The sequence below is a fragment of the Photorhabdus sp. RM322S genome, from assembly GCF_042879395.1.
Classification (GTDB): domain Bacteria; phylum Pseudomonadota; class Gammaproteobacteria; order Enterobacterales; family Enterobacteriaceae; genus Photorhabdus; species Photorhabdus khanii.
This window is the reverse complement of the sequence record NZ_JBHFKW010000002.1, coordinates 57672-115342: the sequence shown is the minus strand read 5'-3', so window position 1 is coordinate 115342 and position 57671 is coordinate 57672. Positions and strand designations below refer to the sequence as shown.

At 40.9% G+C, this 57671-nt stretch carries 43 protein-coding genes, 1 pseudogene and 1 other annotated feature (2 of these 45 cut by a window edge); of the genes and pseudogenes, 19 read left to right on the top strand and 25 right to left on the bottom strand.

Annotation, left to right across the window (positions count from 1 at the left end; all coding sequences use genetic code 11):
* The 6 genes in view from trpA to ACGF63_RS01655 are tightly spaced (at most 34 nt apart) and all read right to left on the bottom strand, a layout consistent with a single transcriptional unit that may run on beyond the window.
* Window positions 1–193: the 5' end (the start) of a tryptophan synthase subunit alpha gene (trpA, locus tag ACGF63_RS01680; RefSeq protein ID WP_387628453.1), read on the bottom strand. The gene continues 614 nt to the left of window position 1, outside the view; only the first 193 of its 807 coding nucleotides appear in the window; the start codon lies at window positions 191–193; its stop codon lies beyond the left edge, outside the window.
* Complete coding sequence (gene trpB, locus ACGF63_RS01675; RefSeq protein ID WP_036846924.1) at window positions 193–1383, bottom strand: tryptophan synthase subunit beta; 1191 nt, start codon at window positions 1381–1383, stop codon at window positions 193–195. The genes trpA and trpB overlap by 1 nt, the downstream gene beginning before the upstream one ends.
* A gap of 34 nt (window positions 1384–1417) precedes the next feature.
* Window positions 1418–2782 carry a bifunctional indole-3-glycerol-phosphate synthase TrpC/phosphoribosylanthranilate isomerase TrpF gene (trpCF, locus tag ACGF63_RS01670; protein ID WP_387628588.1) on the bottom strand — a complete coding sequence of 455 codons (1365 nt, stop codon included), beginning with the start codon at window positions 2780–2782 and terminating at the stop codon, window positions 1418–1420.
* A 2-nt stretch (window positions 2783–2784) separates the two neighbouring features.
* Entirely contained in the window at window positions 2785–3783 is a 999-nt protein-coding gene (trpD, locus tag ACGF63_RS01665; protein WP_152961957.1) for an anthranilate phosphoribosyltransferase, read from the bottom strand.
* Window positions 3784–3798: 15 nt separating this feature from the next.
* A complete protein-coding gene (locus ACGF63_RS01660; protein WP_152961959.1) occupies window positions 3799–4377 on the bottom strand; it encodes a gamma-glutamyl-gamma-aminobutyrate hydrolase family protein in 579 nt (192 codons plus the stop codon).
* Complete coding sequence (locus tag ACGF63_RS01655) at window positions 4377–5963, bottom strand: anthranilate synthase component 1 (protein ID WP_152961961.1); 1587 nt, start codon at window positions 5961–5963, stop codon at window positions 4377–4379. Before ACGF63_RS01655 ends, ACGF63_RS01660 begins: the two co-directional genes overlap by 1 nt.
* A 28-nt stretch (window positions 5964–5991) precedes the next feature.
* Window positions 5992–6092 (bottom strand) — a sequence feature (Trp leader region).
* Window positions 6093–6742: 650 nt separating this feature from the next.
* Between ACGF63_RS01655 and ACGF63_RS01650 the strand changes: the two genes are divergently transcribed.
* The 7 genes from ACGF63_RS01650 (at window position 6743) to rluB (ending at window position 21531) form a co-directional block, all read left to right on the top strand.
* Complete coding sequence (locus ACGF63_RS01650; RefSeq protein WP_036846944.1) at window positions 6743–8380, top strand: glycoside hydrolase family 18 protein; 1638 nt, start codon at window positions 6743–6745, stop codon at window positions 8378–8380.
* Between the two features lie 95 nt (window positions 8381–8475).
* Window positions 8476–12012: a Tc toxin subunit A gene (locus ACGF63_RS01645; protein WP_387628446.1), complete on the top strand. Its 3537-nt coding sequence runs from the start codon at window positions 8476–8478 to the stop codon at window positions 12010–12012.
* Window positions 12005–16090: a neuraminidase-like domain-containing protein gene (locus ACGF63_RS01640; protein ID WP_152961965.1), complete on the top strand. Its 4086-nt coding sequence runs from the start codon at window positions 12005–12007 to the stop codon at window positions 16088–16090. The genes ACGF63_RS01645 and ACGF63_RS01640 overlap by 8 nt, the downstream gene beginning before the upstream one ends.
* 127 nt (window positions 16091–16217) lie before the next feature.
* Window positions 16218–18107 (top strand): glycoside hydrolase family 18 protein, encoded by a 1890-nt coding sequence (locus ACGF63_RS01635; RefSeq protein ID WP_036846952.1) that lies wholly within the window; start codon window positions 16218–16220, stop codon window positions 18105–18107.
* Window positions 18108–18271: 164 nt separating this feature from the next.
* Window positions 18272–19132 carry a PHP domain-containing protein gene (locus tag ACGF63_RS01630; protein ID WP_036846955.1) on the top strand — a complete coding sequence of 287 codons (861 nt, stop codon included), beginning with the start codon at window positions 18272–18274 and terminating at the stop codon, window positions 19130–19132.
* A gap of 26 nt (window positions 19133–19158) precedes the next feature.
* The gene (locus tag ACGF63_RS01625; RefSeq protein WP_036846958.1) at window positions 19159–19779 is read left to right on the top strand and encodes an L-threonylcarbamoyladenylate synthase; all 621 of its coding nucleotides are present in this window, start codon (window positions 19159–19161) and stop codon (window positions 19777–19779) included.
* An 819-nt stretch (window positions 19780–20598) separates the two neighbouring features.
* Window positions 20599–21531, top strand: a complete 933-nt coding sequence (rluB, locus tag ACGF63_RS01620; protein ID WP_036846961.1) for a 23S rRNA pseudouridine(2605) synthase RluB — start codon at window positions 20599–20601, stop codon at window positions 21529–21531.
* A gap of 47 nt (window positions 21532–21578) precedes the next feature.
* Here rluB and cobO read toward each other — a convergent pair whose 3' ends face one another.
* Both cobO and ACGF63_RS01610 read right to left on the bottom strand, forming a co-directional pair.
* Entirely contained in the window at window positions 21579–22175 is a 597-nt protein-coding gene (gene cobO, locus ACGF63_RS01615) for a cob(I)yrinic acid a,c-diamide adenosyltransferase (RefSeq protein WP_036846963.1), read from the bottom strand.
* A complete protein-coding gene (locus tag ACGF63_RS01610; protein WP_036846965.1) occupies window positions 22175–22939 on the bottom strand; it encodes a YciK family oxidoreductase in 765 nt (254 codons plus the stop codon). The genes cobO and ACGF63_RS01610 overlap by 1 nt, the downstream gene beginning before the upstream one ends.
* A gap of 323 nt (window positions 22940–23262) precedes the next feature.
* On the opposite strand from ACGF63_RS01610, the gene sohB reads away from it, so the two are divergent.
* Window positions 23263–24309, top strand: a complete 1047-nt coding sequence (sohB, locus tag ACGF63_RS01605; protein WP_162524074.1) for a protease SohB — start codon at window positions 23263–23265, stop codon at window positions 24307–24309.
* Between the two features lie 428 nt (window positions 24310–24737).
* Window positions 24738–25571 carry an alpha/beta fold hydrolase gene (locus tag ACGF63_RS01600; protein ID WP_387628437.1) on the top strand — a complete coding sequence of 278 codons (834 nt, stop codon included), beginning with the start codon at window positions 24738–24740 and terminating at the stop codon, window positions 25569–25571.
* A gap of 112 nt (window positions 25572–25683) precedes the next feature.
* Here the strand turns inward: ACGF63_RS01600 and ACGF63_RS01595 are convergent.
* Window positions 25684–25842, bottom strand: a pseudogene (locus ACGF63_RS01595) (DUF2498 family protein); the annotation flags it as partial.
* A 298-nt stretch (window positions 25843–26140) separates the two neighbouring features.
* Here ACGF63_RS01595 and topA point away from each other — a divergent pair.
* Together topA and cysB are read left to right on the top strand one after the other, a co-directional pair.
* Window positions 26141–28741: a type I DNA topoisomerase gene (topA, locus tag ACGF63_RS01590; protein ID WP_387628435.1), complete on the top strand. Its 2601-nt coding sequence runs from the start codon at window positions 26141–26143 to the stop codon at window positions 28739–28741.
* Between the two features lie 304 nt (window positions 28742–29045).
* Window positions 29046–30020, top strand: coding sequence for an HTH-type transcriptional regulator CysB (cysB, locus tag ACGF63_RS01585; protein ID WP_021325452.1), 975 nt, complete (start codon window positions 29046–29048; stop codon window positions 30018–30020).
* Between the two features lie 50 nt (window positions 30021–30070).
* On the opposite strand, the gene ACGF63_RS01580 is transcribed toward cysB, so the two are convergent.
* Complete coding sequence (locus ACGF63_RS01580; RefSeq protein WP_152961970.1) at window positions 30071–30898, bottom strand: hypothetical protein; 828 nt, start codon at window positions 30896–30898, stop codon at window positions 30071–30073.
* A gap of 252 nt (window positions 30899–31150) precedes the next feature.
* Between ACGF63_RS01580 and acnA the strand changes: the two genes are divergently transcribed.
* Window positions 31151–33826 (top strand): aconitate hydratase AcnA, encoded by a 2676-nt coding sequence (acnA, locus tag ACGF63_RS01575; RefSeq protein WP_387628431.1) that lies wholly within the window; start codon window positions 31151–31153, stop codon window positions 33824–33826.
* A 65-nt stretch (window positions 33827–33891) separates the two neighbouring features.
* On the opposite strand, the gene ribA is transcribed toward acnA, so the two are convergent.
* The gene (gene ribA, locus ACGF63_RS01570) at window positions 33892–34488 is read right to left on the bottom strand and encodes a GTP cyclohydrolase II (RefSeq protein WP_387628585.1); all 597 of its coding nucleotides are present in this window, start codon (window positions 34486–34488) and stop codon (window positions 33892–33894) included.
* A 440-nt stretch (window positions 34489–34928) separates the two neighbouring features.
* On the opposite strand from ribA, the gene ACGF63_RS01565 reads away from it, so the two are divergent.
* From ACGF63_RS01565 to ACGF63_RS01535, 7 genes are all read left to right on the top strand, one after another.
* The gene (locus ACGF63_RS01565; protein WP_387628428.1) at window positions 34929–35474 is read left to right on the top strand and encodes a phosphatase PAP2 family protein; all 546 of its coding nucleotides are present in this window, start codon (window positions 34929–34931) and stop codon (window positions 35472–35474) included.
* Window positions 35475–35643: 169 nt separating this feature from the next.
* Window positions 35644–35955 carry a LapA family protein gene (locus tag ACGF63_RS01560; protein ID WP_036846982.1) on the top strand — a complete coding sequence of 104 codons (312 nt, stop codon included), beginning with the start codon at window positions 35644–35646 and terminating at the stop codon, window positions 35953–35955.
* Between the two features lie 6 nt (window positions 35956–35961).
* Window positions 35962–37131 (top strand): lipopolysaccharide assembly protein LapB, encoded by a 1170-nt coding sequence (gene lapB / locus ACGF63_RS01555; RefSeq protein WP_036846984.1) that lies wholly within the window; start codon window positions 35962–35964, stop codon window positions 37129–37131.
* Between the two features lie 44 nt (window positions 37132–37175).
* Window positions 37176–37922 carry an orotidine-5'-phosphate decarboxylase gene (gene pyrF / locus ACGF63_RS01550; protein ID WP_036846986.1) on the top strand — a complete coding sequence of 249 codons (747 nt, stop codon included), beginning with the start codon at window positions 37176–37178 and terminating at the stop codon, window positions 37920–37922.
* Window positions 37912–38238, top strand: coding sequence for a stress response translation initiation inhibitor YciH (gene yciH, locus ACGF63_RS01545; protein WP_152961976.1), 327 nt, complete (start codon window positions 37912–37914; stop codon window positions 38236–38238). The genes pyrF and yciH overlap by 11 nt, the downstream gene beginning before the upstream one ends.
* 431 nt (window positions 38239–38669) lie before the next feature.
* Complete coding sequence (locus ACGF63_RS01540) at window positions 38670–39275, top strand: TetR/AcrR family transcriptional regulator (RefSeq protein WP_036846991.1); 606 nt, start codon at window positions 38670–38672, stop codon at window positions 39273–39275.
* A 36-nt stretch (window positions 39276–39311) separates the two neighbouring features.
* The gene (locus tag ACGF63_RS01535; protein WP_036846994.1) at window positions 39312–39791 is read left to right on the top strand and encodes a nuclear transport factor 2 family protein; all 480 of its coding nucleotides are present in this window, start codon (window positions 39312–39314) and stop codon (window positions 39789–39791) included.
* Between the two features lie 81 nt (window positions 39792–39872).
* Here the strand turns inward: ACGF63_RS01535 and ACGF63_RS01530 are convergent, their stop codons facing one another.
* The 14 genes from ACGF63_RS01530 to ACGF63_RS01465 all read right to left on the bottom strand — a co-directional run.
* Window positions 39873–40295 (bottom strand): type II toxin-antitoxin system VapC family toxin, encoded by a 423-nt coding sequence (locus tag ACGF63_RS01530; RefSeq protein ID WP_387628422.1) that lies wholly within the window; start codon window positions 40293–40295, stop codon window positions 39873–39875.
* Window positions 40292–40519 (bottom strand): type II toxin-antitoxin system VapB family antitoxin, encoded by a 228-nt coding sequence (gene vapB / locus ACGF63_RS01525; protein WP_132354529.1) that lies wholly within the window; start codon window positions 40517–40519, stop codon window positions 40292–40294. Before vapB ends, ACGF63_RS01530 begins: the two co-directional genes overlap by 4 nt.
* 164 nt (window positions 40520–40683) lie before the next feature.
* Window positions 40684–40998, bottom strand: a complete 315-nt coding sequence (locus ACGF63_RS01520; protein WP_021325441.1) for a CcdB family protein — start codon at window positions 40996–40998, stop codon at window positions 40684–40686.
* Between the two features lie 2 nt (window positions 40999–41000).
* Window positions 41001–41237 carry a type II toxin-antitoxin system CcdA family antitoxin gene (locus tag ACGF63_RS01515; protein ID WP_387628418.1) on the bottom strand — a complete coding sequence of 79 codons (237 nt, stop codon included), beginning with the start codon at window positions 41235–41237 and terminating at the stop codon, window positions 41001–41003.
* 222 nt (window positions 41238–41459) lie between these two features.
* Window positions 41460–46457 carry a putative adhesin gene (locus ACGF63_RS01510; RefSeq protein WP_387628415.1) on the bottom strand — a complete coding sequence of 1666 codons (4998 nt, stop codon included), beginning with the start codon at window positions 46455–46457 and terminating at the stop codon, window positions 41460–41462.
* 610 nt (window positions 46458–47067) lie between these two features.
* On the bottom strand, window positions 47068–48132 hold the full coding sequence (locus ACGF63_RS01505; protein ID WP_387628412.1) for a carbon-nitrogen hydrolase family protein: 1065 nt from the start codon (window positions 48130–48132) through the stop codon (window positions 47068–47070).
* Between the two features lie 318 nt (window positions 48133–48450).
* The gene (locus ACGF63_RS01500) at window positions 48451–51243 is read right to left on the bottom strand and encodes an RHS repeat-associated core domain-containing protein (RefSeq protein WP_387628409.1); all 2793 of its coding nucleotides are present in this window, start codon (window positions 51241–51243) and stop codon (window positions 48451–48453) included.
* A gap of 71 nt (window positions 51244–51314) precedes the next feature.
* A complete protein-coding gene (locus ACGF63_RS01495; RefSeq protein ID WP_036847011.1) occupies window positions 51315–52037 on the bottom strand; it encodes a hypothetical protein in 723 nt (240 codons plus the stop codon).
* A gap of 148 nt (window positions 52038–52185) precedes the next feature.
* The gene (locus tag ACGF63_RS01490) at window positions 52186–52743 is read right to left on the bottom strand and encodes a hypothetical protein (RefSeq protein WP_152961980.1); all 558 of its coding nucleotides are present in this window, start codon (window positions 52741–52743) and stop codon (window positions 52186–52188) included.
* A 317-nt stretch (window positions 52744–53060) separates the two neighbouring features.
* Window positions 53061–54227, bottom strand: coding sequence for a VopS family T3SS effector adenosine monophosphate-protein transferase (locus ACGF63_RS01485; RefSeq protein ID WP_387628405.1), 1167 nt, complete (start codon window positions 54225–54227; stop codon window positions 53061–53063).
* A gap of 191 nt (window positions 54228–54418) precedes the next feature.
* The gene (locus ACGF63_RS01480; RefSeq protein WP_387628403.1) at window positions 54419–55381 is read right to left on the bottom strand and encodes a hypothetical protein; all 963 of its coding nucleotides are present in this window, start codon (window positions 55379–55381) and stop codon (window positions 54419–54421) included.
* Window positions 55382–55485: 104 nt separating this feature from the next.
* On the bottom strand, window positions 55486–56322 hold the full coding sequence (locus tag ACGF63_RS01475) for a hypothetical protein (protein ID WP_152961984.1): 837 nt from the start codon (window positions 56320–56322) through the stop codon (window positions 55486–55488).
* Window positions 56323–56350: 28 nt separating this feature from the next.
* Window positions 56351–56551 carry a hypothetical protein gene (locus ACGF63_RS01470; protein ID WP_387628400.1) on the bottom strand — a complete coding sequence of 67 codons (201 nt, stop codon included), beginning with the start codon at window positions 56549–56551 and terminating at the stop codon, window positions 56351–56353.
* A 213-nt stretch (window positions 56552–56764) separates the two neighbouring features.
* Window positions 56765–57671, bottom strand: the 3' portion of a protein-coding gene (locus ACGF63_RS01465; protein ID WP_152961988.1) for a DUF4255 domain-containing protein. It continues 44 nt past the right edge of the window; the window shows 907 of its 951 coding nt (coding positions 45–951); the start codon falls outside the window, past its right edge; it ends in the stop codon at window positions 56765–56767.

Below are 57671 nucleotides of genomic sequence, written 5' to 3'. Positions count from 1 at the left end.
GAATTGTCGGGCCATCAGCTAGCGGATCAGAAAAAGGAATACCTAACTCAAGGGCGTCAGCACCACCTGCAATCAGTGCGTCAATAATTTCCAACGATAATTCCGGGTTTGGATCACCTAGTGTGACAAAGGGGACAAAAGCACCTTGTTTACGGCTTTCCAATTGTTTAAATAGCTGCTCGTAACGCTCCATCAGATTTCCCCCCTGGATTTTAAAATATCATGGACAGTAAATATGTCTTTATCACCGCGACCGGATAGATTGACGATCAGTAATTGCGCTTTATCAGGCGCTTGATGGATCATTTTCAAAGCATAAGCCAGCGCATGAGAGGATTCGAGAGCCGGAATAATGCCTTCTTCACGGGAAAGCGTTTTGAATGCAGCTAATGCTTCATCATCAGTGATGGAAAAATAGTCAGCTCGGCCGATACTGTTCAGATAGGCATGCTGAGGGCCGACGGAAGGGAAATCCAGACCGGCTGAAATAGAATAAGATTCTTCAATCTGGCCTTCATCTGTCTGCATCATGGGCGATTTCATACCAAAATAGATACCTAATTCGCCATGTTTCAGCGGGGCACCATGTTGGCCCGTTTCGATACCGTGTCCCGCGGGTTCAATACCAATCAAGCGTACTGATGTTTCAGGAATAAACTCGGCAAACATGCCAATGGCGTTGGATCCGCCACCAACGCAGGCCAGCACGGCATCAGGCAGACGTCCCTCTTTTGCCAGAATCTGGGCTTTGGCTTCTTCACCAATCATACGCTGGAATTCCCGAACTAGGGTTGGGTAGGGGTGTGGGCCAGCGGCGGTACCTAACAAATAGTGAGCCTTATCATAGCTGCCAGACCAGTCGCGTAGTGCTTCATTGCAGGCATCTTTTAGGGTTGCAGAGCCGCTGTGAACCGGGATAACTTCGGCTCCCATCAGACGCATGCGGAAGACATTAGGGGATTGGCGCTCGACATCTTTAGCACCCATATAAATACGGCATTTCATATTTAACAGTGCGCAGGTCAGGGCTGTTGCCACACCATGCTGGCCGGCACCGGTTTCCGCAATAATTTCATTTTTGCCCATGCGTTTCGCCAGTAATGCCTGACCAAGTACCTGATTGGTTTTATGAGCGCCGCCGTGTAATAGATCTTCTCGTTTCAGATAAAGGCGGGTTTTAGTGCCTTTAGTCAAATTACGACATAAAGTTAATGCCGTTGGTCTGCCTGCATAGTTTTTCAGCAGGTCCTGAAACTCTTGCTGGAATTCAGGATCTTGTTGAGCATCAATAAATGCCGCTTCTAATTGTTCAAGGGCTGGAATAAGGATCTGTGGCACAAATTGTCCACCGAAATCACCAAAATAGGGGTTAAGTTTACTCATTATTCTGTTTGTCCATTAGTCAAAGAGTCGTTGTTTATTGGTAGCTACGTAGACGCTGAAACACTTTACTCAATTTATGACTGCTTTTGATCCCCGGCGCACTTTCAACACCAGAGTTAAAATCAAGCCCGCAACAGCCATATTTTGCTGCCTGTTGGCAATTTTCTTCATTTAATCCACCTGCTAACATCACATTGTTGAGTGATTGTTTTTCAAGTAATTGCCAGTCGAAACTTTTGCTGGTCCCACCTTTGCCGTTATCAAGCAGATACCGATCAATATTTCCGGTTTTAGCGTGAAATGAATCTTTCGACATATCAATCGCTTTCCAAATCTGGCAGTTTTCAGGCAATAATTTCCGCAGTTCTTCAATATAAACTTCGCCTTCTGTTCCATGTAATTGCACCGCAGCGAGAGACAGACAGCGGGCGGTATGATTGATAAATGCAGATGATTGATTTTGAAATACCCCCACATATTTGAGAGCAGCCGCATTGATGATTTGTTGAGCTTGTTCGATATTAACTCTACGCAGAGAATGCTCAACGAATATCAAACCACCATAAACAGCCCCTGCTTGTAACGCCGTTTTAGCATCTTGTGGGCGAGTTAATCCACAGACCTTATTTTCCCCCAGAATCAGTTGACGTAATGCCAGATCCAGGTTGGACTGGGACATCAAAGCGCTGCCGATCAGAAAACCATTGGCATAATGGCTGAGTTCACGAATTTGCTGATGCTGGTGGATGCCTGATTCGCTGATAACAATTGTTCCTTCCGGTAACTGTGGCGCAAGTTGTCTGGTACGGTTTAAATCTATAGAAAGATCTCTGAGATCACGGTTATTGATACCAATAATTTTGGCTTTTAATGTGACAGCTCTGATCCGTTCTTCTTCTGAACTCACTTCAGTCAGTACGCCCATATTTAGACTATGCGCAAGTTCAGACAGCATAATATATTGCTCATCGTCAAGAACCGACAGCATCAGCAAAATTGCATCTGCCTGATAATAGCGAGCGAGATAAACTTGATAAGGATCGATAATAAAATCTTTGCACAGCACCGGCTGATGAACGGCATGACTCACCAAACGGAGAAAGTCATAGCTGCCCTGAAAATATTTTTCATCCGTTAATACTGAAATTGCGGCAGCATAAGGCTGATAAGTTTTTGCTATCAGGATGGGATCAAAATCCTGACGAATGAGTCCTTTTGAAGGCGATGCCTTTTTACACTCCAGAATAAAAACAGTCTGTTCACTGTTCAGCGCCTGATAAAAACGACGCTGGCTGGCAACAATAGAATCAATAAAGCTTTCCAAAGGTTGTTGTTGCTTGCGTTCAATAAGATATTCGGTTTTATCATTAACAATTTTCTGTAAAACGGTAGCTTGCATCATTAACTCCTTGCGGCAAGTGCGGTGACTCGTTCATAAGCCAGACCACTGTGAATGGTTTCAAGAGCTTGTTGCGTGTTATGACGTAAATTTTCCTGTCCATGAATTTTCATCAGCAGGGCAACATTAGCGGCAACGGCATCAGCATGGGCTTTCTTACCCCGGCCCTGTAACAATAGACTGAGCATTTCACGGTTTTCCTCCGGCGCCCCCCCTTTTAATGCCGATATTGGATGGTTTTGTAAACCAAAATCTTCAGCATTTAATTGATAATGAGCAATTTCTCCATCATTAAGTTCTGCAACGATTGTTGGTGCATGCAGGGCAACTTCATCCATTCCCCCACTGTGAACAACCGCTGCCCGTTGATAGCCCAGGATTTGCAAGGTACTGGCAATGGGGCCAACCAGCTCAGGGCTGTAAACGCCAATTAATGCCAACGGCGGGCGGGCCGGGTTAACCAGAGGGCCTAATACATTGAACAGCGTCCGGGTTTTCAGTTGCTGACGTACAGGTATCGCATGGCGGAATCCAACATGATACTGCGGCGCAAACAGAAAACAGATGCCGATTTCATCCAGGGCGTTGCGGGCACATTCTGCACTGATATCAAGCGCTATACCCAATGCCGCCAGCAAATCAGATGAACCGGAACGGCTGGAAACACCGCGGTTACCATGTTTGGCGACTTTAATATGACAAGCTGCTGCAACAAATGCACTGGCGGTTGAAATATTGATGCTGTTCGTTCCATCGCCCCCTGTTCCGACAATATCGCAGAAAGTGTAGTCTGGCCTCGGAAATGGCAGGGCATTTGCCAGTAACGCCTGCGCAGCACCGGCGATCTCCTGTGGCTGCTCACCGCGCAATTTCATACTGATAAGGACCGCAGCGAGTTGTGGCTCACTTAATTTTCCTTGAATGATGGCGGAAAACAGTTGCTGGCTTTCTTGTTGTGTCAGTATCTGTGCACTGAACAATTTGTCGAAAATAGATTGCATTTTCATACCTCCTTTTTAATTCAATGCCCAGGTCAGAGTTTGTTCAAGTAATCTGGCGCCATGTGTTGTGAGAATGGATTCTGGATGGAACTGGAATCCACAAACCTTATGTTTGTCGTGGCGAATAGCCATAACGGTGTCGCCACAACGGGCAGAAATCGTCAATTCAGATGGAATTCTGTGACCCGCCAAAGAGTGATAACGGGCAACGGGCAAAGGGTTCTCCAGATCAGCGAACATAGCTTGATTATCATGCTCTGCCAGAGAGGCTTTGCCGTGCAGGATTTCATCAGCGGCGGAAATCTCTCCACCATAGGCTTCAATAATTGCCTGATGTCCAAGACAGATGCCGATCACCGGAATTTTGCCGATTATTTTTTCGAGTAATTCAGGCATACAGCCCGCGTCAGAGGGTTTACCCGGTCCCGGTGAAAGCATCAGTAACGGAGAGGGTAGCGTTCTGAATTGCTGCATAATGATGTCAGTTGCAACGGTATTGCGATAGATAACAACCTGATGACCTTTATTGCGTAATTGATCGACGAGGTTATAGGTGAATGAATCCACGTTATCGAGCAGGAGAATATTCGCCATCAGAAAATCTCCTCTGCTTGATGTGCTTCCGCAATGGCACGAATGACGGCTCTTGCTTTGTTGCAGGTCTCTTCAGCTTCTGCCGAAGGTACGGAATCCAGTACTACGCCCGCGCCGGCCTGAATCGTCGCGATGCCATCTTCCACGTAAGCAGAGCGGATAACGATACAATTATCCATATCACCTCTGCCGGTGAAATAACCGACAGCGCCACCGTAGCTGCCACGACGTTCATTTTCGTAATGGGCGATAAGTTGCATTGCCCGAACTTTCGGTGCACCGGTAAGGGTTCCCATATTCATACAAGCTTGATAAGCATGGAAAATATCTAAGTCATGGCGTAATGTCCCGACCACACGGGAAACCAGATGCATGACAAAAGAGTAACGATCGACTTTTGTCAGATCAGCGACATAGCGGCTGCCGGGTTCACAAATACGGGCTAAATCATTACGGGCTAAATCAACCAGCATCAAGTGTTCAGCTAATTCTTTGTGATCTGTACGCATCTCCAGTTCAGTTCGGCTGTCCAGATCTGCATCCAACTCTCCGGCAGCATTGCGCCCACGGGGACGTGTGCCGGCGATAGGGTAAATCTCAATTTGACGATTAGACGCATCATATTTCAGTGCGCTTTCAGGGGACGCGCCGAACAGACAGAAATCTTTATCCTGCATGAAGAACATATAAGGACTTGGATTGCGTTGTTTAAGTTTTTGATAAGCATTAAGCGGTGCTGGACATGGCAGAGAGAAGCGCCGGGATGGAACCACCTGAAAAATATCGCCCTGGCGGATGTATTGTTGCAATTGTGTCACTATTTTTGCATATGTTTTGTCGTCCTGATTGCATAAAACTTTCATGGCCGGCAGAGAGATTTGTTGTACTGGCTCAGTGGGTTCTGTGATGAGTTTCGCTAATGTTTTCAACCGTTGCTTAAGACGTTGCTCTTCTTCTGGAGAATCACTAAATAGACTGATTTGCAGGCGTGCGCTTTTATTTTGATGGTCGATCACCATTAAAGTTTCTGCCAGATAAAAACAGAAATCAGGACAACGTTGAACAGTTTTTACTGTGGGTAACGGCTCAAACCCGGCGACCAGGTCGTAGGAAAAAAGGCCGCCAATGAATATTGCCTCTGCATTGTCTTGTGATGATAATTCGTATTGTGATGGCAATTCTGCCAGAGAAAGAAGGGCACGCAATGCATCAAATACAGATATGGCTTTCAGGCGACTATCTTCATCGATCATAGTGTGATTGATTGGCGGAAAGATCAATTGAAGAGAATCGTGTGTCATTTCAGATTGGACGTTGCTGGGAAATTTTTTGACCAAAATCGGTAATAAATCTCGGCCATTTTCTGTCAAGGCGTCAAAAGTGACCTGATTGCTGTTTGCGCTGATACGCAAGGCGCTGTCGATGATTAACAGGCTTTTCAGGCTTTTTTTACTGTTAATTTCTGCCGATTCCAGCAATAACGTTGCTGGTCGCTGACTACAAAGTTGATTGAATAGCCGTGCAGGATCGGGCTGATAAGTTATTTCCTGCTCAATGACTGTGAGTTTTGGTTGTTTATCCGTCATTTTTTCGTCCTGATTATGAGTTATGCATATAAAAAAACCCGCCTTTCTGGCGGGTTTTGGTAATTTGGCACTGTTGATTTATGTGCGTGACCATACCGCCCTTAATGGGAAGTTGTGCCACCAACGGATAGACATCATAAATACAGTCATTTTCAGTGCCTCTTTCGCATTAAATAGAGATGATATACGGGATGATACTGCCATTTCTTTTGTACTAGTAAACTGGAACGGTGTTTGTGTGTCAAGAATTTTATGAAAAAGATTCTATTAAATTTTTGTCGATTGGTTGGGTAAGGGTATAGAAGACGCGAATATTAATAAATTTATTATTTTACTGTCATAAATAACTAATATTATCATTTTATGATATCGCTATGATGCATATTTAATAATATTACACATATCAATTTTGTTTCATTAAAAACAGAATTTAGCTGTAGTAAATCTTGATTAAATAGCATGACTGGCTAGCTTTTTATTGAGTCAATAGGCAAACGACGAGAATAGACAATCAATTTTTATATCTGCATATGAAAAAAAGAGGTTTAACAGATATTGCTGTAAGAAGTAGTATTCAGACCTCTAACATATCGTGTTACTTAAAGTGTGCATTTTCATGCGCTTAAGATATTTAATCCTTTTTATTCAATACATTATAGGTATTCTTGGTAAGCAGTTTTTAATATGACTACTTATAAAGCCCTACTGAATTCCGGCATAGGTTGCCATGATGTAACTTTCTGATATTTAAAACAATTGTACCGTTAGTGGAGTATGATATGAGTAAAGATGAATCAAAAGCAGATAGTCAACTGGTATATCAAACTGATCCTGGATATAAGCATGGTACAGAACTTATCGGTGCGGGTGCTGCGCAAAAAACTTATGAGCTAAATAAGTTTGACCCTAAAAACGTTGATAACGCATTATCGTATACACCAACAAGACTGGCTAAAACAGTTTTCAATACCTATGACGAGAATGATGATTTTGCTGTTCTCTGTTATTTAACTGATTGGTCAATCTACGATAGGCGTCTAATGCCAACAGACGATGATGATTTTAAAATATATGGCGGCAGAGGTGCTGATTTAATGCGCCTTAAGGGTGATAAAGACAAAGGAAAACCGTTTAAAAGAATTATCTTTAGCTTTGCAGGTATTATTGGCGATACTGGAGAGAAACAAATAGCCATTATGACAGCGGCTAAAGATGGATGGAAGATGGGAGATACTGATGAAAATATAATTAAAGATCATAAAGGCAAACCTATCCCGATTGATTCTTGGGCTGATGTTGGTTCTTATCTTAATTGCGGTTTCAGTGGTTGGAAGGATGACGATTGGAAGTTATATGAACAAGATAAGGCACAAGGGGTATTAGGCGGTTTACATTTACTCCAGAAGGAAAATCCGGATCTGGAAATTTCTGTCAGTGTTGGCGGCTGGTCAATGAGTGGTGCTTTTTATGAAGTGTGTCGTGATGATACATTTCGCCAGCGGTTTGTTGAGGGTGTTAAAGATTTATATACCCGATTCCCTATGCTAACTCACATTGATCTTGATTGGGAATATCCTGGTTCTGCCGGAGCGGGCAATCCAAACGCTCCAGATGACTATGAGCATTTTGTCAAACTTATTAAGGATTTGAAGAGTGCGAATATCAGTAATTTAAAAGGGATCAGTATTGCTGCTTCTGCCGATATAGAAAAAATCAAAGCAGCGCATATTCCAGAATTGATCGCAGCCGGTGTTAATGAAATTAACTTAATGACTTATGATTTTTTCACATTAGGTGATCAAAAGCTTTCTCATCATAGCAATCTTTATCGTAATAAAGATGACCAATATTCTAAATACTCAGTCGATGATGCAGTTAATTATCTCATCTCTTTAGGTATTAATAAGAAATTAATTTATATCGGTTATTCTGGTTATACACGTAATGCCAGAACTGCGGAGCTAGAGAGTAATAATAATGAGCAGTTAGTTGGGAAATATACTGATGGAACATCTACGGTAGGGAGTTTTGAAAGCAGTGTCACTGAATGGACAGATATTATCTATAACTATGTTGATTATGAAAATCAAATAGGTCGTAATGGTTTTGCGGTTTTCCATGATCCGATTGCTAAAGCGGATTATCTTTACAATAAAGATCTCAAAGTATTTATGTCATTAGATACCCCCCGTTCAGTAAGGGAAAAAGGTCGCTATGTTAAAGAAAAGGGATTAGGTGGTTTATTTATCTGGACGGGTGATCAAGATAACGGTTTGTTAACTAATGCTGCTCATGAAGGGCTGGGGCGTAAACCAATTAAAAAAGTGGTTGAAATGGAGCCATTCTATTTCGAAGGTGAACTTCCTTCTTACGACAAACCGAAAGAGAAACAGTGTGAAACATGTAAATTAAATTGAATTGACTCTTTAAAAAATTTCACTGTTTAATGTGGTTATAGTTTCTATAACTGTTCTATTCAGGTGTTTCCGATTAATTAGGTTGGAATAATACAATGGATAAATATAAAAACTCTCCTGGTGAAAAACAGGATATAACAAAAGTATCACCGTTGTTGGCTGCGGTGGCAGAAATAAAATCGCCAGCATCGTCAATATTACCGACGAGTTATATATTGTTAAACTCAGTACAGAAGGAAGATAATTCCACTATCACCCTGCTTAATACACTCCAGCGTTTGGGTTATCATTCTATTTTTGACATTATTGAAGTGTCAAAACAACGTTTTATTAAACGCCATAATGAATCTTTATCTGGCCATGCAGAGGCGATTTTTGATAAAGCCGTTAGTGCGGCTAACCAACTGGTGCAAAATTATCGGCAAAGGCAACTGAGAGATTATGATGGTGAAACATTAAGAAAAGCGAGTCATCAGGCAAGATATTTTGCTTATAACAATGATAATGCTGATGAGAAAGAAAAATTACCTGATTACAGCAATTTATTTCCTGAACCTTGGGATAATTTCTGCCAGCCGGATGCTATTGAGTCTCTTGATAGTCCGGTAAATTACCTGCTTGATCTTTATAAATTCGTAAAACAAATAGAGCTGGATGGTTCTAATAATGCCGTGGGCTTGGAGCAAAGGCGCGCAGATATTCCTGACTTATTACTTGATAGTGATAATCTTTACAAAGAGATCACAGCAATATCTGTTGTGAATGATGTTTTGTCAAAAAGTGCCAGAGAATATATTGATCAAACAGGCCATGCGGATAAGACGGTTAATCAGGTTTTAGGAGAGACCCGTTTTCCATTCATATTACCTTATAGTCTGCCTTCTCAGCAGATTAATAAAGGCTTGGCTGAAAAAGAGACTGAATTAGGCACGATTATTCAGCAAGTAGATCAGCAATTTCCCTGGCATATCTTAACTGAAAAACGTGATCAGGCTTTGTTTGCCTATACTCAATTGAGTAAGGAGCAAATGACTTTACTGACAGAGAAAAGTCCATTTTCACAAAACTTTTTATCACGTGAACAACTTATTAAGAGTTATTTCAGTACAAGTACGACAGAAGTATTGCCTGAACGTGATATTTCAAAACATGCTTATATTATTCTTTCTGGTGAAAATATCACTGGGCCGACATCGTTGAGTGATAATGTCGATAAAGCCTATGATGAGATTGTGATTACCTGCGAAAATAAGGCTAAAGAGACAATTAAAGTTAAACTTCGCGGTGAAAATGTTCTGACCTATAACCGCGTAAAAGCAAGGATGGAACCATTTGATAATTCATCTCCATTCAGTCGGAAATTAAAGTTAACTTATGTAGAAAGTGATAATAGTGAAATTGGTAATTTGGATAATGGTCCTTTCTTTGGTGAAATGACAGTCTATGCTGCGGTGCCAAAAGAGAGCGAAAATAATACCTCGGTAAATATTGAAGGTGTTAATTTCCTGACTATGACTTACCGTTTTGCTATTGCCAAACAAGGTACTGAACAATCAGAATTATTGCCAGAAGCAGATAAATTTTTCCAAGATAATTATGGCCTTTCTGCGGATGACAGTGTGAAATTAACCGAGATTTTGTCTTTTGGTCAACAGACAGGATCGAAAGTGACAGATCTCGAGCACTTATTTAGCAGTGGTAACTTCCGGCCTTTAGTTTCACCGAATGCGGTGTTTTCTAATCCCATTTTTAATAGCGAGCAAACATCAGAACATTTTCCAGCACCTTACCATTATGGTGGTGTTTATATAAATTCTGGGCAATTAGAGGCATTAAGTATTGTCAGAACCGACTCTGGGCGCCAGATAAATGCAGTTTCTGATTTTCGTTATGATCGAATGAATCGCTTTATTCGTTTACAGCGTTGGTTAGCGTTACCCTATCATCAGCTTGACTTACTGGTAACCTCAGCAATAAAAGCTGAACCAAAGAATATAGAACTGGCTATTTCTAATAATACATTAAGAGCGTTAGGCTTATTCCAGCATTTATCTACACAATATAAAGTATTACCAGAGGCGTTTGCTGGATGGATATATCAAATTACACCATTCTCTATCAGCAATAATATTCCTTTTTTTGATCAACTTTTTAATCAGTCTAAACTTTTTGATCAGCCCTTAATCTTGGATGGTAAAGTATTTAGCTATACAGAAAATCAAGGAGATGGAGCGAAAACAGTCAAACAACTGTGTGCTGGATTAGCTATTTCTGTATCCACATTTCAAGTGATTGCGCCTATTGTTGAGAGTGCGCTGAAGCTCGCTTCTGGCAAATTGGTACGTAATCTCGACGTAGTGTCCAGACTTTATCGCTTAGTCACTATTCCACGATTATTTGGTTTTTCTGCGGAAGATGGATTGATTCTGGCCGATATTTTAACGGATAAAAGCGGGTATCTGGCAAATATACCGGCTTTAGGGGAGAAAGATGACATCCTCAGTATTATTGCCCGGATGGAAGTTTTAACGTCTTGGTTAGCCAAAATAAAACTGACACCTATCAAGCTCTCTTTATTATTAGGTAAAACTCAGCTTCCGTTAGTGCCAACAAGTGGAATGTTAACCTTTTATAAGGGAATTTCTGATGGTCTTACTGATAATGTGTGTTTAAAAAAATCTGATTTTAATCGGCAAGAGATAAATGACATAGATTGGTGGATTATTCTGTCAGATAAAGAGGGTGTTTTTGATAGAGATAATGGATTAGTAAAAGATATTCCATTGATATGGGGAAAAACGGACGAAGAATCTCTGAGGAAAAAGATTGAAGATATTGTCAAGGAGAAAAAGATAAATCCAGATAATAATCAAATTAATATTGTCTTGCAGATTATATTGCAAGCTAAAACCGCACAAGAGAGTTTATTATCTAGCGCTGTTGCCGGTGAATATGGTGTATCAAAAGATATTGTGCCATTACAGCTTCGTTGGTTGGGAAGTAGTGTCTACTCAGTACTGAAGCTGGTATTAGATAATACGCCAGAAAAAGTTGAGGATATTAAAAAAGAGTTTCTGGACCTGACTTACAGTCTGTTAATTTATACTCAATTAATTAATGCATTGAGCGTAAGTAATAATCTGTTGTTATTGCGCCTGACAAATCCTAAATGGCTTGGACTAAGCGCAGATGAAACAACAAAAATATCATTATCGTTAGATGAAATTTTCCTACTGAATCGCTATCAGGATTTATTGGAAAATGCAAAACAAAATGAAGATAAGACTCAAGAATATTTTACTTTTGCTAACAATGAAACTTTACTACAGTCAGAAGAAGATGATAACAATTATAAATGTGCGCAGTTACTGGCTGAAATTTTAGATTGGGATCCTGATGAAATTTATCTTGCTTGTGAAAAAGGAGGATTAGAAAAAACACGTGTAATGACTTTATCTCAAATAGATTGGATACGGCGACTACAACAACTTTCTGTGAAAACCAATTTGTCCGTTGAACCTTTATTAGGTGCTGGTGCACTTGACGTTAATTCAGGTTTTGAAGCTTTCCAAAGCATTGGTGAAGCGGTAATGGCCGCATTAAAAGCGCAAGGAGATGATGAGAATGTCTAATTTAATTGAAGCAAAATTACAGGAAAATCTGCGTGATGCATTAGTGGATTATTATCTTGGGCAGATTGTTCCGCATGATACCGCTTTTCAATCCCGGCGTGAAAAAATTAAAAATGTGGATGATCTGTATGATTTTTTGTTGTTAGACACTCAGGTTTCTTCCAAAGTAAAAACAGCCCGTGTCGCACATGTTACCCAGTCTGTACAACAATATATTAATCGTATTGTTTTGAATTTAGAGTCAGGTTTATCGATGACTCAGGAGGATGCAGATAATTGGCAGGAGTTTGCTAATCGTTATGGCTATTGGTCTGCAAATCAGCAACTGGCTATTTACCCGGAAGTTTATGTTGATCCCACATTACGTTTAACAAAGACAGAATTCTTCTTCCAACTTGAAAGTGCACTTAATCAAGGAAAGCTTACGGATGATGTTGCTCAGAAAGCCATATTGGGATATCTGAATAACTTCGAAGAGGTCAGTAATTTAGAGGTTATTGCGGGTTACGAAGATGGTGTTGGTATTGCCGATGATAAGGTCTATTTCATTGCCAAGACCCGTACCCAGCCCTACCGTTATTTTTGGCGGACTTTAGATGCCAAACAGCGCAATAATCAGACTGACGAACTGTATCCTACCGCCTGGAGTGAGTGGAAACTGATTAATGTCCCTTTAGAAAATACATATAACGGTATTGTTCGTCCAATTATCTTAAATAACCGGTTATATATTAGTTGGTTTGAAGTTTCTGAAGAAAAACAAGATAAAGATAATAATATTAAATATCGCACCAAACTTAATTTGGCCCATTTGGCGTTTGATGGTACCTGGAGTACCGGAACGACGGTTCGTGAAGATTTACTTGATCATGCTATGAAAGAGTTGATTGCTGTTCTCGATCGTACCGGAGATGTTGAACGTTTAGCGTTGGTTGCATTTGTGCGTATGCAAGGTACAGATGATAAGGAGAAATCTTTCGATTACGATGAGGTCTTCACCTATGTTTGTGACAACCTGTTAATGGCGGCAACGGATTTACCTAAATCACCTAATCCAAAGTTATCCGATCTGGATTCATACGGTGCGGCTTTAGTCTGGTTCTATTTCCGGGAACCATCGAATGGCGGGCCGGAAGAATATAAGCAATTGGTGCTTTATCCCGTTAATAATAATATGAAGTGGCCGATAGCGGGGGAAAAAGAGTTTGAAGGAAGTTTGGGTACAATAGATCAATTTGATCTGCAAGCTGTTTATGTTGAAGGGACACTGAATATATCTCTTACGTCCAAATCAACGTATAAATATGATTTTAGCAGAAGCAAAAATATTCTTTATTGTATTTGGCTGGAGGATAGCAAGGGTGAACGGTGTTGGCTGAAATATAAGGTGCTTACCCCGGAAGATTACGATCCAACATTGAGTGTGGTACTGAATCGGTGTGACAGGAATGATGTGACGGTTGTCACTGGTTTTAGCCTGCCATCAGAAACTGGAGCCGATATTGCAGGTAGAATTAAGCAAAAACTGAGTGTCGGTAAATTACTTCGTGACAAGGTTCAAATTAAGCAGACTAAACAAACCCAATATTTACAATTTCCAAAAGAAGAACAACCAGAAAGTTGGTATTCTGATCAAGCGATTCGTTTAAATACGCTTTTTGCAAAAGAGTTAATTAGTAAGGCGAGTCAGAAACTGGATAAAGTTCTGAGTTGGGAAACTCAAAATATTCATGAAGAGCCGATTACCGGCAATAATTCGAAACCCATCGATCTGAAAGGGTCAAATGGTATTTATTTCTGGGAATTGTTCTTCCATATGCCATTTATGGTGGCCTGGCGGTTTAATGTGGAACAGCGTTATGAAGAAGCCAGTCGCTGGATTAAGTTTATTTTTAACCCTTTTGAAAGTAGTGATGAACCAGCATTAACACAGGATAAGCCACGTTATTGGAATAGTCGCCCGATCATTGATGAGCCAAAACGATTGCGTAGTCTGATAGAACCGACGGATCCTGATGCAATTTCTGCCAGTGAACCTATTCATTATCGTAAGGCTATTTTTAACTTTTACGTTAAAAATGTTATCGATCAAGGTGATATGGAATATCGGAAGCTTCAACCTACTGCCAGAACGCTGGCGCGTCTAAGCTATGCAACGGCAAGTTCGCTATTGGGTGCCCGTCCTGATCTCCAATTAGCCAGTTCCTGGCAGCCAATCACTCTTGAAGATGCATCATATAAGAAGAATAGCGCCGTACGTGAATTGGAAATGATAAGTTATCCTTTGCCATATGCCCCGGTGGTCCATGATAAAACTATTCGTGCGCTTGATAATGATCTCTTTATGAAACCTATTAATGAAGAGTTGACTGCGTTGTGGGATAGAATAGAAAACCGGATTTACAATTTACGGCATAATTTAACGCTGGATGGTAAAGAAATTTCGATGGATCTTTATGATTCGAAAATTTCTCCCAGAGGGTTAATGAATCAGCGTTATCAGCGGGTTGTTGCTGCCAGAAATGCCAGCAGAATGAATTTCAGAGTGCCAAATTATCGCTTTGAACCAATGTTGACACGGGCAAAATCCGGTGTCGATACATTGATACAATTCGGTAGCACGTTGTTAAGTCTATTGGAACGCAAAGATAATCTGAGTTTTGAATCATTTCAGATGGTTCAGAATAACGATCTCTACCGTTTTGCCGTTGACCTCCAGCAACAGGATATCAATATTAACCAGGCCAATCTTGATGCGTTGCAAGTGAGTAAACAATCTGCTCAGGAGCGGTACCAACATTATAAAAGTCTTTATGATGAAAATATCTCGCCAACGGAACAACAGGTTATTGAATTACAATCTCAGGCATCTTCTGCCCTGTTGGCTTCACAAGTATCAAGGACCGCCGCGGCCGCGCTGGATTTAATCCCCAATATTTATGGATTGGCTGTCGGTGGTTCGCGCTGGGGAGCGGCTTTGAATGCGGTTGCTGAGATAGCGACACTGAAATACCAATCTGACAGTACTAAAGCGGAAAGTCTCAGTGTTTCTGAATCTTATCGCCGTCGTCGGCAGGAGTGGGAGCTGCAATATAAACAAGCTGACTGGGAAGTGAAGTCGATTGAACAACAAGTCAGTATCCAGCAGTTGCAGGTCAGTGCGGCCCGTAAGCGTTTGGCGCAAGTTGAAGCCCAGCAGCAGCAATCTCAGGCCCTGTTGGCTTATTTCTCCAGTCGTTTTACTAATGAAAGCTTATATACCTGGATGATTAGCCAGATTTCTAGCCTCTATTTGCAAGCTTATGATGCGGTTTCATCGTTGTGTTTGTCCGCACAAGCCTCTCTACAGTATGAACTTGGGTTAGGCGAGCAGAATTTTATTGATGGTGCGAGCTGGAATGATCTCTATCAAGGGCTGTTGGTAGGTGAAAATCTGAAATTGGCGCTGCAACGCATGGAACGTACTTATGTTGAGCAAAATTCACGTAGATTGGAAATTATCAAAACGATTTCGCTTAAATCTTTATTGGGCGAGTCTTGGGAAGATAACCTTAAAATTCTGCAAGCGCATAATGCCATCACGTTTAATCTGGATGAATTAAAACAATTTGGTGCGGATTATCCGGGTTTATTTAATCGGCGGATTAAATCAGTTTCGGTTACGCTGCCTATGTTAATTGGGCCTTATGCAGATATTTGCGCCAAATTAAGTTTGTCGGGTGTGAGCAGTTATACGACAAAAGCCGATCTCAAAACCGTTGAAAAGATGTTGAAAGAAGGGACTCGTGCGCAAACCCCTTATACTGTTCGCAGCATACAGCCCAATCAACAAATCGCTTTATCTACAGGTACTAATGACAGTGGGATGTTCACGCTTAATTTCGATGATGAGCGTTTCTTACCCTTTGAGGGGGTAGGAGTAGGATCGAGCTGGAATTTCCAATTTACCAATATCTCGCAGGATTTAGAAAGTCTGACGGATGTGATTCTGCATGTTCGATATACCGCGCAAGAAGGACCGGCATCATTTGGTATGGCTGTTAAAGCGTTATTAACAAAGGAAAATTCAGATTCATAATGGTGAGAATTAAGAATTAAATAAATTAGTCATCTGAATTTAAAATTCTTATTTTTTATCTTTAATATTTAAATTAGCCTCTTCTACCCATGGGGAGGCTAAATATAAATCGCATTGGAGTTTATAAATGGTAAATAAATATACTTATACTTCATCAAGATCCATGTCCGATGTCAGTGATATTATTGGTGAACCATTAACCGCATGGAAAAATCAGGCAGGCGGTCAAGTTTATAATGTTATTTTTAATAGTGGTGTTTATACCAATACTTATTGGGTTGAACGCTGGCATATTCCCGATCCTTCTTCTAAGGAGGGAACACCGCATAATGCCTGGAAATATATCCGTCCAGCGACAGAAGAAGAGATAAAACAGCATGGAAATCCTACTGACGGGAGTGTTAATCCAACCGAAGATATTCCTTCACCGGTTTTACAGCCGGATGATATTACAGAGAAAACCTATCAACTACCAGATGTTAATTTTAAGCCGGATGGTTCAGGTAACAATCTTTCCTACACTGCGACTCGTGTTTGTCGCCCGATGTTTAATGAATATGAGAGCGATAAATCCAGACCGAAACTTTCTGCTTATATTACTGATTGGTGCCAATATGATGCCCGCTTGGATGGTGAAAATGAAGAGGCGGGTGATCGGGGAAGGGGATTTGACTTAAGCACTATCAATATCACCGCCTATGATAAGTTAATATTCAGCTTCCTGGGTATTTACGGTGACACTGGTGTTAAAGGAAAGAAGATCAAGGAAGTTGCAGAGGGCTGGAATAGCCAGAGTGATATCAAAATTACCGAAGGTCATATTGTTCCTCTTGATCCTTATGGTGATTTAGGCACTGCCCGTAATGTGGGATTACCTCAGGAAAGTGCGAATACGGATATTAATTCCGGGACATTTCTGCCTTTTTATCAACAAAAGAAAGCATCGGGCTTATTAGGTGGATTACGCGAGTTACAAAAAAGAGCGCGTTTAGCGGGTCATAAACTTGAATTGGCTTTTAGTATTGGTGGCTGGAGTATGTCCGGTTATTTCTCAGTGATGGCGGCTGATGTAGCACAGCGTCGCGTTTTTGTTGACAGTATTGTTGATTTTTTTGAGCGCTTTCCCATGTTCAGTTGTGTCGATATTGACTGGGAATATCCTGGAAGTGCTGGTGAGGTCGGTAATGTTATCAGTGAAAAAGATGGGGAACATTATGCTTTGTTAATTAAAGAATTGCGTGAATCTCTGGATAGCAGATTTGGACGGGAGGCAAGAAAAGAGATTTCTATTGCCTGTAGTGGTGTAAAAGCGAAATTGGAAACATCTAATATCGCAGAATTAATTAAGAATGGCTTGGATAACATTTTCTTAATGAGTTATGACTATTTTGGTACTGGGTGGGCACCTTATATTGGTCATCATACTAATCTCTATTCACCAAAAGATCCTGATGCATCAGGTGCCTCTGATTTATCTGCGGAAGTTGCTATCAATTATTTACATCAGGATCTTGGCATACCTTTGGAGAAAATTCATTTAGGTTATGCTAACTATGGGCGTGCAGGGAAAGGGGCAAATCTTGAAACCCGTGCTTACGATATAAATGGCAATGCATTAGGAACAATGGAAAAAGGCTCACCTGAATTTTTTGATATTGTTAATAATTATCTGGATAGTGAACACACGCTTGCTACCGGGAAAAATGGTTTCGTGTTAATGACGGATACCAATGCTGATGCCGATTTCTTATTTAGTGAAAAAGAAGGGCATTTTATCTCATTAGATACGCCTCGCACGGTGAAACAGAAAGCTGAATATGTAGCCAAGAATAAACTGGGTGGTATATTTTCCTGGTCAGGTGATCAGGATTGTGGCTTATTGGCAAATGCCGCCAGAGAAGGGATGGGCTATGTTGCTAAATCTAATGATGAAACTATCGACATGGGGCCGCTCTATAATCCGGGTAAGTTCCAGTATTTGAAATCTATTGGTGAAATGAAGAAAAATTCTGATTAACTTTCATCCTTTATAGGAAGAAGTATGAAATTTCTTACCTTTTAAAATGATAATATTCAGCCCGGTATTTAGGGCTGAATACCGTTCTTTTCTGTAAAACGTCGCCATTTACCGTTAAGCTACCGGGTCGTATGTTCTAATCTATTCGGGCAGGAAAAGGAATAATGACAAATTCGACCTCTGAGTTGGTGACAATTTATGATCTTCATAGCCATACGACAGCATCGGATGGTTCACTTTCACCATCAGAGTTGGTTGAACGGGCGGTGGCAATGGGAGTTAATGTATTGGCAGTGACTGATCATGATACGACAAATGCTATTCCTCTGGCCCATGAACATATCCGCAATCATCATCTGCCCTTGAAATTAATACCCGGCGTTGAGATATCTACCCTGTGGGAAAATATGGAGATTCACATTGTGGGCCTGAATATAGATATTCAGGCAATTGCAATAACTGAATTGTTGGGTAAACAGGCTGAACTCAGGAAAGCGCGCGGAATTGAAATAGGTCGCCGGCTGGCAAAAGTCGGTATTCCTGATGCTTGGGCAGGAGCAAGTCAGTTAGCGGGGGGTGGTCAGGTGACGCGGAGCCATTTTGCTCGTTATTTAATAAAAATCGGTAAAGAGCCGACTATTGCGAAGGTATTTAAAAAGTATCTGGCAAAAGGGAAAATAGGATACGTTCCACCGCAATGGTGTACAATTGAACAAGCTATTGATGCCATTCATCAATCAGGCGGACAGGCAGTGATTGCGCATCCGGGGCGATATGATTTATCTGCCAAATGGTTGAAACGTTTGATTGTCTGGTTTAAGCAACATGGTGGTGATGCAATGGAGGTTGCACAGTGCCGGCAGGCACCTAACGAGCGGAAACATCTCGGTCAATTGTCACGGGAATATGATTTGATGGCATCGTTAGGTTCTGATTTTCACCAGCCTTGTTCATGGATAGAGTTAGGGCGTAAATTGTGGTTACCCGGTGATGTGATACCAATATGGCGCAACTGGTCACTGTAGGGGCTGCATAAAATAAGAGGCAATTTATGAGCCAGTTTTTTTATATTCATCCTGATAATCCGCAACCACGCTTAATCGCGCAAAGTGTGGATGTGTTCAAAAAAGGTGGGGTCGTGGTTTACCCAACTGATTCCGGTTATGCGATTGGTTGCCATCTGGAAGATAAAGATTCGATGACCCGGATATGTCGTATCCGTCAGTTGGACAGTAATCATAATTTCACCTTGGTGTGTCGTGACTTATCAGAGATATCGACCTATGCTTATGTTGATAATTCGGCTTTTCGGCTGATTAAGAATAATACGCCAGGTAATTACACCTTTATTTTGCGGGCGACCAAAGAAGTGCCTCGTCGTTTGATGAATGATAAGCGGAAAACCATTGGGCTACGTGTTCCATCTAATCCAATTGCGCTGGCTCTTCTTGAACAAGTGGGTGAACCATTGATGTCCACCAGTCTCATTTTACCGGGGAATGATTTTGCTGAATCTGATCCGGAAGAGATTAAAGATAATTTGGGTAAACTGGTTGATCTGATTATTCACGGTGGTTATTTAGGGCAGCAACCGACAACGGTAATTGATTTGACTGAAGATACGCCTGTTGTCATACGCGAAGGTGCCGGGAATGTAACGCCATTCTTATAGGTTAAGCAGTAATCATTTTTAGAGTCTATATAAAGCCGGTGTATAATATACTGGCTTTATACCCGTTATCTTTCAAGTTGCCTCTTTGTTGGCTGCACTCGCTCACCCCGGTCACATAGTTATCTATGCTCCCGGGGATTCGCTCCCTTGCCGTCGCGATGCATCTTGAAATCTATCGGGTATATATTTTTGATTTTCAATTGAATTGAAATTTTTATTATTTCTTTGAATTATTAATAGTAACCAAATAAAATCATCATGGTATTAATAATTAAATTGATTTTAATAAATCGATAATAAAATATTTACCTCACCTAAGATAAGTTTTCTAAAATATTATTAGGTATAAAACTTTAATCTGGTTTTTTTAAATAAATAGCAGTGTAAAGTATCACAGTAATTAATTAAGGTGATGTCTATTTAATGAAGAGTAAAATAATTGATGGATTAAGAAACTATAGAAATTTCACCAATGTCTTGCATTGATTATTTTATTATATTTAATAATTATCTTATTTTTTAACTCTTAGGGGGATTTATATCTTTGGATAATCATGTTTTAGCTTGGCTATAGCAGTAATAAATCTGTGCTTTTCCAATGAGTTTCGGGGTGGATGATAAATGGGTATATTTATTGGAATCATTGATTCCAAAATTAGTGTAGAATGCCCGGCCACGGACTGGAGTGTATGACTTGTTTTCTAACACTTTATGTTAAAAAATTTATTAAAATCAGTTTGTTATGGTTTTTTTCTAATGTGACATATTGATTGATATATATAACACGACGCCTGTGAAGGCGACAGCAGAGGTTGCTCAATGAGCGGTAAGACACAAAAATCTGAAAAGTTACAGAAAATTCTCGCGCGTTCCGGTCACGGTTCTCGCCGCGAAGTAGAAGGTTATATTCAACAGGGGCGCGTCAGTGTTGACGGCAAGATTTCCACTTTAGGTGATCGCATTGAAGTTCAGCCCTCCACAAAAATCCGCCTTGATGGTCGGATATTAAATATCAAAGAACCACAAAAAGAAGTTTGCCGTGTTCTGGCTTATTACAAACCAGAAGGTGAACTTTGCACCCGCCATGATCCAGAAGGGCGGCCAACCGTTTTTGATCGTCTGCCTAAGCTATTGGGCTCCCGCTGGATAGCGGTTGGACGTCTGGATGTGAATACCTGTGGTTTGTTGCTGTTTACCACAGATGGTGAGCTGGCGAACCGTTTGATGCATCCAAGCCGGGAAGTTGAGCGCGAATATGCTGTTCGGGTTTTTGGTGAAGTTGATGATGCCAAACTGAAACAGCTGACTAAAGGGATTCAACTGGAAGATGGTCCGGCATCATTCTGTACTGTCGCGTTCAAAGGCGGTGAGGGGATGAACCAATGGTATAACGTCACGCTGACAGAAGGACGCAATCGTGAAGTTCGTCGTCTTTGGGAAGCTGTGGGTGTACAAGTGAGCCGTCTTATTCGTGTGCGTTATGGTGATATTGGCTTGCCAAAAGGTTTACCACGCGGCGGTTGGACAGAACTTGGCTTGGAGCAGACTAACTATTTGCGCCAATTAGTGGGTTTGAATGCAGAGATGGTTTCCAAAGTGGCGGTTGAACGTGATCAACGCCGTCTTAAAGCTAACCAAATCCGCCGTGCAGTTAAACGCCATACTCAGGGAACATCACGTCCATCGGCAGGAAAGCGCCCGGGGAGCTCCCGCCAGAATGCGGGGCGTCCAACTGCCCCAAAAGGCCGCTAATTTCTATTTCCAGGCTCTGTGGGCCTCGTGTAATCACGGGGCCTTTTTTACCAGTCGATTCCTTTTTGTGCTTTAATGCCGGCATCAAAAGCATGTTTTACCGGGCGCATCTCTGTGACGGTATCGGCCATTTCCAATAATTCACGGTGGCAACCGCGGCCGGTAATAATAACGGATTGGTGTTCTGGCCGGTGTTTCAGGGCAGTAATCACATCTTCAAGAGGAAGATAGCCGTAACTCACCATATAAGTTAGTTCATCCAGTACCACTAGATCCAAATCAGGATCGGCCAGCATTTCCAACGCGTGGCGCCATACCTGGTGGCAGGCTACGGTGTCGGTTTCCCGGCTTTGGGTTTCCCAGGTAAAACCTGTCGCCATAACATGGAAATTCACACCATGCTGTTCCAGCAGGTTTTTCTCGCCATTCGCCCATTTACCTTTTATAAATTGGATAACACCGGCACGTAACCCATGACCTACCGCACGGGTCACTGTGCCAAAAGCCGCCGTGGTTTTGCCTTTTCCATTGCCGGTAAAAACGATGAAAATTCCCCGTTCTAGCTGTGCAGATTCAATACGGGAATCGACTTTTTCTTTCAGGCGTTGTTGCCTTTTTTGGTGCTGGTTGTCATTGATTGTCATTATTCGGCTGGTCCTGCTTTGCGTCCGGGTTGCGCATCAAAACTGATGCCTGTTTTACGCAGACTGTCGCTGCCCATGAGATAAAGATACAGCGGCATAATATCCGCTGGTGTTTTCAGTTTAGCAGAATTTTCGTTAGGGAATGCGTTGGCTCGCATATTTGTGCGTGTGCCTCCAGGGTTGATGCAATTAACGCGCAGAGAACGGTGTTTATATTCTTCCGCTAAAACTTGCATCATACCTTCAGTTGCAAATTTAGAGGCGGAATAAGCTCCCCAACCACTGCGACCTTCACGGCCAACGCTTGAACTGGTAAAGATTAATGATCCGTGAGGTGATTTCAATAATAACGGAAGCAATGCCTGAGTTAACATAAAGGTTGCATTGACGTTGACTTGCATAACATCGTGCCATAACTGAACCGGCTGTTCTGCCATTGGTGCGACGGCACCCAGTAATCCGGCGTTATGTAATACACCATCCAGACGTGGATAGTGTTTCGTTAAATCGTCAGCAAATGTTTTACACTCTTCGGCTGTTGTGGTGAGTAGATCCATGGTGTAAATAGCTACAGGGGTGCCACCTGCTTGTTCTATCTCTTTTTTGACAGCTTCCAGTTTGTGTGTGGTTCTGCCAAGTAAGATCATTTGTGCTCCATAACGGGCATAAGTCAAAGCCACTTCACGACCAATCCCATCTCCAGCGCCTGTAACCAGAATAATACGTTGTTGTAGGAGGTCATGTTTAGGTTGGTAATGTAACATTTGAAGATTTCCTGTTATTGATATACCCGTTATCTTTCAAGTTGCCTCTTTGTTGGCTGCACTCGCTCATCCCGGTCACATAGTTCGCTATGCTCCCGGGGATTCGCTCCCTTGCCGTCTCGATGCATCTTGAAATCTATAGGGTATAGAGCGATTTTTTGCCGCCGGAGGCAGTTCAGGCTATCAAAACAGAAATTGATATATTGAGTCAAATTTGTAAAAGCTGATTGCTTAAACAGTAAAGGGTGAAACATTGCAGGCGTTAATATCGGTTTTTAGTTAGAATGAAAAATATTAATTATCAGAAGACAAAGGTGGGTTTTGTGGAGTATTTATCTCTTTACGGGTTGTTTTTAGCCAAAGTGATAACGCTGGTGTTGGCCGTTATTGCCTTGGCTATATTTGGTATTGGTATGGGAATGCGAAAATCTTCGCTAAAAGGCGAGCTGAAACTGACAGACCTTGGCGAATCATACCGGGATAAACAGCGTCAAATGCAGCAGGCTCGAATGACCGAAGCCGAAAGAAAAATCTGGCGCAAAGAGTTTAATAAACAACAAAAGCTCGAATCCAAGCAGAAGAAGAGTAAGGCTAAGACAGGGCAGAAAGGATTACAGAAACCTTGTTTCTATGTGCTGGATTTTAAAGGCAGTATGGATGCACATGAAGTGGATTCATTACGTGAAGAGATTAGCGCGGTTCTGGCAGTGGCAGATGCAAAAGATGAAGTCTTGCTGCGTCTTGAAAGCCCCGGTGGAATGGTTCATGGTTACGGACTTGCCGCTTCACAGCTTGCTCGTCTGCGCCAGAAAGGTGTCCGCCTGACGGTCGTCGTAGATAAAGTGGCTGCCAGTGGTGGTTATATGATGGCTTGTGTTGCTGATCGGATTGTTGCCGCGCCATTTGCCATTATTGGTTCTATTGGGGTGGTTGCTCAGATCCCAAATATTCATAAGTTATTGAAGAAAAATGATATTGATGTAGAACTGCATACGGCTGGTGAATATAAGCGCACATTGACTTTTTTAGGGGAAAATACAGAGCAGGGCCGGAAAAAATTCCAGGAAGATCTCAATCAGACTCACGAATTGTTCAAAGCGTTTATTCATACACATCGTCCATTGCTTGATGTGGAAAGTGTCGCTACAGGCGAATATTGGTATGGCACACAGGCGAAAGAAAAAGGGTTGATTGACGAAATTGGTGTCAGTGATGATCTGTTAATTACTCAAATAGATCACTGTGAAGTTATTGGTGTCAGTTATACACGTCGTAAACGCATGGTAGAGCGTTTCACTGGCAGTACAATGGAAAGCATTGATAAACTGTTATTACGCTGGTGGCAGAGAGGAGAAAAGCCTTTGCTTTGATTAAAATACCCCGGCTTTGAATGAATAAATCCTGGCGTACCCGAAACGGCGTTTTTTCTTAATGCTTTGGGGCGCTTTGGTATCGTGTCTGTTAACAGCCCGGTTGATACGCTGATTGAACCGGGCCACGCTCATTTCCCATTTATCGTCAAGATGTTATTCCCCTGAAAAACCAGATATTTTGTCCCTGTTAAAACATTACAGGTGTTACATAATTTGCTTTATATACCACTTCACCTATGTGATGAGAATCAGGATTTTCTACACTCATAATTGGTACTCTGGCTTCGCGTTTATGTGTTCTATCTGGCTGATTTCCAAACAAGTATAAGTCACTTTTACACCGAATCGTTGGTGCATTTAAACGCACTATACATATTCCCCAAAATGGCGACTTATTAATAATATTCCTAAGGAAATAAAGTATTATGGCTATTTCGCAATACGATATTCATACCCGTCATGCTGTCATCTCTGTTACTGATACTGGCGGTAATGGGTTACCTGTACTCTTTATACATGGTAATTCAAGCAGTAAAGACGTTTTTCGCCATCAAGTGAGATGTTTTGGCGACGAATACCGCATTTTGACTATTGATTTGCCAGGGCATGGCGCTTCATCAAACGCAGTGGATCCTCGCCGGACTTATTCTATATCTGGTTATGCTCTCTGCATTATCGAAGTACTGGAAAAATTAGGCATCAATAAAGTTGCTGTTTTCGGATGGTCACTGGGTGGTCATATCGGGTTGGAAATGATCTCGCGATTCCCGGGGATTGTTGGATTGATGATTTGTGGCACGCCTCCGGTGAGTCCAGGCGAAGAAAATGTCAGCCTTGGATTTAAGCCAAGCCGGTTCATGGCAATATCGGGTAAGGCTTCGCTGACTGAAGAGGAAATTACAGATTATACTTTGGCGCTGTATGGCAAAAACGCGCTTAGTGAACCATTTCTTAGAGCCGCAGTTGCACGGACTGATGGTTTAGCCCGGCAATATATGTCCGAAGCGTCTGTTTCACCCGATGTCATGGATCAACGATTGTTGGTTGAAACAAACCCAACTCCTCTAGCGATTGTTAATGGAGCAGAAGATTTATTTGTCAATATTGACTATATCAATGGAATAACCTACAAAAATCTCTGGACTGGTCGTGTTTATAATTTAGCCAATCTTGGGCATGGACCATTTTGGGAAGCGCCGGAGAGGTTTAATGTCATGATGGCGGGTTTTTTCTCCGATCTTCACCTGAAGATTAAATAATATTCAAAGTTTATAGTACATAGTGTTTTATATACCCGGCAGATATAGTTTTAGATGATTTTTATATATCTGCCTATTCGTTTCGTTGCTCTATAAATTTTTGTTATTCATTTTCATCCAGAGAAAATTCACCACGGAATACCAGCATATCCCCTTTTTGTGCTACATCGTCTACGTACATACCCTGAATAAAATCCTCGTGTTGGCGGATAATACGGTTGGCTTTTTCCAATAATTGTTCACGTTTAATTGATGTCGTTCCCTTTCGCATTTCTCTGCCCCTATCAAAAATAATTTGTTGCGCATCATTTTTTATCAGGTAGAGTGTGAACTTTTCGTCATGCAGATGGAAGATTTTGTTTACGATTCGTTTCATTCATTTGCATAGCTCATGGGCGGTATCTAAAATACCTTAAATAATTCAACAGGTTTCGCGTTCAGGTGGATCATCTGAATAAAAATAAGTTGATATATTGAGAATCTATCGCAATATAAAAAGAGGTTTTAAATACCGTGATATGGACGCTGTGAATTCCGTCATCTGAAAAGATAATTAGGTAAAGATAACTATGGGTAAAGCTCTTGTAATAGTGGAGTCCCCGGCAAAGGCCAAAACAATCAATAAATATTTGGGGAGTGACTACGTGGTGAAATCCAGCGTGGGTCATATCCGTGATTTGCCGACCAGCGGCTCAGCCAGCAAAAAGAGTTCGAGCTCATCTACCGATAAGTCTAAGAAGAAGGTCAAAAAAGATGAGAAAGCCGCATTAGTCAGCCGTATGGGGGTTGACCCATACTGCGGTTGGGAAGCTGATTATCAGGTTTTGCCAGGCAAAGAGAAGGTCGTGGCAGAGCTGAAATCACTGGCTGAAAAAGCAGATCATGTTTATCTCGCAACGGATCTTGACCGTGAAGGAGAAGCCATTGCATGGCACTTGCGGGAGGTGATTGGTGGTGATAGTGATCGTTTTAGCCGGGTTGTTTTTAATGAGATTACTAAAAACGCCATCAAACAGGCATTTGATAATCCAGGTGAATTGAATATTGACCGGATAAACGCTCAACAAGCCCGTCGTTTTATGGATCGGGTTGTGGGGTATATGGTTTCTCCGTTATTGTGGAAAAAGGTTGCCAGAGGGCTTTCTGCCGGTCGTGTGCAATCTGTAGCGGTCCGCCTTGTTGTAGAAAGAGAGCGCGAAATTAAAGCGTTTGTGCCGGTGGAATATTGGCAGTTACACGCTGATTTACTGGCGACAGGTGAAATTTCACTGCATATGGAGGTGACTCATAAGCAGGGTAAGCCGTTTAAGCCGGTTAATAGTGAACAAACTCAGGCCGCCATATCGTTACTGGAAAAAGCCCGTTACAGAGTTATTGATCGTGAAGATCGCCCAACATCCAGTAAACCGGGTGCGCCATTTATCACCTCCACATTACAACAGGCTGCCAGCACGCGTTTAAGCTTTGGTGTTAAAAAGACCATGATGATGGCCCAGCGTTTGTATGAGGCTGGGTATATTACCTACATGCGTACTGACTCAACCAACCTGAGTCAGGATGCGCTGGACATGGTTCGTGGTTATATCGGTGATAATTTTGGTGATAAATACCTGCCGAAAACAGCGAATACTTACAGCAGTAAAGAGAATTCACAGGAAGCGCACGAAGCTATTCGTCCTTCCAACGTTGATGTCATGGCTGAACAGCTGAAAGATATGGATGCGGATGCGCAAAAACTGTATCAGCTTATCTGGCGTCAGTTTGTTGCTTGTCAAATGACACCGGCACAATACGATTCCACAACCCTGACGGTACAGGCGGGTGATTTTGAGTTGCGCGCCAAAGGCCGTACATTGCGTTTCGATGGCTGGACAAAAGTGATGCCTGCATTGCGCAAGGGCGATGAAGACCACACTTTGCCTGTTGTTGGTATTGGCACTGAACTTGACTTGCAACAACTGCTCCCAAGCCAGCACTTTACCAAACCGCCAGCACGTTACAGCGAGGCGTCTTTGGTTAGGGAACTGGAAAAACGCAGTATTGGTCGTCCGTCTACCTATGCTTCCATTATTTCCACGATTCAGGATCGTGGTTATGTTCGGGCGGAGAGCCGTCGTTTCTATTCAGAGAAAATGGGGGAAATTGTAACTGATCGGCTGGAAGAGAATTTCAACGAGCTGATGAGTTATGATTTTACCGCGCGAATGGAAGATCAGCTCGATCAGGTCGCAAGTAATAAAGCTGAATGGAAAGGGGTTTTAGATGAGTTTTTCACTGATTTCAGTGAACAGCTTGATGTCGCCAATAAAGACCCGGAAGATGGCGGAATGCGGCCTAACCCGATGGTGATTACCTCCATCGCGTGTCCGACATGCAATCGCCCTATGGGTATTCGCACGGCAACCACTGGCGTTTTCTTGGGTTGTTCCGGTTATGCGTTGTCACCTAAAGAGCGTTGCAAGCAGACGATTAACCTTATCCCTGAAAATGAAATTCTCAACATTTTGGAAGGGGATGATGCGGAAACAAACGCATTACGTGCTCGTCGTCGTTGTAGAAAATGCGGTACAGCGATGGACAGCTATCTTATCGATACCCAGCGTAAATTACATGTTTGTGGTAATAATCCGGCTTGTGATGGCTACGAAGTGGAAGAGGGCGAGTTTCGCATCAAGGGATATGATGGTCCTGTTATCGAGTGTGAGAAATGTGGCGCTGAAATGCACCTGAAAATGGGGCGTTTTGGTAAATACATGGGCTGTACCAATGAAACGTGTAAAAATACCCGCAAGATCCTGCGTAGTGGAGAAGTCGCTCCACCAAAAGAAGATCCGGTTCCGTTACCTGAACTTCCTTGTGAAAAGTCTGATGCATATTTTGTATTGCGTGATGGTGCCGCTGGTGTCTTTTTAGCAGCAAATACTTTTCCTAAATCGAGAGAAACCAGAGCTCCGTTGGTAGAAGAGTTGGTTCGTTTTAAAGACCGCTTGCCGGAAAAACTACGCTATCTGGCTGACGCGCCTGTGGCTGATGCTGAAGGTAATAAAACGGTTATCCGTTTTAGTCGTAAAACTAAACAGCAATATGCTGCTTCAGAGAAAAATGGCAAGGCAACGGGGTGGAGTGTGTTTTATGTTGATGGGAAATGGGTTGAGAAAGATAAACAGTAATAATTTTTAAGAGAATCAACACTCTCTTTTTCTCAAAAAAGAAGTCATTTTTTTCTATTAAGCCAACCTTATAGGTTGGCTTTTTTCATCTATCAACAGAATTTTAAAATATATGAATTAAAATGCAGCTATAACCTTCGTTATGGTTTTTCAATTATTCGTTATATAAATATATAATCGTGTTATAGTGGTTATATGAGAAAACATTATTATTTCTATTAGTTATAATAAATAGCAAACAGCAATATCAAGCCAGATTTTAAGTCATAATTGTTCACAGCGTTTATTTGGGGATGGTGCTTATATGAAATTGCAACAACTTCGTTATATCGTAGAGGTGGTAAACCACAACCTTAATGTCTCATCTACGGCGGAAGGATTGTATACATCTCAACCAGGGATCAGTAAGCAAGTCAGGATGCTTGAAGATGAATTAGGTATTCAGATTTTTTCACGCAGTGGTAAACACCTGACGCATGTTACTCCCGCAGGTGAAGAGGTTGTCCGAATTTCTCGTGAAGTATTGTCTAAAATTGATGCAATACGGTCAGTTGCCAGTGAACATACTTATCCGAATCGTGGTTCGCTATATATCGCCACTACCCATACACAGGCCCGTTATGCATTACCTCCTGTGATTAAAGGATTTATTGAGCGTTATCCGCAGGTCTCTTTGCATATGCACCAAGGGTCGCCAACGCAAATTGCTGAAGCTGTGAGTAAAGGTAATGCTGATTTTGCTATTGCCACTGAAGCGCTGCATTTATACGAAGATCTGATAATGTTGCCTTGCTACCATTGGAACAGAACGTTAGTGGTGACACAGGATCATCCGCTGGCGGGTAAAGAGAATGTTTCAATTGAAGAATTGGCTGAATATCAACTGGTCACTTATACCTTTGGTTTTACCGGTCGTTCTGAATTAGATGTTGCATTCGATAAAGTGGGCTTAAAACCTAAAATTGTTTTTACTGCTACTGATGCCGATGTCATTAAAACTTATGTTCGGTTGGGTTTGGGGGTTGGGGTTATTGCCAGCATGGCGGTTGATCCGGTGCAGGATAAAGACCTTATTTGCATTGATATGCGAGATAAATTCAGCTACAGCACAACTAAGATAGGTTTTCGTCGTAGCAGTTTCTTGCGCAGCTATATGTATGATTTTATGTGGCGTTTCGCACCTCACCTGACGCGTGATGTTATTGATCAGGCGGTTGCTTTGCGTTCAAATGAAGATATCGAAATCATGTTCAAAGATATCAAATTGCCAATCATATAATACAATAATAAGGGAGATAATGGCTTCCATTATCTCCCGGATTTTACTTATCAGGTTGGATCAAACTCACCACTGAAGAAATCATCGGAATCTTCTATTGATATTTTTCTGTGTTTATTAATGAAATTATCAAAACTGGCCTTAAGATCAGGATGTTCGAGCGCTTCGTAGTCTAAGACCGATATCAAGGATGAGTATTCAAAATCAATATTAACATTCTCATTAGAAGCACAACTTGATAAAAAATTTGAATTATTACTATCGAAATTAATCCGATAGAGTTTTAGTTTCGGAATATATACCGTCTTTTCTCCGACAACCAAGGTATCTATGGCAATTGTCAGTGTCAGAGTAGAATAAAAACCTTTATTTTTCCGAATGCCTAAACGAATCGTTTCTCCTTGTTTGGTAAGAAAGTCAGCGAAGTTTGCCAGCATATCTGTATTTTCGAATACAACAACATTCATGATAAAATGAAGAAAACTTTTTGAGATGCTTAGACCAGTCAATGAGTCTGTATAGTTTTTGGATTCGACTTTACTGGTACCCATTAAAGGGAGTTTGTTGACGACTTGAGTCCAGAATGCCATATCTGTTTTATATTTCTCTCCATGCTTTTCTGCATGTTTATTGACATAATTAGTTGCGATGGAGGAAAGTGCAATTAATGTTTGACTTAAACTATTGGTTTTTTCCTGAACATCTTTTTGATCGGATAATTGTGTTGCTATAATGAACTGAACTAAACCATCTTTTTCTTTATATGTGTTTGTATTTTCTATATTAAAATAAGTTCCATCGATGTGGAAGAACTTATTGGCTTCATTGATTTTCTCGATATGATCCTGGTGATTTATAACTGAGTCTTTTATATCCATAATTTTGTCCTTATTCTTTTAATTAATAATTAGAGTCCAATTTAATTGTTGGCGAACTAATTCTAGCTGATTGTCATTCAATTGTTTACCTGACTAAATCATCAAAATTTATTATAGAAATTCTGATGGATAATCTGAATTGACAAATTGTGTGGTAATAAAAAACAATTATTTGCTTATATGTTATGTTTAACTTGTGCCATTATCATAAGATGGCTCTGAGTGATGCCAACATAATAAGAAGGAGGAGTTATGTCGTTTGATTTGAAAAAGGTTTGTGTTTCAACACTTTCCGCTGCAAGTAAAGAATATGATTATTACAGTTTACCACGGGTTGCTAAACATTTAGGTGATATTTCCCGCTTGCCTAAGTCAATGAAAGTTCTTCTGGAAAATCTTCTGCGCAATATTGATGGTAACTCTGTTGTTGATGACGATTTAAAAGCGATTATTGATTGGCAAAATACTGGTCATGCAGATCGGGAAATTGCTTACCGTCCGGCTCGTGTATTAATGCAGGATTTCACGGGAGTTCCAGCTGTCGTTGATTTAGCGGCTATGAGGGATGCAGTTCAGCGTCTTGGTGGCGATGTTGAACAGGTTAATCCATTGTCACCTGTTGATTTGGTTATTGACCATTCTGTTATGGTGGATAAATTTGGCACGGAAAACGCTTTTGAACAAAATGTTCAATTAGAAATGGAACGTAACTATGAACGTTATCTGTTTCTGCGTTGGGGACAACAAGCATTTAACCGTTTTCGCGTCGTACCGCCAGGAACCGGGATTTGTCATCAGGTCAACCTGGAATATCTGGGCAAAACGGTTTGGCATGAAACGTATAACGGGCGAGAATTGGCTTACCCTGATACCTTGGTTGGTACGGATTCTCACACCACTATGATCAATGGCCTCGGTATTCTGGGATGGGGGGTTGGTGGTATTGAAGCGGAAGCGGCTATGTTAGGGCAGCCTGTTTCCATGCTTATCCCTGATGTGGTGGGTTTTAAACTCACCGGAAAGTTACGCGAAGGGATTACTGCGACAGATCTTGTGCTGACAGTGACACAGATGCTGCGTAAACAGGGTGTGGTTGGGAAATTTGTTGAGTTTTATGGTGATGGGTTAGCTGACTTGCCATTGGCAGACAGGGCAACCATTGCCAATATGTCACCGGAATATGGTGCAACGTGTGGTTTCTTCCCGGTGGATGATATTACACTGAGTTATATGCGGTTAACAGGGCGTACAGAACAGCAGATTGCTCTGGTTGAAACATATTGTAAGATCCAAGGGCTATGGCGAAATCCGGGTGATGAACCGGTATTTACCAACAGTCTGGAACTGGATATGTCTACGGTGGAAGCGAGCCTCGCCGGGCCGAAACGTCCACAGGACAGAGTTGCTTTAGAGCGAGTACCACAGGCATTTCAGTTAGCCATTGAGCTGGAGATGAATAAAGCGCAAGGAAAAGTCGCCTCAGCCTCCGTTAATCTGGATAACCAAACGTATGAGTTAGAAGATGGTGCGGTTGTCATTGCTGCGATTACTTCCTGTACCAATACATCTAACCCCAGTGTGATGATGGCTGCAGGTTTACTGGCGAAAAAAGCGGTTGAGAAAGGGCTTAAACGCCAGCCGTGGGTAAAAACCTCACTGGCACCTGGCTCAAAAGTGGTGACGGATTATCTTGAGATTGCTGGCTTTACGCCATATCTGGAGAAACTGGGTTTCAATCTGGTGGGCTACGGCTGTACAACTTGCATTGGTAACTCCGGGCCGTTGCCTGAATCTATTGAAATTGCGATTAAGCAAGCCGATCTTACCGTCGGTGCGGTCTTGTCTGGCAACCGGAACTTTGAAGGCCGGATCCATCCTCTGATAAAGACTAACTGGCTGGCATCACCACCATTAGTTGTGGCATATGCCTTATCCGGCAGCATGAAAAAGGATCTGACTAAAGATCCTATTGGTCAGGATCAGCAAGGCAATGATGTCTATTTGAAAGACATATGGCCAGACAGCAAAGAAATTGCTGAAGCGGTTGATAAAGTTAAGGTTGGCATGTTCCACAAGGAGTACGCCGAAGTATTTGATGGTGATGAGACATGGCAATCGCTGGATGTTGTCAGTTCTGCAACTTATGATTTCCAGCCTGACTCTACTTACATTCGCCACCCGCCATTCTTTAGTGAGATGACAGCGGAGCCGGAAGCGATAACGGATATTCATGGCGCGAATATACTGGCTATTCTTGGTGATTCTGTCACCACAGACCATATTTCCCCCGCGGGGAATATCAAAGCTGACAGTCCGGCAGGGCGTTATCTTCAGGAACATGGCGTTGACCCTAAGGATTTTAACTCTTATGGCTCAAGGCGTGGTAACCATGAAGTGATGATGCGCGGAACGTTCGCCAATATTCGTATTCGTAATGAGATGATTGCGGGTGTAGAAGGGGGATATACCCGCCATATTCCATCACAGACACAATTAGCGATTTATGATGCGGCCATGCGTTATCAGGAAGAAAAAACACCATTGGCTGTTATTGCCGGCAAAGAATATGGTTCTGGTTCGAGCCGCGATTGGGCAGCGAAAGGAACCCGGTTATTGGGGGTTCGGGTGGTGATTGCGGAATCATTTGAACGTATTCACCGTTCTAACCTGATTGGTATGGGCGTATTACCACTGGAATTTCCTCAGGGCGTAAACCGTAAAACGCTAAATCTGAAAGGTGATGAGACGATTGATATTGCCGGGATGAATAATCTCAAGCCTGGTCAGATAGTCCCGGTAAAAATGACTTATGTTGATGGGCGTAAGGTGGTCGTTGAGGCTCGGTGTCGTATTGATACCGGAACTGAACTGGATTACTTCCACCACGGCGGCATTTTGCATTATGTCATCCGCCATATGTTGAAATAATTTTTACACCACATAAAGATGGCGCCAGTATTGGCACCATCTTTGTCAGCTAAAATAAGTAAAAATTAAGGCTCCTCGGGTATTAAATGTCCCATTTTTCTGGCTTTAGTATTCAGATAATGAGCATTTTTAGCATTGCGGCCGGTAATTAACGGAACCCGCTCCACAATGTTAATACCTGCTTCGGTCATAATTTCCACTTTTTTAGGATTGTTTGTCAGCAGACGAATAGCATGAACGCCCAGCAATTTATACATGTCTGCACATAAGGTGAAATCACGTTCATCGGCGGCAAAACCTAACTGATGATTAGCTTCTACCGTATCCGCGCCCTTATCCTGTAATGCATAAGCGCGAATTTTGTTTAGCAGGCCAATATTACGGCCTTCTTGCCGGTGGTAAAGTAATATCCCCCGTCCTTCCTTAGCAATTTGAGCCAGAGCTGCTTCAAGTTGAAAGCCGCAGTCACAACGCAGGCTAAACAGGGCATCACCCGTCAGACATTCTGAATGGATCCTGGAGAGAACAGGTTCATTATCAGAAATAGTGCCATATACCAATGCGACATGATCTTGACCTGTAGCGATTTCTTCAAAGCCGATCATTAAAAAGTCGCCCCAGGGGGTAGGTAATTTAGCCTCAGCTATCTGTTTTAATTGCATCTTATTGTTCATATGTCGATTCAGACTCGTTATAAGAATGGATTGTAAAAAAATAATACCGGTCTGGGAAATCAGCTGAAACTGCACAAGAAATTTTCTCTGATTATAACGCACGTGCATTTTGCCATATTTACAACCAATTATCTGTGAAAAATCTTCAAATAATTGTATATAAGTAATAGGTATAACATCAATGTGTTAAACTATAGACAGATTTTTAAAGTGTATATAAGAATAATGTGGTAGCGGATATGAATCAATTTATCAGACCTATAGTTGTAGCGACTATGATTTTATTGTTGCCGCCTGTTGTCGTGTTGATAGCAGGATGGCAATGGCAACCTATGGGAGAGCGCCAGTAGCTTGAAATACTGTATTGGATTACGGATACTTCTGGAGAGTCGTGGGCTTGTCTGACTTCTCTGTTTTTTATTTTTGGGTTGTTACTGTTACTTCGTACTTCCGTCAGGCAGGGGATAATATGGATCGCTGTTGTTATAGCGCTGCTTTTGACAGGGCAAGGTATAAAGGCTTTGATTAAAAATACCGTTAAGGAACATCGTCCCTATGTTGTTTGGCTAGAAAAAAATTATCGGGTGCCGACAGATGAGTTTTATCAATATCAGCGAAAACAGCGGGCCAAATTATTGGACCAGTATTTGAAAGCGGATGACCGTATTCCACCATGGCAACTTACTCACTGGAAAAGTGAAACGGGGTATGCCTTTCCTTCCGGGCATACCCTATTTGCTGCGAGTTGGTCGTTGCTTTTAGTGGGGGTTTTATGGCCGCGTCGTCGCTATATTTTATCCACAATCGTGACGATATGGGCGGCGAGTGTTTTGATCAGCAGAGTGGCATTAGGTATGCATTGGCCGCAGGATCTTATCGCATCAACGTTAATTAGCGCGGTGTTGGCGATGGTTATTTGTTGTCTCACAGAAAAGTGGCGGTTGATTAACTTCCACAAGGATTTATATAGGTAATTGCTTCTTATTTACACTTAGTTAGTGGGAAGATATCGCAAAAAAGCGGAAAGGCGCATTTATCATGATAAATTGCTTCCTTTGCCCAGACTGGAAATGCTAATTTAATGGGCCGTTATGTCTGTTATTTGGCATAATACCCAAGCAACAATAGATAACAGGAAAAAATGTGAAATATTTTCTGATTTTATTACTGGTGTTGGTGATCTTTGTCATCTCTGTGACTCTTGGATCAAATAACGATCAGATTGTTACTTTTAACTATCTGATTGCTAAAGGAAATTACTCTTTATCTACGCTTTTGGCTGTATTGTTCGCCAGCGGTTTCGTGTTAGGCTGGGTTATCTGTGGATTATTCTATCTTCGTACTCGTTTATCATTGGGAAGGGCTGAACGCAAGATTAAGCGACTAGAAGCACAACTGGGGCAACCTGCTGAACCTCCGGTTACTCATTCACCGCTTGTATTTAGCAAGGAATAAATTCCCATGTTAGAGCTGTTGTTTCTGTTGCTTCCTGTGGCCGCTGCTTATGGCTGGTATATGGGGCGCAGAAGTGCTCAACAGGATAAACAACAAAATTCTGATCGCTTGTCGCGGGAATATGTTGCTGGGGTTAATTTTCTCCTTTCGAACCAGCAAGATAAAGCGGTGGATCTGTTTCTTGAAATGCTTAAAGAGGATAGTTCCGCTTTTGAAGCGCACCTGACTTTGGGGAATCTGTTCCGTTCCAGGGGGGAAGTGGAACGGGCTATCCGTATTCACCAATCTCTCATGGAAAGTGCTTCTCTGACATTTGAGCAGCGTTTGCTGGCGACTCAACAATTAGGCCGCGATTACATGTCGGCGGGTTTATACGATCGCGCCGAAAATATGTTTGTTCAGTTGGTGAATGAAAAAGATTTTCGGCAAAATGCGTTTCAATCACTGCTTACGCTTTACCAGGCAACCAGTGATTGGAAAAAAGCCATTGATATCGCTGAAAAATTAGTTAAATCCGGCAAACACGATATACGGGAAAAAATTGCGCATTTTTATTGTGAACTGGCTTTGCAGGAAATGAGCGGTGATGATCTTGATGAAGCTATTGGCTATCTCAATAAAGCTGTCCAGGCAGATAAAAATTGCGCCCGGGTTTCTATCATGTTGGGACGTCTGTTTATGGTCCAACAGGAATACACCAAAGCGGCGGGTTCTTTGAAATCTGTTCTTGAGCAAGATAAAGAGTTGGTCAGTGAGGTGTTACCTATTCTCCAGGAGTGTTACCAGCATCTGAATCAGATTGATGAATGGGAAAATTTCCTCAAACGCTGTGTAGAAGAGAATAGTGGGGCAACTGCCGAACTTTTACTGGCTGATATTATCGAGCAGAAAGAAGGCCATGAAGTCGCGCAAATCTATATCAATCATCAATTAGAACGTCATCCGACGATGCGCCTGTTTTATCGCCTGATGGATTACCATTTGGCGGAAGCGGAAGAAGGCCGGGCGAAAGAAAGTATTATTTTGCTGCGGGACATGGTGGGTGAACAAATTCGTACTAAACCTAATTATCGCTGCCATAAATGCGGCTTTACTTCTCATTCACTTTATTGGCACTGCCCATCATGCCGCTCATGGGATTCGATTAAACCCATCCGTGGGTTGGATGGTCAGTGACAATATCACAGTAATATTTCTTTGTTGGTCAAAAAGGTTAAAAAATGACATCGCATACCTTAACATCATTCGGTAAACAGATTAGCTCGCCTGTAATTGTTGCTTTAGATTACGACAATCAGGATGCTGCCTTGGCTTTTGCTGACAAAATTGATCCACAGGATTGCCGCCTGAAAGTGGGTAAAGAGATGTTTACCCTTAATGGTCCTCAGTTTGTTAAGTTGTTGCACCAGCGTGGCTTTGAAGTATTCCTGGATTTGAAATTCCATGATATTCCCAATACTACAGCCAGAGCGGTAGCTGCTGCGGCTGAGATGGGGGTTTGGATGGTAAACGTTCATGCCAGTGGTGGCACCAGAATGATGGCGGCGGCGAAAGAAGCGTTGCTGCCTTATGGTAATGCTGCACCGTTGTTAATTGCCGTTACGGTATTAACCAGTATGGAACAATCGGATCTACAAGGTATCGGTATTGATATTACGCCAGCGCAACAGGCTGAAAGGTTGGCAAAACTCACGCAGGAGTGTGGGTTGGATGGTGTGGTTTGTTCTGCACATGAGGCTCAACAACTGAAAAACGCTTGTGGTCAGGATTTCCGGCTGGTAACGCCGGGGATCCGCCCGGCAGGCAGTGAAGCCGGTGATCAGCGTCGTATCATGACGCCGGAACAGGCGGTACTGGTTGGTGTTGATTATATGGTTATCGGGCGTCCGATTACCCGTGCAGCGGATCCGGCGGCAGCCTTGCGTCAGATTAATCAATCTATTGCAGGAGTTATTAATGCAAGATAATAATTCGCGTCTGGTCTATTCCACAGATGGGGGCCGTATTCAGGAAGAAACGGCTAAACCTCAGCGTCCGAAAGGGGATGGTATTGTTCGTATCCAGCGCCAAACCAGTGGTCGTAAAGGAAAAGGCGTTTGCGTTATTACCGGCATTGACGCTGATGACCAGACACTGGTCAAGTTGGCGGCTGAATTAAAGAAAAAATGTGGCTGCGGTGGTTCAGTAAAAGATGGCGAAATAGAAATTCAGGGCGATAAAAGGGATTTATTGAAGCAATTGCTTGAAGCCAAAGGTATGACAGTTAAATTGGCTGGTGGTTGACAGAAGGGCGGATATTCGCCCTTTATTTATATTATTTCTTAACGTCAGTTATCAATAATATCACTACTTAACAATGAAAATAAATAAATTATCATTCGGATTATTATGTATAAATAGCCCCCATCTTCTGATTAAATAATAAAAAAATTAAAATTTAACATGTCAAAAATAATTTTTTATTTCATTAAAGAAATATTGATATTATTTTATCATTTGCATAATAAGATAATTAAATATTACTAAACAACATATTATCTGTTTCATAAATTCTTTTACGTCATGATTTTGGTATCATAATGCACTGTAGCCTATTTCAGGCGGTTTTTTTGTAAAAATGAATATCTTTATGATAAATGTGATTATTATTAAAATTACTTTTTAAATCATAAAGATGGAAAGTTTATTCTGTTTTTTTAGTTAAGAGGTTGACTATGGAGAACGATCGTTCTACCATGAAGAACATGGAAAATGAGAAGGCGGCAAACATCAGGGAAAACATGTTGGATGCTGTAGATGAATTAATTTACACCAGGGGGATTGCAGCGACAGGTATCGATCTGATAACGCGCACGACCGGTTCTTCACGTAAAACAATTTATCGTTATTTCGGTACCAAAGATGGGTTGGTTGAAGAAGTTCTTCGCCGACGGGATGAACGATGGATGGGGTGGTTTACTTCATCAATAGCCGAATATAAGACGCCAGAAGAGAAATTGCTGAATATTTTTCTGGTATTACAAACATGGTTCGAAAGTGATGATTTCAGAGGATGTGCGTTTATCAATACATCCGGTGAACGGCTTGATCCTGTTGATCCGGTAAGAATTATTGCTAAGGAGCATAAAGAGAAAGTTTTTACTTACGTTCTTTCTATTTGTGAGGAAATATCGCCGGATTCATCGGTGGATTTAGCCAGGAAATTTTTGATTCTGATAGAAGGCGCTATTACCACTGCCCATATAATGAATGATAGAAATTATGCTTTGGAAGCAATGAATATCGCTAAAGCATTATTGAATAAATACAATGTGAGTTAATAGAAAATTTAATTATAATTAATTAGGAGACAAAATATGTCTGATACAAAAGAAATTCGCCAGCCAGTACCGCCATTTACCCGGGAAACGGCTATTCAAAAAATTCGCTTGGCCGAAGATGGATGGAACAGCCGTGACCCTGCAAAGGTTTCATTGGCTTATTCATTGGATACTCATTGGCGTAATCGCGCTGAATTCGTGCATAGTCGTAAAGAGGCTCAGGATTTTTTAGCCAGAAAATGGGAGAAAGAGCATGAATATCGTCTGATTAAAGAACTTTGGGCGTTTACTGATAATAGAATAGCGGTTCGTTATGCTTATGAATGGTGCGATGATTCGGGTAATTGGTTTCGCTCATATGGTAATGAGAACTGGGAATTTAACGAAGATGGCTTGATGTACAACCGCTATGCTTGTATTAATGATCTACCGATAAAAGAGTCTGAACGAAAATTTCATTGGCCTTTAGGCCGCCGCCCTGACGATCATCCTGGATTATCTGATTTAGAACTGTAATTTAATAGCAAATAGAAAATTGTAGATATGGCTGGTTTATAGGCGTCCCTAATAAGCCAGCCGTGATGCTTTTTACGTTATTTAGGGGCAGTTTACCCAATCTTCGATAATTAAGCCATCCACACGCTTAAACTCGCGGGTATTATTTGTCACTAGGATTGCTCCACACGCTAGTGCATGTCCTGCGATAGCTGTATCATTAGCGCCGATCGGTGTTCCTGCTGTGGTCAGTGTGTTTTTAATATTGGTTGTAGCATCTACGGCGGCTTTATCCCATGGCAGGATGGCATCAAGGCGTTGACAGAATGCTTCAACGAGTATGGTATGTTTCGGAGAGGCTTTTTTGCCAATAGCTCCAAATTTCATTTCCGCATAGGTAATTGCTGAGATAACAATTTCATGTCTGTACAAAACACATTGTTGTAATTTATGGAGAACATTCGCAGGCTGCTCTCTCATAATGAAAGAGCAGATATTGGTATCCAGCATATAAATATTTTTCATAATTTCACGCGACCTTCTTCGATAATATCAGGGCGTGATTCTAAAAAATCGTTATCAGCTTTTTCCTGTGACAGAAAAGAATCCCATGTGGGTTTTATTGGTTTCAGAATAATGGAGTCCCCGATACGGGAAATTTCTAATTCGGCGATACCATCAAAATCCATATCTTTTGGGAGTCTTATTGCCCGGTTATTACCGTTTTTAAATATCGCTACGGTACGCATGTGAACCTCCTTTTGTTTAATATATGTACACAATATAGGCTTGCACTTAGCATATGTCAACATATCTATTGTACTTCCAAGTCAGCAAGGTTTTCAGCTAACATCGTCACGCAAGGGAGTTGGTCGGATAAGCGCAGTCTGGCAACAGTCTGCGCTTATCCGACTTAAATACCGTCAAAGAGGAAATCGAGTGCCGCCTTTACCTGATTACGGTATTGCGATGCATCGCAAAATTCAGCACCCAAAGCATGAACAGATATACTGGCTAGTTCATGAGTCATGACAGCATATTCTTTGTCGTCTATCAGCCTGATAAGGGGGATCATTCGAACAGGGCGACTGCTGTCAGGATATTTTTCAACTGGCAGCAGTGGGATCACAATTCGACGGTTTAACTGCCCGATAATGTCACTCGTGACGTCCAGCAACAGGGGATAAACAACGGTTTTCCCAGTATTACGGTAAACGGTGAATTGCATCGTTAAAATGTCCTGTATTCATCACTGAAACAACCATGTTCGTCATGGAAACGGTTTAACGCCCCCAGAGCTTCCTTATTATCTTCCTGCCATTTCAGTGTCTCGTGATGACGTAATTCGGCATCCAAGGCGGCGGTCAGTGTAGCACTAAAGTTAATACCTGCTTCACGTGCCCGGCTCAGTAAGCTTCGTTCTACAGTCAGTGTGACGCTCTGTGTGTTGCGTTGTCTTGCTGTCATGATTTATCTCCGGTATTGAGTATGCGTGTAGTGTACACGTATATATACACGAATTGTAGTTCTGAATTCGGCGGCGACATCCGCTAAGAGGCAGTTTCAAGGGTGAGAATTCGATGCCACTATCAAGAGTGTCATGAGTGTACTATTGTCTATCTGGTATAAATAAGGCGGGGAGGGGTTCCCCGCTTTAGTTTGGTATTTCAGATGATGTAAAGGTACGTTTTAATTATCTATAAATAAGAAAGGGGCGATACCGACGATTTTTTCTGTTGTGAGATTATGATGTAAATTTACCGTAATAACAGAATAAATAATTGCTCCGTCGAGGGTGAATGTCGCCTCCCGTCGCCGGCGTGAAAGGCTCACCGTTGGTTCCAACGTGGGTTCATAACCACCGCCAAGCCCAGTATCATGCACTGATTTCATGTTTATTCTGTTCAATTCTTCACGACAGGCAACAAAGGTAATTTCGTCATACTTTGCCATTGTCTTGTCTGATTTCATCAGGGCAAAAATATCGGACAGTTTTTTACGGTTTCCTGCTTCAGGGCTAACTACGAGTGCATCATATTTATTGATCGTCGTATCGTCTGCTCTGTTTTTCCATATTGCCGCTTTAACTTCTTCATCCGGCATTTTTTCATAATATTTGATACCATAATTTCTGGCCCTTCCATGATTTGATGTATTGGCTTCCACTCCGGTAGCAAGCTGATAATTTTCAACATCATTAGCAGTCATATTCTGAATATCATTTACGGTAAAAGTTTTATCACCTATTTTTACCTTAGCCAGACTTGCTGTATTCCCTGCTTCAATTGTTGCATAAGGTTGTACAGTAAAGCCGCTATTACCCAATGTAACATCAAAGGGAGAGTTCAATGGATTTTCTGGTGCTTCCAATAATGTCTTACCGTGCGGACCAAAAAATTGGAGCGTTTTCCCTGCGGGGACTTGCGTAGTTGCACTATCAGAGAAGAAATATCCGTGTGAACTTAACATCAATTTATTCGCAGGTTTATTAGGTACTGTCCATAATTGAAATGCACCACCAAGCTCAATTTTTTGCGGTTCAAATTGAGGATAATCTTTTTGTAAATGTCCAATTCTGGCTTGAGCTTTTGTCTTTCTCATATCGCCAGTTCCAATATCTGTTTCTGGTTTCTTATTGGCTTTCCTCCATTCTCTCACTCTGTTTCGGTAATCAGTTGCCGATTCATTGGGCATTTTTTCAGGTTTTCCATCACCCACGCCCATGACATTTCGGTGTGATTCATTGATGTTTATTTTGATGTTTGTCAGTGGAATTTGATTATCGCCCTTGCCAGAATAAGGTCGAATAATATACTCATTTTTGCCTTTAAATATGGCATATTCTGCTCTGAATCTATTTTCCGTTAACAAGGCTGAATTATTCTCCAGTAAATAATCAGAATTACTGAAATTAAATAACGTATTTTCATCGTTGACGTAATATTGTGTTCCCACAATACGTGATTCTTCCAGTGCAGAAAGACCACCACTGACTTTCTTATCAATTATTTTATTATCGATAGAAGTAAACCATGTTGGGTAACGATTATAATAGATATGTAACATCTCATGATATAAGGCAATAGCGGGTTCACGAGAGCGCCAAGGTTCCTCGGTAATTTTTTCTTCCATGCCAATCAGATGATTATCTGGATCAAAGGCGATACTGCTACCGGCACTGTTTCTGGCATAAAATTGCCCATCTTTTTCGCGTACAATGGCACTCATTGTCGGAGGCTGTATATTTAAACCCTGTTTTTCAAGTTCCTGAATAACGATATTTCCAGATGGTATTTGGTCTATTTCATCTAGTGCATGGGTGACTTGATTAATAAATAGTTCATTGCCTGTTATTGTGATCCCGACAGGAGGAATATCAACACTCTTACTCTCTATCGATGTATATTGAGCCGTTCTTGAGATATTACCTGAGGTATATTTTGGTATCGGTGTGAACGGTATTTTCTCGATGGCAAGGGCAATTCTATTTATCTCTTCTTGGTTGGGTATTTGATTTTCAAAGGAAAATACTTCTTTTAGTAAATAAGGAAGTTCGGTTTTGATAGCATTAATTTTTTCAATCGAAATACTCGGATTGTTTTGTAATGGTAAGATAACTTCACGGATCCAAGCTTGCTGGATATCTGCTATCTCTGTGCTGAGTAGAGCTGTGTTATCTCCAAGTTTGAGCGATTTTTCGAAAAAATGGGTTAATGTGTCAGTAATATCTGATAGCTTATCGATATCATATATTTCACAATTTTTGAATGCGGTATTGATATGAATAAATGCATCTAATATCTTATCGTTTTTAATATTACCTCGTGCTGCTTCAAGTTCCTGATCTATTTTTTTACTTTGCTCCAGGATAAGAAATTTATTAGATACATCGGCATGAGTCATCCAATGCCCATTTTTATCTAATTTAACCGCAGGCCAGTAACTAAATTGTTCGGGGTAAGCCGGGTTAACGACACGCCAGGTGTGATTTGCTTCATCCCATTTGACTTGATAATTAGCACCAGATTCTTTTATATAGTAGCTCTGTTTAACGGCTGCTTCTGCATTAGCAGGGCGTATTGAATAAATCCCTTTATATATTCCTTCATTTGAATGAGGTACTATTCCGTCGAGTGGAAGATGACTGATTTTCCATTCATCTTTAAGTTTACCTAATCCTTTGGCACTTTTGCCAAAAATATCGGCGAAACTCTTCTCAAGCTTAATACTATTTCTCATTGCACCAACTGCGCTTATGACTCCACGGTAAGTTAAGGTCAGTGTTGATCTAATAGGTAAAGGTTCGATTAAATCAATTAATCCACCGAGTATAATACTGGAAGATTGGCGTAAGGTGATTATGCCATGCTCTGGTAATGTTCTGATGACAGCTTGAATTAACGCTCTCCCGGACAGACCTGCTTGTCTGAGGCGTAATGTCGTTTGTGTTACTTTTGCAGCCATTGATTCAGTCAGTGACATGCCTAAAGTGGCAACAACTAATAGTACATTTGCGGTATCAAAGATAATTGAACCAACATCTTCTCCCGTTAATTTATATTCGCTATCGGTTGTTGATTTATAGATAACATTATAGAAAGGAATAAGAATGGTTGCTGCTATATGCCAACCAGAGGTAATATCCAGCGCCTGTTTACTTTTTATTGCAATATCGTTTAAACCTTGCTGTATTATTGTTGTGGCAACAGAAAGTAAGTTCTCTTCTTTATAAAAATTAAATTTAGGTGAACCGGTGAAACTTATTCCTACATTCATTCCTGACGTTATACCATAATAATCATTCCAAAATGCGTCATAAGAGTATTTATATCTGTTTGTTTCTGACAAACCAATCAGAGTGTTAGAACGTTCATAGCCAATCGGAAAAAGCCTTTTCCCCGTATTGACCATCATATTTGGCATTAATATGCCGATGCCTATTTCCATTTTTAGCTCAATTAAAAATAAGGCATTGGGTTTAGACATGGCACGTAAGGTGGGATGACTATCAACCTGCTGTTGGGTATATTTTTTTGCTTTCACGCCCCCTTGTATGGTTGAAACAACCAACCAATTACCCTGATACATTTTTATCATGGCAACATTTCCCATACCCTTTTCGACTGAATAGAGAAAAGCTTCTTCTGGTGGGTTAATAATTTCTTCGACTGTTAATTTCGCAGCAGGAGATGAGAGTATTAACTTACTGAGTGAAATGGATTCATAATGACTGTATTGGTTTTTGTAAACATTAAATTGTTCATTGAAATTGTATTGTGAATCAAATTTATCTCTCTTTTTGAAATCGATAAAAGAAAAGTAGCCTGCTGGCTTGACATTGTTTTTATTGAAAGGGTTAAGTTTTCTCTTGTCATTTTCAAATAATTTTATTGTTTCTAATGTGGAGTAATTAACTGCCTGTTCCACATTAACATTCTCTTTTCTCATTCGATAAATGATTGCTGCTGTTAAAATAATACAGCCTTCCATATCAATATGTTTTGATTCTTGAGTAAGAATATGATCTGTATCATATTGAATATTATGTTTCTTGAATAATAACTCAGCCTGATCTTGGGCGAAAATAACATCGCGATAATCACCATGACCTTTAATCATTTTTCCTACTTTAGGTGCAATTTGATAAAGTAGGGCACCTAACGAAGATAAAACTAATAAATGATATTTCGCTGCTTGTAGTGTTTGCAGTTCAAAAATATCTTCCTGGCTATATTCGGCACGATGTTGGTTTTTTAGTGCTATCTCTTCTTTGGCTAATTGGGCTAATAATATATCATCGCCAATGTTAATACTTTGATTTGTTTCCGTGTGAATAATGGGTATGCCTGGGTTAATATTAGTTGAGGTAATTAGCTTCGCTACCTTTTCAATTCCTTGTTTATACGATTTGAAAATATCTTCTTTGTCCTTAATTCGTTGGTTATAATCTGATTTTTCTTTATCGCTTAACTCTATATTGCCATCTGACATAAAAGTTAGCAGTGCATCTGAATAGACTTCATCATCGATATCGCCTGTAGAAAATGCCTCGCGATATATTTTCAGTAAAGGCTCTTCGGGATTGATACCTAATTCTTCCCATATATCTATTTTGACTTTATCTGTGGTGACTTCATCTTTATGCAGATTTTCTAGTTTGTTAATAATCTCCATCTTTGCCAGTAGAGTATTTATCGCTGCATCGCTATCTGTTTTCTTATAATCTTTGATAAAAATAAGGTTAAGGATGTTATTTATTGTATGCAGTAAATCTGAGTATTTTATTTCTGAATATTTGTCAAAAACAATGCTCAACTTCTCTTTTAAAGAATTTTGGAATTCAGGTGAATAGTGACGATAAGAAAATAGATTTTCAACTATATATAGGCTCGTTGATTTAATATCGGATGTGATCCAAGTTGGGTAATTTTGATTACCTTTTAATAGAAAGATAAATACTTCATCGCTATTCTTATTACATTTATTATCTTTGCAATCTTCATGACTATTACGCGGGTATTCCCAATATTTTCCCTGGACTACAGCATGTTCTGTTTCTTCTTGATCAGGATAACGCTGATTCCAGGATGAAGATTCTGCTACTGGAGATAAAATGCTGTTATTTTCTCCTTTTGCATAGGGTGCATTACTATTGGTATTTTCAATATCATAATCGGAATGTGACATATAATCCTCCTAGTTGATTATATTTATAGATGAAAAATAAGAACTTCAATGTTGTCATATATTTTTTACAATTTTGTTTCACTGCATTTACCAAATTAATGGAAGGATGAATGGGGATAATCATCAGTGTTAACTGAATCATTACCGCATTGATCTGATTTATATTGGTTACTATTGATAATTAAATATTATCCATAACCTTAAAATCGCATTAATCAAGTTAGTCAATTATAATCAACATGAATTAATTTAAAATACTAATTAATGTAAGTGGAAATTATTAATTTGTTTAATTATATATAAGTATTTATTTATTATTTTTTATGATAAGAGTCTTAATGAAGCCTCTGTATTGAGTGAACAGCAAGTAGGACTCAGGTTAGTTTTAGCGATTTATCTGATGACTGAAATGATAGGATGAGTTAAAAAATCCTTTGTAATTAATCAGATATAAATGAGGCAGGAGAAGCGGGATGAAAGAACAGGCGTTAAAGAAGACGGTACTAAACAACAAGTATCTGATGTGGCATGATCTAACGCATTTCAGCCGCGTGTTCAGGGATTGGTGCAACTGAATGACTACTGCGCGGCTGAAAATAAATTTATAAAATTATTTTATTTGTTTCTGGTTGGTATTTATATTGATGTCATCAGGTTTTTCTTCCGACTGTTTATTGAGCGTTTCCTTTTCAATGCAAACTTCGCTGTCACACCATTCGGTTTCTTTGATAATAGCCGGCAGTCGTCGGGTTTTATCTAAAAGAAGACAGGTTACATCGGGTCGTGAATAGTGTCCGGCGGGGTCTGCAACCGATTTTGCTAAGGTAATCTCATTCAGATCGATATCTGCGTACAGTAATCCTTCTTCGTTAGGAGACAGTGGCTTAGCGAGTTGTTTGCCATCTGGTCCATAAATACAGGCATAGCCTCCACCTATCTCAAGCAGAGATTTATGTGTTTCGGTCTGGCAGAGCATATCAATCATTTCTGGTGAAACCAGGGCACAGGCACCAATGAAGAAACATTGGCCTTCCAGTGCATATACACTACTGACAGCGGTATTCATTTCACCTGACAGGCCATGAACGCGCCCTTTATAGATGGAAAAACTTGGCCAGGAACCAATATGGATTTGTTCATCCTGAGCAAACATGGCGTATTTTGATAAAGGTTGGATATGTTCCCAACAGTTTAGGGCACCAACTTTACCAAGAGAGGTCTCAATAACATTTAAACCACTACCATCACCTTCACCAAAGATCGTTCTTTCCACATGAGTGGGTTTTAATTTTCTGCGTGCCAGTAACGTCTTACCTGTTTGGTCGATAATAGATTGGGAGATGTAAAGACTGCCTTTATCTTTTTCACTGAAACCGAGCACCACCATAATATGATTATCGGCGGCGGCCTGCTCAATTCTTTGATAGTGCTGACTATCGAGAACTAATGAATTGTTGTGATATTGCTTGAGGAATTGCATGCCCCAGAGGGGAGAATCCAGCCAGATGAACCACGGATAGCCAGGTATCCAGGTTTCAGGAAAAGCAATCAATTTAGCGCCATTGCCGGCTGCTGACTCAATTAATGCGATAGTTTTTGTAACAGTCGCTTCCAGGTCGAGAAAAATGGGGGCGGCTTGAACTGCGGCCACCCGATAGGTTGGGTTTGTTGACATGATAGGTTATCTCCTTGGTATAGGGATGCCTATCATAATGTGAGCTTTGAGCTAAATGGTACGGAATTTGCGCTTTATTTTAGAATATATGGCATAGGCCACATTTTTTTATATTTTACTTTTCCCATATAGAACAATTATTATTTTTTATACAATAAATTGTACTAGGTATAAAATTAAATATATAGCGTTAAGGCAGTGAATCGAGTGCCGCGTAGGGATCAAGCGGTTCTATTTACGTTGATAAAAAAAATCTCTGACAATGTTTGCCAGAGATTTTTGTTTGAAAGAATAATTTTTATCCTTGATTGATGGACATTATCCTGGCTGTGCTTTGGTCCGTTTGGGGGGAGTAACAATCAATCGATCAACTCTTTTATGACTGAACTCTTGGTGTTCTTTGCGAAGAGACAATAAGAAATTGGGATCTTGTGCGGTGTAATACAAATATCGTACTGATAGGGTAAATGAATCTGCATTTTCTAGCGCTTTTCTTGAGCCAGTGGCACGACGTTGTTTCTCTGTTTTATCCTGCTCATTGGCCGGTGGCATCAAAATACTGAGTAAATCGGTTAAGTCGTGTGAACCTGGGTGGGATAGAACACCAATATACTTATGATCTTGTGTGTGCAATACACCATGAGATAGTTCGTGAATAGCGATATGGGCGACATGTTCACTTCCTAATAGCGGATCTTCATAGACTCTTTTCAGTGCATCAGAATACACATTGACATAGGCATTTTTTCTTTCTGACCGTTTTTTATACTCCTCAACATCCAAATCGGCAACAGTACTGGATGAACCTGATTTATCTTTTTGATAATTAATATGTTTCGTGGTTTTTAATTTGTCTAGCCCATGCATAACGCTGTCAATACGTTTCTTCCATTGCGGGAGTTGATCAACCTCCTGATGGCTACCGAAAAATATCTTGTAGATTTCAAGGGCGCTTTCATTGTTTTTACTGTTTTTCAAAAAGCTACTGGCTGTTTTTAGTTGATTAATGGCTATTTTCTTGCCTTCTTTAAAGGCGGCCTGAGCCTTATCATGTGCATTTGTGCCCGATTCATCCTGATAACGAATTGGGTTATTCCTGACCATTTGATACAGGTTCAATCCGTCCACGGTTCCTGCTGGATCGGCACTTAACCATCTGCCGATCCATGGTTGATAATAGCGGTATCGGTAGTAATACAACCCAGTTTTATCCTGTTCCTTGCCTGAATATCTGATGGTTTTATAATCCGCCTCAATCTGTTTCCTGGCTGCCCATACTGCTGTGCCCCCGTATGGGTAATATTCTTCGCGGCTGATAATTCTGCTTTTGGCGTCCAGCTCCAGCACGCTGCTGCCAATCAGATTGTCATAACTGTAACGTATCTGATCCCTGGCTGTATCACCGGGATTGATTTTTTCCCAGAGCAGTGCCCGTACTTGTGCGTGTCCTGCTTTTCCAATAGTGATCACTTGCAGGTCTTCGGTTGTTTTTGTGCCTGATTTTGTTGTCCGCAGCTCCAGTCCGGGCAGGTAAACCACCCGTTGTTGCTGTGTGCTGTTACTTGTCTGTTGTTCATTGACTTTCAGCACCCGCATTGCATTTGCGCTATAGCGGTACCATTCCTTATCAGCCGTGCTATTGTTACGGCTGATCGTTGTGACCTGTTGTAATTCACCTCTCTGGTTCCAGCTTAAGTCTTGTCCCTTTTGCAACGCTAGCTGATACCCGCCTGCATCGAATTGAGCATCCACATCTTCCGGTGTCAGTGTGCTCTGACTCAGTACGGCTCGGTTGCTGCGGTTAGATACTGTTATTTCTGTCGTATAAATATTACGACTTGCTGGTGCATTATGCTGGATTTTCGTTAGGTTATTGCCTCGGTCATAACTGTAGGTACGGATGTATTTGGTATAGATTTTGTCATCAGAGGGAAGGGGAATGAGTGGTGTAGGCATTTGGTTGTTTTGTTGACCAATGTTAGCCATCTCGTGGCCGGTAGACTGGATAAGTTGGTATAGAGAATCATAGCTGTAAGTGTTCTTGGGGACCACTTTCTGATTGCGCCAGAAGTGGGCTGACTTTGCCTGATTAAAGATACTGACCATATTACCCACCGGATCATATTCATAGAGTAAATCCTGTAGTAATTTTTCCTTAAAGGGGTGCTTTTTGGTGCGCTGGGTGATGATATGGATTAATCGCTGGGTTTCCGGCTCATAAGTGTATTGCGTCACTACGCCGTTACCGTGTTCTTCATCTATTTTCTGGCCTGCTGCCGAATAGGATAGGGATCTGATGATGACTTGCTCCGATTGTCCTTTGAGCGTTAACCAGCGACCTTCCAGTTGTCCGGTGACATTGTACGCCAGACGCTGCTTATTTCCTTTGGCATCAATTTGTGTCAAAGGGGCGCCGGTGGCATCAGCGGTGTTTTCTGTGATGTAAATCTCATTTTCCAGTTTGCTCTGCCAGACTGACTTGTTATCACCACACCAGTCAGGAATCTGATCATCTTTCAGCAATTGCAGTGACTGGGATAGGAGCGTACCGGTCAGAGATAAGCTACTGCGTTGATTCAGCCCGGCGGTGTCATAGTGACGTATATACTGACCCGCCAGATTAAGGTTCTTTTGTGCCAAGGAATGCCCAGCCCAGATAAAACGTTCGATAACACGAGGGACTTTTTCATCAGCGGATTGTTCACTGATTGACAGCAGGCGGCCAGGCAATGAGCTGTCTTCGTATTGCCAGGTTTGCGTCACACCTATTGCGTTTATGTTCAGAACCGGGCGAGTTTCAATATCTCTCAATGTCACGGTACATCCGGCATCGGCGCTTATCGTGCGCAGTATCGTGCCGATGAGATCGTACTGCCAGTGGAAATTGGGTTGCACTGTATTATCTGTTTGCATCAGATCATATAAACGCGGATCGAGACTTTGAGAGCGATTTCCGCGTGAATCATACTGATGATGGGTAATCTGTATATCGGCATTGTCGCCAGCGTTGGCTCGGTGAAAAGCGATTTCCCGTACAGTCAGCCCTCGGTTATCCAATACATTGACTGTAGGAGTACCGGCATATACGGTCGGGTCGAAGGTGGATATCATTTTATGTTCCTTGATTTGGTGATTGTCCTGATAGGTGAAAAGGTAAAATTTTTTGCGATTGCATCCCTTATCTAAACCCCCTTATTTGCATGTTTTAAGCTAGAATAATCGAACGCTCTAATTTCCTCGTTAAAACCTGTCACTTGTTCAAAAATGAGTTTTGTAATTGAAGACGGTCCCTGTCCTATTGCATTTTTCATTAAAATATTATAGGGGAGAAGAGCCGCTCTATCGGCAGAAGAATAATTTTTACATGTATAAATCACTTGTCCCCCTCGTTTTTCTCGTTTATATCCAAAATTGAGAAGACCTAATATTTCTCTCGCTGTAACTACGTGGTAGCTATCTTCGTGATTCCATAAATTAGCAGGGGCTGCTGTTGACATTAGATGAAAATCTGCATGCCTATGAATACCACCAAGTACCCAACAATCATTTATTACACCAGACCATTTGTCTATTACCAGCATATTTCCGTGGGCGTTTTGGTTCCATAAATTTTCATTTATTCCTCGACCGAGCCCAAGTGGCTTAAGCCATTTTTCTTGCCAAAGATCATTAGCTCGACCAATTAGCATTGGTCCCTTTGATAAAAGGGCCTTACGATAAACTAACCAGCAATACTCTGCCAGATCATTAAGATAATTCTTATTCCTTCGATTGTTAGGGAATTCATTGGAAAGACTCTCATGAACAGTATCCTTATCTTGTTCCCATAAGAATGGGTTGTTCTTTTTTCTATAACCTAGTGACTCGAGATCGCGTCTTAATGTTAACATTTCATATTTTTTCATATTTCACATCAACCATTTATGATAAAAAATTATATTAGACAACACTAATTTCTATAGCTGGAATTTATGAGTCAATCCAATAGGTAATTCGTTTCCATCAGCTATCAGTGCGGGTTTTTATATTTATCGGTTTCTTAAGTTTTATAAATTAATCAGCATAGTAAATATTCGTCATTTGGTCAGTCTGTAGCTGACTCCTAAGCTTTTGTTCATTACCAATAATGGTAGGATTTTTTTTCCAGCTGTCGTATTCCCACCACTTTCCCAAGTTGTCACGCATGTATGTTAACCAATGACCACCATATCTATTTGTGGCTGCCATGAACTTACCCCTTTCAATTCCTGGTGTGGAGTCTTTAGATTCAATAAAATTGTATTTCCCGGTAGCAATCCCCTCCATGCCTGTTCCACTATCAGCGATCAACTGAGGTATTTCATTTTTCGATAATCCAATATCTAAGTACTGTTGATATACGGTGTTGCGAAAATCATTTAGATCAAACGTTTCTCCCATGTAGTTGCTAAGAGCATAGTAACCACAATAACTTTTTAGTTCGCCGGAATGTGGTTGTGCCAGGAAGAAGTCTTGAGGTCCTGCCTTTGAAAGTGAAAGGTGCCCATTAGAAAAACCTGATGATGGTGATATTCTGGAGGTATTTTTAGATCTTTGTTTGGACGTTTTCTGGGAGTCAGCATATTTTGGCATTGATAATCCCTCTGTAATGGTTAAGTCTGTTATATTTAAAATTGATATATTTCTGTGGTTATTATCTGGATCACCTGATGTTCTGAGTATAAATACCTAAATAATAACTTTCTGTGTTGGTAGAGAATATCGCGTGATGAATTATTCTGTTCGGTTTGAGATAAACTAATTCTTGTTAAAATAGTTTGTCTTCAGAATTTTCCAATTGTGTTGGGTGTTTTCTATTTCTGTCGTTCGTTTTATTGTATTCGTATACCATGTGAGCACCTGTTTTAACGTTAGAGATATCTTTATTTAGATCAAAATACAGGCCTTTTTCAGTGGATCCCATGCAAAGCATTTTCTGTAGTGACAGAAAGAGGCGTAAATTGACTGGCTCTCAATTCTGTCAGCGCATAGAGAAGGCGCCCCATCCTGCCATTGCCATCAGTGAAGCCGTGAAAACCGACGACAGCTGCGAAGAGTTGTTTCCCAATCTGGGGATCGTCCTTATCCAGAGTTTCCAGATGACGAGCCAGCAACGCTGCGCCTCCTATACTGGAAGGAAGATTCCCCCCGCTGATGGCTGGACCACGATAATCACGCTCTATGTTTGGAACTAACCTATGATGAAGCTCCTTAAGAGTTTGGCTATCAGTGAGATCCTTTCCATTATGGGTATATTCCTTCAGTAGCGCCGTGAAGTTACTCCATTCATTACCACCCGAAGTGGATGCCTTGAGGATCCAGGCAGTGGCTCGGTCGACATTATCAGTTAACTTGTTTGGGTTATAAAAATCTTCAGGAAGGGTTTCCGCGTAAATGCCTTGGTTAAGATCTTGGCTTTTTATTGCTTCTTGGTGACGTTGGGCTGCCAGCAAATTCTTTTCCTCCATCATCAAAATTGGCTCCAGGCTAGCAATAGCGTCAGTAACCGAAGATTGCTTACGCAATTTTTCAAGGCTGACAAAAGATTGTTGAGGGAGAACCAGTTTACTGGTCAGTTGAGCTGTTGCCTGATGCCCCATCAGATCCTGTAATTTTTTACCGGTTTCTGTATTCTGTAGTGATTCTGACATAGTGCGCTGTAGCAAAAGAGAATGTTCAGCCAACATTACTTCCGTCATTTTATGGGTATCAGCTGTTTTTAATCTCTCCAGTACTTGTTCCCGTGTCCGCAAATTACCATCCTTAAATAACATGCGAGCATGGCTGACCGAGTCTGTGCTCTGTAGACGCTGTTGATGTGCCTCTTCTGTAGAAAAAAGGGTTTTAGTCGCCTCTTTGGCTACTGAGGCACTACTGCCATTTAAGAAAAGTTTGTTTGCTCCTTCAAAAAAACGGGCAACGTGATTACTTTTTGGGTGGGTACGCAGAACTTTCTGTAGATCTACATCAATATGATATTCACGGTCAGAAATTTGCAGTTTACCTTCGTCACGCACTTGTTTTTGTTTTTGTGATGAAGCATTTTTTAATGCAGTAAGATTCTCAAATGCGATCATAAATTATTCTCCTATCATAAGACGATTGCGAGGTATTTTTCTGTGATAGCGATGTTGGGAATTTATTTATCCAGGTAATAAATTCAGATAATTTATGTTCCAACTTATGGGTCGTTAGGTGCTGTACGTTAATATCCTATACGCAATGGCTCCAAGTTTTCAATATCAACCAATACCAACCATCTGATTATTTATTGGATATTTTTCTTAGTATATCCAGTAACTTTCATATCTTTGGATATGAAAGTTTTTGCATTAATTGAAGGTTTGCTGAATAACCCACCAGGTTTAGATTCTATTGCCATGATATTAGGAGCTGCCGCCAGTTTCTGATAGTGAAGTTGCCATTGTTTTTCTTCTGGATTAAATTTTAAGAATGCAGAACCATAGGTATTTTTAACAACCTCGCTATTAGCTGTTTCGTGATACCCATAATCGCGGAATTCCATTGCTGCAACCATACCCATTCCGTGATCAATATCAAGATTATTATATTCGACGTCTTCTTTATCACCTTGTACGTGCCGAACCCGAAGAGTATCTGTATTCATTTTATCGATAACAAATGAACATCCACTGAAACCTGGGGTAAATACATGCTGTGGATGACGACTGAGATCGGGTTGTGCCGGGATATCAACATATCCTCCTTGTGGCACCCAATAAGCCAGGATAGATGTTTTGTTATCCGGCATTTCACCTTGCCAGGTATCGACAATTTTTAATGCGTTGAATGAAGAAGTTGAACCTGACGGGGTGACTTGTAGTGCTTTGAACACCAGGTCGCCACCTCCTTTTTTGTTATTTAAAATATCTCTTACTCCTTCTGACATGGCTATTTTTTGCGGGTTAATTAAATCAGTAATAATGGGTTGTGAAGCCAGTGCACTTTCACTTAATATATCGGCCATTGCTATCGGTCTGGCGATAGATTGGCTTTGTTCCGGGAGTGATGAAATAAAAGATTGTGCACCTTGTATATCTCGATCATTTCCTGTTCTTAATTTTGGCCCAAAGAGTAAATCCAGTCCCAACCCAAATGGGTTTCTATATATGTCCTCATCATCTTCGATAGAATTCCCTAACTGCATTGAGTGTTTTTTTTCTCTGTTTTTCGAATGCCTGATATTTTCACTGTATCTGCTGTGTTCCATATTACCACCTATTAATTTTTGGCAAGAGGTATGTTAGGCGAGATATTATAGGGCGGGGAAGCGAGTGTATTAGGCTGCCTTTCATACCCAATTTTCTTACCTTATTAGTTCGTCCTCATTAGGCGTCGATTATGTGATTCAATCGTCTCTATAAAGCTTGAGGTTGCACTATGAGTGTTACCTATATAATCAGCACTGATTATTCCAGCATGAGGGATCTTTTCAACCGCATCGGCCAAAACGGTATTATTTCTGGATAGATAACTTTTTACCCCTAAAGTCAATTGCCCACGTCCAATAGAAGCCACCGGCATGTTCGTCTGAATAACATTAAGTTGATCTTCAGGCGCAGGGTTTGCATGAAACTCACTCAGGAAATCGGCTGTAGCCCTTGCGTTCGCTTGATTAGCCCACTTTGTGTGAACTTGTTCTTTGTAGACCCAATGTGACTCAGTTCCGCTATAACCATGCACCATAATCCCGATGTTTTTTCCTTTACTCAATAAATCAACCGTTGCTTTGCTTAAACTCGGTGTATCATTACTGGTAATAAGATTAGCATGGTGACCGTTGAGTACCTGCTCCAAAAATATATCTGAAGCCGGCGTTCCAGAAGCGGTGTTCTTTTTCTTGCCTTCTCCTTTAAATACAAATTTGATGAGATAAAAATTATTGGTATCTTTTGCTGCATGATTCAATAATTCCTTAACATCGGCAATGGCATCGCCGGCCGCAATACTGGGGCCATGGAAAAAGCTAAATGAGCCATTTTTGTTCCGCGCTACGCGAATATCGAAATATCTCGTCCCCGCTTCTGCCTGCTCTTTCAAACTCCTATTTTGGGTTTTAAATGCAAAGGGGAATACCGCCCCTAAACTACTGGCTGTTCCATTTCTTTTTCTGCTGTAGGCATAGGTCCCTGCATCATGGCTACCCAGCATAGCTATCTGAGATAGCTATCTGAGATAGCTAAGTGTCAGCAGGTAATTCATTATGATTTACGGAAGTAGGCCCATTTGGATTGATTCCTTCCATGATATGGTCAGCTCCCTTGTCTCTTGGCGCTGCATTGAGTTCTAATTCTAATGAATTGCTTTCATGATTAGTCATATTCTTTGACTGTGATGAGGGTGTTTTTTGCTTTGTTTTTCCTTTATATTTAAAGCTCATATTATTACCTACCTATTAGTTTGAAGTAAGAAATATATTTCAGATAAAAAGTATAGTTATGGATTATCTCTAATTCAATAATTTTATTCTACATCATAATTCTATATGCTTTAACTTATTGATTTGGTTTGGAAATAATTTAATTAATTGCTTTAAATATGCTTCCCAGATCCCTAATAGTGATTTATCATTTTGGTTGAATAAATAACAATCTTAAACCTCAATTAATTGATCGTAATTTTCTTCAGATATAATAATTCCTGTGCCATTTATTTCAATAATTGCACCTTGATTGTTTTTCCACTCCGCAACATTATCTTTTATTTTCTGTAAATAAGTTGAGCTGGTCATGCCAGAAACTTCAAGAATAACGTTTTCATTTTCCTGCCCTCCATTCTTATCCATATCGGGTTGGGTTGTCAGACTTACTTTAGCAAGGGCAAGACGCACATCTTCGGTGCCACCTAAATCTGCACACAATTTATCTGACAGGGCCTGATTTATTTGTGCACTGTCCAAACTTGATTTTTGATCTACAGAAGCGGATATTTGGCTGATTGGTTTTACAAAGTCTTTGTTATTTAGTAGTCTTACCGGAGCTGTAATTGAATACAATAAAGAAAGGAGAGGGCGATTGCCGAGCGCTTGCCAAAAGTTACCCAAACTATTTAGATTTTCTTGCGGTGGAATAACTCGGGTATATGCTCCAGGAATTTTAGATAATTGACGGTTGTTGATCAATGCGTTCAAAATACCTGTCATGACTCGCGCAGCCTGATTATCAGGCTTGCTATCAGGGTTAGAACTATCACTTGATGGTTGGATTGGATGCCAATAAGTAATTAAATAGTTATAATTAATATTTACCCATCCAGGTAGTAATAGATTATTCTTAGGGTCATAACGTCTTGATTCGGCAGAACGTAATTGTAGATCTTCATGTATATCATAAAGAAATACACTTACCGTAGGCTTTGAAGGAATTGAGTTAACTTCTGGTAGATCAAAACGGATATCAATTTTCTGTTCAGGTTTCTGTTCAGGTTTCTGTTCAGACTTCTGTTTAGGTTCTTGTTTAGAAGTGTTTAAACATTTAGATAAAATTTCATCTAATGCTTTA

Coding starts and splice junctions, on each gene's coding strand:
- trpB (WP_036846924.1), bottom strand. CDS start 1,383: ATGAGTAAACTTAACCCCTATTTTGGTGATTTCGGTGGACAATTTGTG.
- trpCF (WP_387628588.1), bottom strand. CDS start 2,782: ATGCAAGCTACCGTTTTACAGAAAATTGTTAATGATAAAACCGAATAT.
- trpD (WP_152961957.1), bottom strand. CDS start 3,783: ATGCAATCTATTTTCGACAAATTGTTCAGTGCACAGATACTGACACAA.
- ACGF63_RS01660 (WP_152961959.1), bottom strand. CDS start 4,377: ATGGCGAATATTCTCCTGCTCGATAACGTGGATTCATTCACCTATAAC.
- ACGF63_RS01655 (WP_152961961.1), bottom strand. CDS start 5,963: ATGACGGATAAACAACCAAAACTCACAGTCATTGAGCAGGAAATAACT.
- ACGF63_RS01650 (WP_036846944.1), top strand. CDS start 6,743: ATGAGTAAAGATGAATCAAAAGCAGATAGTCAACTGGTATATCAAACT.
- ACGF63_RS01645 (WP_387628446.1), top strand. CDS start 8,476: ATGGATAAATATAAAAACTCTCCTGGTGAAAAACAGGATATAACAAAA.
- ACGF63_RS01640 (WP_152961965.1), top strand. CDS start 12,005: ATGTCTAATTTAATTGAAGCAAAATTACAGGAAAATCTGCGTGATGCA.
- ACGF63_RS01635 (WP_036846952.1), top strand. CDS start 16,218: ATGGTAAATAAATATACTTATACTTCATCAAGATCCATGTCCGATGTC.
- ACGF63_RS01630 (WP_036846955.1), top strand. CDS start 18,272: ATGACAAATTCGACCTCTGAGTTGGTGACAATTTATGATCTTCATAGC.
- ACGF63_RS01625 (WP_036846958.1), top strand. CDS start 19,159: ATGAGCCAGTTTTTTTATATTCATCCTGATAATCCGCAACCACGCTTA.
- rluB (WP_036846961.1), top strand. CDS start 20,599: ATGAGCGGTAAGACACAAAAATCTGAAAAGTTACAGAAAATTCTCGCG.
- cobO (WP_036846963.1), bottom strand. CDS start 22,175: ATGACAATCAATGACAACCAGCACCAAAAAAGGCAACAACGCCTGAAA.
- ACGF63_RS01610 (WP_036846965.1), bottom strand. CDS start 22,939: ATGTTACATTACCAACCTAAACATGACCTCCTACAACAACGTATTATT.
- ACGF63_RS01600 (WP_387628437.1), top strand. CDS start 24,738: ATGGCTATTTCGCAATACGATATTCATACCCGTCATGCTGTCATCTCT.
- topA (WP_387628435.1), top strand. CDS start 26,141: ATGGGTAAAGCTCTTGTAATAGTGGAGTCCCCGGCAAAGGCCAAAACA.
- cysB (WP_021325452.1), top strand. CDS start 29,046: ATGAAATTGCAACAACTTCGTTATATCGTAGAGGTGGTAAACCACAAC.
- ACGF63_RS01580 (WP_152961970.1), bottom strand. CDS start 30,898: ATGGATATAAAAGACTCAGTTATAAATCACCAGGATCATATCGAGAAA.
- acnA (WP_387628431.1), top strand. CDS start 31,151: ATGTCGTTTGATTTGAAAAAGGTTTGTGTTTCAACACTTTCCGCTGCA.
- ribA (WP_387628585.1), bottom strand. CDS start 34,488: ATGCAATTAAAACAGATAGCTGAGGCTAAATTACCTACCCCCTGGGGC.
- lapB (WP_036846984.1), top strand. CDS start 35,962: ATGTTAGAGCTGTTGTTTCTGTTGCTTCCTGTGGCCGCTGCTTATGGC.
- pyrF (WP_036846986.1), top strand. CDS start 37,176: ATGACATCGCATACCTTAACATCATTCGGTAAACAGATTAGCTCGCCT.
- yciH (WP_152961976.1), top strand. CDS start 37,912: ATGCAAGATAATAATTCGCGTCTGGTCTATTCCACAGATGGGGGCCGT.
- ACGF63_RS01540 (WP_036846991.1), top strand. CDS start 38,670: ATGGAGAACGATCGTTCTACCATGAAGAACATGGAAAATGAGAAGGCG.
- ACGF63_RS01535 (WP_036846994.1), top strand. CDS start 39,312: ATGTCTGATACAAAAGAAATTCGCCAGCCAGTACCGCCATTTACCCGG.
- ACGF63_RS01530 (WP_387628422.1), bottom strand. CDS start 40,295: ATGAAAAATATTTATATGCTGGATACCAATATCTGCTCTTTCATTATG.
- vapB (WP_132354529.1), bottom strand. CDS start 40,519: ATGCGTACCGTAGCGATATTTAAAAACGGTAATAACCGGGCAATAAGA.
- ACGF63_RS01520 (WP_021325441.1), bottom strand. CDS start 40,998: ATGCAATTCACCGTTTACCGTAATACTGGGAAAACCGTTGTTTATCCC.
- ACGF63_RS01515 (WP_387628418.1), bottom strand. CDS start 41,237: ATGACAGCAAGACAACGCAACACACAGAGCGTCACACTGACTGTAGAA.
- ACGF63_RS01510 (WP_387628415.1), bottom strand. CDS start 46,457: ATGTCACATTCCGATTATGATATTGAAAATACCAATAGTAATGCACCC.
- ACGF63_RS01505 (WP_387628412.1), bottom strand. CDS start 48,132: ATGTCAACAAACCCAACCTATCGGGTGGCCGCAGTTCAAGCCGCCCCC.
- ACGF63_RS01500 (WP_387628409.1), bottom strand. CDS start 51,243: ATGATATCCACCTTCGACCCGACCGTATATGCCGGTACTCCTACAGTC.
- ACGF63_RS01495 (WP_036847011.1), bottom strand. CDS start 52,037: ATGAAAAAATATGAAATGTTAACATTAAGACGCGATCTCGAGTCACTA.
- ACGF63_RS01490 (WP_152961980.1), bottom strand. CDS start 52,743: ATGCCAAAATATGCTGACTCCCAGAAAACGTCCAAACAAAGATCTAAA.
- ACGF63_RS01485 (WP_387628405.1), bottom strand. CDS start 54,227: ATGATCGCATTTGAGAATCTTACTGCATTAAAAAATGCTTCATCACAA.
- ACGF63_RS01480 (WP_387628403.1), bottom strand. CDS start 55,381: ATGGAACACAGCAGATACAGTGAAAATATCAGGCATTCGAAAAACAGA.
- ACGF63_RS01475 (WP_152961984.1), bottom strand. CDS start 56,322: ATGCTGGGTAGCCATGATGCAGGGACCTATGCCTACAGCAGAAAAAGA.
- ACGF63_RS01470 (WP_387628400.1), bottom strand. CDS start 56,551: ATGAGCTTTAAATATAAAGGAAAAACAAAGCAAAAAACACCCTCATCA.